Origin of the sequence: Vibrio sp. 2017_1457_13 (assembly GCF_030851525.1) — a bacterium.
Taxonomy (GTDB): Bacteria; Pseudomonadota; Gammaproteobacteria; order Enterobacterales; family Vibrionaceae; genus Vibrio; species Vibrio metschnikovii.
Genome location: NZ_VHTA01000011.1, coordinates 1 through 57,671 on the forward strand (window position 1 = coordinate 1; position 57,671 = coordinate 57,671).

A 57,671-nucleotide genomic window follows, 5' to 3' on the forward strand; every position below is an offset into this window, starting at 1 on the left:
AGAAGTGAAACGAAACAGCGTCGATGGTAGTGTGGGGTCTCCCCATGTGAGAGTAGAACATCGCCAGGCTTTAATACTTGTGTTTAGACCTAAGGTCTGAAGACAGAAACTCAATAAAGCAGCCAATAAGACTTTATCGAGTAACAAGACAATGTGGAGCGGTAGTTCAGTTGGTTAGAATACCGGCCTGTCACGCCGGGGGTCGCGGGTTCGAGTCCCGTCCGCTCCGCCACTGATAATAATCCCTAGCAGCAATGCTGGGGATTTTTTATTGGTTGGTAATCAATAGCAGATAAAAGCAGACAGCGGATAAGTTTAATTGAATAGAATACCGGCCTGTCACGCCGGGGGGCGCGCTGGTTGTTCAACGGCAGGGAGTCCCGTCCGCTCCACTGATAGAGTCCCAAAATAAACCTTATTCTAAGTATTGTTTAATGCTGTTGGTTAGGTAAAATGCGGCTAGGTGATGATGTTCCACCTAGCAGTTATGCTAAACCGCTTTTCAAGCTGATGACGTCTGTACATGCAATGAGATAACAAGATAAGTTCTTGTTGTGTCTGTGTACAGCCCATTTGGCTCATCACAGAATCATTGCGTTTTATCCCTTTTGTTAAGAGTGAAGCAATGATGCACACCTCAAAGAACCAATTTTATCCTCACACCGTTTATTGCTTATTATTCAGTATTATAAAGTTAACGCTTTTTAAAGACGCTTAATCAGTGTTTCGCTACGTTATTTACATTAATCACGACTATTATTATGCCTGTTATCTATTTAGTTAGCGCTGAATCTCGTTATTGAATGATGATCGGTGGAAGTGAAGCAAATCATTATTAAATGATTTGTACATCATTGGGAGCATAAATTTTGTCTATCAAATCTCTGGATCATTTACCTCACGTTGTACTACAAACATTACGTTGGACATTGCTAGTTACCCCATTAGCAATTTTAGTCGGCTTGATGAATGCTTTTTTCTTATGGGCTTTGGAATTTGCGACTCAGACTCGTGTCGATAACCCGCATTTAATTTATGGGCTTCCTATTGCTGGTTTAGGATTAGTCTTTTTTTATCGCCAGTGGGGAGGTATTTCCGAGCGTGGTAATAATCTGATTATCGACCAAATTCATCAATCGAATGAGAAAATTCCTTTTCGGATGAGTGTTTTTGTACTCGTTGCGACGGTAGTTACTCATCTATTTGGTGGCTCTGCGGGACGGGAAGGTACGGCGGTGCAAATTGGCGGCGCGGTATCAGCTTGGTTTAGTCGCGTGTTTAAACTGGATGAATCTGATCAACGCTCTATATTGGTTGCAGGAATTGCCGCGGGGTTTGGTTCGGTGTTTGGCACCCCGATTGCGGGAGCTATTTTTGCCGTGGAAGTCCTGTCAGTCGGTAGGATTAAATATCAAGCATTACTACCGGCATTGATTGCTGCGGTTTTAGCGGATGTGGTATGCAGTGCGGTAGGGGCTCATCATACGCACTACAATATCGGCTTTGCCCAGTTCAATAGTTTGTTTGAGCATCCTATATCGATTGATTTTATTTTAACTGGCAAGATATTGATTGCTGGCGTGATATTTGGCTTAGTGGGTTTACTGTTTAGTGAACTAACATCAGGCTTGAAAGCTTGGTTTCTACGTAGGTTACGCAATCCTTATTTAATTGTATTTTGTGGTGGTTTGTTAGTGATTGCTATCGTTAAGTTAATTGGTAACTATGACTATATTGGTATTGGTGTTTATCCTATACGTGAAGGTGGAGTGAGTATCACTTCTGCATTTGAGGCCGGTGGCGCTGAATGGAATAGCTGGATATTAAAATTGATTTTAACGGCGATAACTTTAGCAGCTGGCTTTAAAGGTGGCGAAGTTACCCCCTTGTTCTTTATTGGAGCCACATTAGGTAATTTCCTCGCATGGGTAATGGGGGCACCGGTTGAGCTGTTCGCTGCGCTAGGCTTTTTAGCGGTGTTTGCTGCAGCAGCCAATACTCCTCTAGCTTGCATTATTATGGGGGTTGAATTGTTTGGGGCTGATCATCTGATCTACTTTACTTTAGTTTGTTTTATTGCTTATTACGCCAGTGGTCATAGTGGTATTTATGGTTCACAACGTATTGCGGTGGCTAAACGCATTTCTCCTTATCAACCACCTAAAATAGACCAAACCGTCGCTCAGGCGATGGCGAGTAAAAAGAATAAGCAATAACTGTTAACTATTTTGCTGTTATCACTAGATTGCTAAATTTATATAATCTTGTATGCTAGTTTTCACTTGTCGGAGTGCCATATGGCTGAGACCGTTTATTCGGGATCCGTTGAACCTGATCAGGCTAATACCTGCGAAGGGAACAAGAGAAGACAATTTGTGGTGTCTTATTGTTAACCCTATCTACACACCACTGATCTGTTGATCCCCTCTTGTTGCATCTTTCCGTCAAGCATTATCCCTAATGAATAACACAGGAAAATGCTATGTCGATTCGTAAACAAGCAAGACTGGAAGCAAAACAGTTTATTGATTCACTTTCAGTTCAACCTTACCCCAATTCTAATAAAGTTTATATTCAAGGCTCGAAACCAGATATTCGTGTACCGATGCGCGAAATTACTTTAGCTGACAGCTTGATTGGTGGCACTAAACAAGCACCGATCTATTCAGCAAATCAACCCATCCCTGTTTATGACACCTCAGGTGTCTATACCGATCCAAACTATACGATCAATTTAAAACATGGCTTGCCTAAGCTGCGTGATTCATGGATTGCAGAGCGTGGTGATACTGAAACGCTACCGGTGATGAGTTCAGAGTTTGCCCGTCAGCGCTTAGCCGATGAAACTCTCGATGAGCTGAGATATGGCCAGTTACCTGACATTCGACGAGCTAAAGCGGGTAGACGAGTCACTCAGTTACATTATGCCAAACAAGGCATCATTACTCCTGAGATGGAGTTTATCGCCTTACGTGAAAATATGGGACGGCGAGAGTATCAAGATCAGCAGCTTAATCATCAGCACCCAGGTGAAAACTTTGGTGCCCATTTACCTGCTGAGATTAGCGCTGAATTTGTCCGTCAAGAGGTCGCGGCTGGACGAGCGATCATTCCTTGTAATATCAATCATCCTGAATCTGAACCCATGATCATCGGCCGCAACTTTTTAGTCAAAGTGAACGCGAATATCGGTAATTCTTCAGTGAGCTCTTCTATTGAAGAAGAGGTGGAGAAGTTGGTTTGGGCCACCCGTTGGGGGGCAGATACGGTAATGGATTTATCCACTGGACGTAACATTCATGAAACTCGGGAGTGGATTTTACGTAATAGCCCAGTACCTATAGGCACTGTTCCTATGTATCAAGCGTTAGAAAAGGTTAACGGCGTTGCTGAAAATCTGACCTGGCAGGTGATGCGCGATACCTTGTTAGAGCAAGCGGAGCAGGGCGTTGACTATTTTACCATTCATGCAGGCGTGCTGTTGCGTTATGTACCGATGACCGCAAAACGTGTTACTGGGATTGTCTCCCGTGGCGGCTCTATCATTGCTAAATGGTGCCTTGCCCATCACCAAGAAAATTTCTTATACACCCATTTTCGTGAGATTTGCGAGATTTGTGCTCAATATGATATTTCCTTATCGCTTGGTGACGGTTTACGTCCTGGATCGATTGCTGATGCCAATGATGAGGCGCAGTTTGCCGAACTAAGGACCCTTGGTGAGTTGACTAAAATTGCTTGGGAGTATGATGTTCAGGTGATGATTGAAGGGCCTGGCCATGTACCCATGCATATGATTAAAGCCAATATGGACGAGCAACTTAAGCATTGTCATGAAGCGCCTTTTTATACCTTAGGCCCTTTAACCACGGATATTGCACCGGGTTATGATCATATCACGTCAGGGATTGGTGCAGCGATGATAGGTTGGTTTGGTTGCGCCATGCTGTGCTATGTGACACCCAAAGAGCATTTAGGCTTACCGAATAAAGAAGACGTAAAAACCGGCTTAATTACCTATAAGTTAGCAGCTCATGCGGCGGATTTAGCGAAAGGTCATCCCGGTGCTCAGGTAAGAGATAATGCGTTATCGAAGGCTCGTTTTGAATTTCGTTGGCAAGACCAGTTTAACTTATCACTTGATCCGATCACTGCTAAAGCTTTTCATGACGAAACTTTACCGCAAGAATCTGGCAAAGTTGCTCATTTCTGCTCAATGTGTGGTCCTAAATTTTGCTCGATGAAGATCTCTCAAGAAGTGAGAGAGTACGCTAACGATACACAGCAAGTGGCGGCGGATCAGGCTATTTCGGTGACTATGCTGGAAAGTCCTTTACAAGGTATGCAGCAAAAATCGCAAGAATTTCGTGCCTCCGGTTCACAGTTGTATCATCCAGCGGTGACAGCGGAGGAGTAAAGCGTGAAACTATTAATCCCTGATCATTGTATTGAGTTAACGGGAGCCGTTCAGCAAGTCTTATTACTTGCTAAGCAGCAAGGTTTTGCGATCGAATCGATTGAGTTGGGTGTTAGTCCAACCCAATCGATGCAGCTGCTTGGCGAGCATCGTTACTCGTTGCAGACGGATCTCTTTCCTTCTTTCTCAGGCTCAGAGCCATCACGGCAAAACTTGGCATCTATTGCCATTGGCTATCAGTCGCGTAAGAGCGATAGTGATATTGATAACCTAGACTCAGCCACCGTGTTGATTGGCGCTTCCTATCAAGGTCAGCAAAGGGATATTTGTCGACACACCGATGGTGAATTAATGTTCCTGTCGGGGGCGATGTTATCTCCAGCCCAGGCTTGGCATCATTTAGCGTGGTTGGTCGCGGCACTATGTTTGGAGTTTGCCCTTGAAGATGCTTTATGCATCGCTAGGGCTGCGCTGAATGTTTCACGTGAAACATGGCCAAAGGATTATGCTTATTTCCCTGCTGTGCAATCTTGCCTGGTCGATGAAACTAGAGCGATCAGCTTTCCCTCACTGGCTAAACAGAGCTTAGGTCTTTATCCGGTGGTGGATAATATCGCTTGGGTAGAATCCTTGCTTAAGCTCGGCATAAACACACTTCAGCTACGGATAAAAAATCCTCAGCAAGTGGATTTAGAACAGCAAATTGTTCGTGCGATTGAATTGGGCCGCCAGTATCAAGCTCAGGTCTTTATTAATGATTATTGGCCATTGGCGCTTAAGCATGGTGCATTTGGTGTTCACTTGGGACAAGAAGATTTACAAACAGCGGATCTTGATGCTTTAGCTAAGGCTAACATCCACTTAGGGTTATCAACCCATGGTTACTTTGAATTACTGACCGCGTTAAAAATCAGGCCGAGTTATATCGCATTAGGGCATATCTTTCCTACCACAACCAAGCAAATGCCTTCACGTCCTCAGGGGTTGGTACGTTTGGCGCTATACCAGCAGTTAGTAGATAGCAGTACCGACTATCGATATTTAGCGCCCGCCTCAGCTCTCGATCAACAACTCACTATAGAACGAGACAGTACCATTAAGGGAGAGTTACCAACGGTAGCGATCGGGGGTATTGATTTAACCAATATTCAATCGGTAGTGGAATGTGGCGTTGCCAGTGTTGCCGTCGTGCGTGCCATTACTGAGGCCGATGATGTACACGCCGCAGTTAAGCATCTCCAAGCTCAACTAGCTAGTAAGCCGCAGGAGCAAAAGCTATCAACTCAGGAGGTGGCCGATGTTAACGGATAAGCAATTTTTACGTTATCAACGTCAGATTTGTTTGCCTGATATTGCTGAGCAAGGGCAAATCACATTGCTCGCAAGCAAGGTGTTGATTATTGGTTGTGGCGGTTTAGGCAATGCGGTAGGCCAATATCTTGCCGCTGCAGGGGTTGGCAAACTGATCCTAGCTGATGACGATACGGTAGAAGTCTCTAACTTATCTCGACAAATCGCTTTTCAAACTCAACAAGTAGGAATGTCGAAAGTCTCGGCTTTACAGCAATCTCTACAGCGCTTAAACCCTGAAGTACGCATCCGTTGCGTCAATCGGCGGATGGATGAGGCGCTATTAAATATAGAAGTACCGATGGCCGATGTTGTTGTCGACTGTAGTGATAATAGTGTCACGCGCTATGCGATAAACCAAGTCTGTCTCCAGCATGGCGCTGTACTTATTTCTGGCTCAGCGATTGGCTGGCAAGGTCAATGTATCGCGTTTAATTTTCGTCAGCCACATACCGCTTGCTATCGTTGTCTAGTGGCTGAGCATAACTCAGCGCGTAATTGCAGTGATAGTGGGGTAATTGGACCGATAGTAGGCATGATAGGTAATCTACAAGCCTTAATGACCTTACAAGTCTTGCTCGATATTGGCTCGGTTAAATATCAACAGCTGCACTATTTTGATGGACACAAGTTAAGTTGGCAGCAATGGCGACTAGCGGCTGATCCTCACTGTCCGGTGTGTCATTCAGCATCTTCAACAGCAACGTCATCTTTTGCTGATCATTTTCACCAAGAGGAGATTACCTAATGACCATCTCTGTGACTATTAATCAACAGCTGCAGCAATTAGCAGAACCGATCACCATTGCTGAATTACAACAGCAATTACAGTTACCCAACGTGGGCAGTGTATTTGCGCTTAATGATGGCATTATTCCCCAAGGTTTATGGGAGCAAACCATAGTTAACGACGGTGACACGATTGCCATATTTCAAGCCATCGCAGGAGGTTAATGATGTTAACTATTGCAGGAACTCAGTTTCAATCACGGCTATTAACTGGCACTGGCAAGTTTGCCAATCGCCACACCATGGCAGCAGCGATAGCCGCTAGCCAATCGCAGTTGGTGACGATGGCTTTAAAGCGAGTCGATTTACAGCACCGTGAGGATGACATTCTCGCGCCCTTGATCGCTGCTGGTGTTCAGCTATTGCCCAATACTTCGGGAGCGAAAACCGCCCGTGAAGCGATTTATGCTGCCCATCTTGCTCGAGAGGCGCTGCAAACGAATTGGCTTAAACTGGAAATCCACCCAGACCCGAAATATTTAATGCCCGATCCGATCGAAACTTTACTGGCCGCTGAACAATTAGTGAAAGAGGGATTTATTGTTTTACCTTATTGCCACGCCGACCCTGTGTTATGTAAACGCTTGGAAGAGGTGGGCTGCACGGCGGTCATGCCATTAGGAGCGCCGATAGGCAGTAACCAGGGGTTAAGAACACAAGACTTTCTAAAGATCATCCTTGAACAAGCCAATGTGCCAGTAATTATTGATGCCGGCATTGGTGCCCCTTCTGATGCGATGTTAGCGATGGAAATGGGCGCCGATGCGGTATTAGTCAATACAGCGATTGCGACTGCCGCTGATCCCGTTTTGATGGGGCAGGCTTTTAAGCAAGCGGTCGAAACCGGACGCTTAGCTTATCAAGCAGGATTAGCCGCTCGAGGTCAACAAGCGGTGGCCTCAAGTCCGTTGACCGCTTTTTTGGATTGATACTATGAGTTTTCTAAATCGCTTTGCTGAACTTAATTGGGATGATATTAAGCTGTCCATATATAGCAAGACAACTACAGATGTCGAGCGGGCGTTAGCCAAGCCAATTAGGACATTAACCGATTTTCAGGCTTTGCTGTCACCAGCAGCTGAGCCATACCTTGAGCAGATGGCTCAGCTGTCTTATGCTGCTACTCGCCAACGCTTCGGCCATACGATGGGCTTGTATGTACCGCTGTATCTATCGAACTTGTGTGCCAATAGCTGTAGCTATTGCGGTTTTTCGATGGAAAATCGCATTAAGCGGAAAACTCTTGATGTTGATGAAGTGCAGCAAGAAATAGCCGCCATTAAAGCAATGAACTTTGATAGTGTGTTATTGGTAACTGGTGAGCATGAAACTAAAGTCGGCATGAATTATTTTCGGCAAATGTTACCGTTAATTAAGTCCGCTTTTCATCATGTGGCAATGGAGGTGCAGCCGTTAGCGCAAGCGGAATATGCGGAATTAAAAAGCTTAGGTTTAGATGCGGTGATGGTTTATCAGGAGACGTATCATCCTTCTACTTATGCTCAGCATCATTTACGTGGCAAGAAAACGGATTTTGAATTTAGGTTAGCGACTCCCGATCGCCTTGCCAAAGCTGGGATCGATAAAATCGGTTTAGGGGCTTTAATTGGTCTGGATGATTGGCGTACGGAAAGTTTTTATGTCGCAGCACATCTCGATTATTTAGAGAAGACCTATTGGCAAAGTCGCTATTCTATTTCATTTCCACGTTTACGGCCTTGTGCGGGAGGGGTGCCTCCCAAGTCACTGATGACAGATAAACAGTTGGTGCAGTTAATTTGTGCCTTTCGTTTATTTAATTCGCAGGTTGAGTTATCGCTCTCTACTCGTGAATCGGCTGAATTTCGCGATCATGCTATGTTGCTTGGTATCACCAGTATGTCGGCAGCTTCGAAAACCCAACCGGGAGGGTATGCGGATAATAAACCAGAATTGGAGCAATTTACGATCAGTGATCAGCGAAGCGCGGCAGAGGTGGCGACTATTATTGAAGCTCGTGGACTTGCTGCGGTATGGCAAGACTGGCACTCGGTGTATTCTGGAGGGTATGTTTCACGTGAAACATTAACCAGTAAGAGTTTGTCATCACTTTGACGGATGCTTTGACACTTGAAGCTTAGTTAACTTAAAACTTAGTTAATATGTGTCTTTTAAGCTAAAAGCAATTATCAAACGAAGCTTATTAAGTTGTTGAGATAAAGCACCAAGGTAATGAATAACTTTCTTGGTGCTTTTTTCATTTATTAGATAAGTAAGCCTGTTAACGGATAGCGATGAGTCACAAAGCGATTAAGCGGCTTGATGATATTTACCTAATAGCGCGTGATAAAAATCATCGTCATTTAGCGTACCAACAAGTTGCTGCTTATCGATGAGTAGGATAGGTAGACCGGTTTTGTAACGTATCTCTATCGCATCGCGCATACTGATTTCAGGGCTGGCCATCACTAAAGTGGTCGAGTTTAGTTCCGTGGTTGGCATTCCTGATTGCCAAGTCATCAGCTGTAATGAGGGTGGTTGATGATTAGCGCCAGTTAACTGCCAACCTTGTTCCTTATGTTCTAACCATAAATCACGTTGCGAGCAAACTTGCCAGCGTTGTTGATCTTGACTGAAAGAGGATGCGTCTTTCATTAACGAACGACCTTTCAGTACATTCAATGGATTGGTATGAGCGACGAAATCTTTGACGTATTGATTGGTAGGGGTTAATACAATCTCTTCCGGTGTGCCATGTTGGATCAGCTCTCCTGATTCCATAATCGCGATATGAGTGCCGATTTTTAACGCTTCATCGAGATCGTGGCTGACAAAGACAATGGTTTTATTGAGTTTCTTCTGCAAGCTTAATAGCTCATCTTGTAGCTGACTACGAATTAAAGGATCAAGAGCAGAGAAAGGCTCATCCATTAATAGTATGTCGCTGTCCATGGCAAAGGCTCGGGCGAGTCCAACCCTTTGCTGCATTCCGCCTGAGAGTTCATGTGGGTATTTATCTTCCCACTCTTGTAGATCAACCATTTGTAGCTTTTCTCTGGCTTGCTGGCGACGTTGTTTTTTACCAACCCCCTGCATTTCTAAACCAAAAGCGACGTTATCCAGCACGGTTAACCATGGCATTAAGGCGAACTTTTGAAATACCATCGAGACTTTGTGCATTCTCAGTTGACGCAGTGTGGTTTGATTACAATCGGCTAGATTAATTGAATCCTGGCCATCTTGAACTTGTAGCGAACCACGAGACACCGAATTTAAGCCATTAATAGCGCGTAGCAAGCTTGATTTACCGGAACCGGACAGCCCCATGAGTACGCAAATTTCACCTTGTTCAACATCAAGGCTCACGTTATTCACGCCAACCACAGTGCCGGTTGCAGCATTAATTTCTTGGCGGGACTTGCCTTGATCGAGTAAATCCAATGCAGGTTGGGGATTGTCGCCAAAGACGACATCAAGGTTACGTATCGTGATCGCATTCATTAGCTGTTTTCCTTACGTTGCGGCGTCTTACATAAACGGTCAAGAATGATGGCAACCAATACAATGGCGAGACCAGCTTCAAAGCCTTGGGAAATATTCACCGTATTGAGGGCGCGAATGACGGGTTTACCAAGACCATCGGCGCCGACTAAGGCAGCGATAACTACCATCGACAGCGAAAGCATAATACATTGGGTGATACCGGCCATGATACTGGGTAAAGCGGCGGGAAGTTCGACTTTAAACAACAGCTTCATTTTGCTAGCGCCAAAAGCTTTCCCTGCTTCAAGCAGCTCTTCTGGAACTCGGGTTACTCCTAAATAGGTCAGACGAATCGGGGCGGCAATGGCAAAAATAATCGTTGAGATCAGCCCCGGCACAATGCCAAGACCGAATAAAACTAGGGTCGGGATCAGGTAGACAAACGTTGGTACGGTTTGCATCAAATCAAGAATCGGTCTCAATAGGGTGTATAGCCAAGCTCGATGAGCAGCCATAATACCAATTGGTACGCCAATTAATACGGAAATCGTTGTTGCGGCAAACACCAAAACAAAGGTTTCCAGCATTTCTTGCCAGTAGCCAAGGTTAAGAATCAGTAGTAATGAAGCAATGATGAAAATGACCAGAGAGAAGCTGCGATGTAGCCACCAAGCCAAAGCGGCCGTGATCAAAATGGGAGCGGCTGGTGGCATGGCTTTAAATAGATCAATTAACAATAAAATACTACTTTCTAATACAAAAGCGATCACATCAAAAAATCGTTCTCCATGAATAGTCAGCCAGTCAACAAACGACTCCATCCATTGTCCGAGAGGAATTTTGTGTTCAGTAATCATAAGCATAGTTCCTTATTCACTTGGTGATAGCCAGTGAAACTACCGCCAAGTGAGGGGTAAAAATTAGCGAGATAAATATAGGTTTACAGCGGCAAGAGCCGGTTGGCCGTCAATGGTGGTCACATTGTCGAGCCAGCGGTTTAGCGTCTCAGGGTTCGCTTGTAGCCATTGCTGAGCCGCTTGTTCAGGAGATTGATTTTGGTTGAGGATGGCATCCATTAACTCATTCTCACTTTCTAAGCTAAAAACGAGGTTAGTTAAGAAATTACCCACGTTTTCACATTCATTAAGGTAGTTTTGACGCACGTTAGTGTGAACACTAGCGCCACCGTAATTAGGACCAAAGTAATCATCACCACCACTTAAATAAACCATATCAACCATAGTATTCATTGGATGTGGTTCCCAGCCAAGAAAAGCCACCCATTGTTGACGACGTACAGAGCGTTGAATTTGTGAGAGCATGCCCGCTTCGCTCGATTCAACAATCGAAAACTCACCGAGGCCATAGGCGTCATCTTCAATCATAGACAGCAAGGTGCGATTGCCGTCATTGCCAGGCTCTAAGCCAAGGATTCGATTACGAAATTTATCACTGTGTTTGGCGAGATCGGCAAAAGAGGTAATGCCTGCATCATAGACATATTGAGGGACGGCTAGGGTATACTTTGCGCCTTCTAGGTTAGCTCGTACGGTTTCAACGGTCCCTGCTTCACGGTAACGAGCAATATCGGCTTCCATGGTTGGCATCCAGTTGCCAAGGAACACGTCAATATCCCCATTTGCCATTGAAGAGTAGGTTACCGGCACTGATAATAACTGTGTTCTAGTTTGATAACCGAGTCCTTGCAGGATTTCACTTGCTACGGCAGTGGTAGCGGTTATATCTGTCCAGCCGACATCGGCAAAGCGAACCGTTTGACATTGGTTGGCATAAGCATTGAATGATAATGCGGCGACGGAGAGATAAGCGGTCATTTTAAGCATAATGTTTCCTTGTCTTTGAACTATTTTCCTGAGATGTTGAGCGATCCATCGGACGAATGGCTGCTCGGCTACGTTGTTTGTTGTGCCAACTGTCTGCAATCCACACGGGCGCGGGTTCAGCAGGTAACAGCGATTTATTGAGGATCATATCGGCGGCACGTTCTGCAACCATGATTGTCGGAGCATTTAGGTTACCGTTCGGTATGGTGGGGAAGATCGAGGAATCGACAACTCTTAGCCCTTGAATACCGATCACTCGGCACTGGTTATCCACTACAGCCATGGCATCATCTTCTTTACCCATCTTGCAACTACAAGAAGGGTGATAGGCGCTCTCAACATTTTGTTTAACCCAATGATCAATCGCTTCATCGCTGCTAATGGATAAGCCGGGTTGAATTTCTTCACCGCGATAGTCATCTAATGCGGGTTGCGCGAGTAACTCACGGGTTAAGCGAATGCAATCTCGCCAATCTTGAATATCTTGTTGGTGTGATAAATAACGGAACAGAATCGCTGGCTTTTGCTTTGGATCGCTGGAGCGAATCCAAACCCGACCGCGACTGTGCGGTTTATTAGGACCAACATGCACTTGAAAACCATGACCATCAAACGCGGTTTGGCCATCATATCGCATGGCGGCTGGTAAAAAGTGGTATTGAATGTTTGGCCATTTTAGTCCGGCACGTGAGCGAATAAAGCCACAAGATTCAAAATGGTTGGTTGCTCCTAGGCCTTGTTTGGTTAAGATCCACTGGGTGCCGATCATCCCTTTACTGATTAAACCGAGCTTGCTGTTTAACGTGATTGGTTGTTGGCAGCGATATTGGAAGTAGACTTCGAGGTGATCTTGCAAGTTTTCACCCACGCCGGGTAGTTGGTGTTGCACCTTAATGCCAGCACTCTCTAATACATCACGAGGGCCAATCCCTGATAATTGCAGTAACTGTACGGAGCCAATCGAACCAGCGCTGGAAATGACCTCTTGATTAGCAAACACCACTTGGGTTTGGCCGCCTTTTTCAAATTCGACGCCAATCGCGCGTTTATCTTTGAGCAGCACTTTACGCGTCAGTACGCCTTTAAGCAGGGTTAAGTTAGGTCGAGCTAAAGCACGTTTTAAATAGGCATTGGCGGTTGAAGCGCGCACTCCGTTATTAACCGTCATGTGCATTGGCCCAAAACCTTCTTGTTGGTAGCCATTGTAATCATCGGTTTTCGGGTAGCCAGCTTGTTCGCCAGCATCGATGAAGGCTTGGTAAAGTGGGTTGAGCGTCATCTCGTTACCGTTGCAGGTCGCCACTGGACCGTCACCGCCTCGATAGGTATCCGCTCCTTGACTCCATGATTCGGCACGTTTGAAGTAGGGTAAACATGAGGCGTAATCCCAGCCTTGTGCTCCGTGCTGTTGCCACTCATCAAAGTCGCAAGCATGGCCTCTGACATAAACCATGCCGTTGATGGAAGAGCTGCCCCCTAAGACCTTGCCGCGTGGACAATGCAGTTGTCGGCCATCGAGTCCGGGTTCGGCGAGAGATTCAAATTGCCAAGCGTATTTAGCGCTGTTCATCGGATAAGACAGGGCGGTTGGCATTTGGATAAAAATGCTTTTATCACTGCCGCCGGCTTCAAGTAATAACACCGAGTTATCTGGATGTTCACTTAATCGATCCGCTAACACACATCCTGCTGAACCGGCACCGATAATAATATAGTCATAATGCTGTTTCATGATCACTCCTTAAGCATAAGGGCCGACGAAGTCATCGAGTTCGATTAACACGCTTTTGGTTTGGGTATAGTGAGATAAGGTTTCGATACCATTCTCTCTTCCTACGCCCGATAGTTTGTAACCACCGACAGGCATTTGCGCTGGAGAGTCTCCCCATGTATTGATCCAGCAAATACCGGCTTGTAGCTGGTGGATAACACGATGAGCGCGAGAAAGGTTTTGGGTAAACACCCCAGCGGCTAAGCCGTAATCGGTGTTATTAGCCCGTTGAATAACTTCTTGTTCATCCACAAAGCTCAGTACCGCCATTACTGGGCCAAAGATCTCCTGTTGGACAAAGGCCATTTCATCGTCACAATCGATAAACACAGTAGGGGCAACAAAGTAACCGTTGGCGCATGAACCTTCTGTGACCGCCTTTCCACCGGTGAGCAGGGTGGCTCCACTTTGTTTGGCGCTATCTATCGCTGACAGCACTTTGTCAAAATGTTGTTGAGAGATTAGTGAGCCTACTTGAGTATTTGGGTCCATCGGATCGCCAACAACCAGGGCTTCTGTGCGCGCTTTGAGTTGTTCAATAAATGCTGGGTAAATGGATTGATGCACAAATACCCGAGTACCGTGAGTACACACTTCGCCTTGGGTATAGAAATTAGCGGTCATCGCTGCTGAGACGGCTTGGTCGAGCTTAGCATCATCAAAAATGATCAAGGGGGATTTACCGCCCAGCTCCATGGTCACTGATTTTAACGTTTTCGCGCTATCGGCCATCACCGCTTTACCGGTTCCACTTTCCCCAGTGAAAGACACTTTTGCTATCTCAGGGTGAGCGGTGAGCATTTGTCCTACTCGGGCATCTCCTTGCACTACGTTGAATACGCCATCCGGTAAACCGGCTTGTGTAAAAATTTCTGCCAGTTTGAGTACGCTGAGCGGTGTTTCTTCTGATGGTTTAAAAATCATTGCATTACCCGCTGCTAAAGCGGGGGCTGATTTCCACATCGCAATTTGGATAGGATAGTTCCAGGCGCCAATCCCAGCACAAATACCCAGTGGTTCTTTACGAGTATAAAAGAATTGGCTGTTTGAGAGTGGTTGCTGCTCACCTTGTAGGCTCGGAGCTAGACCGGCAAAGTACTCGATCACATCGGCGCCCGTGGTGATATCAACGGCAAGTGCTTCTTGAATCGGTTTGCCGGTGTCTTGGACTTCGAGTTTGGCTAACTCATCATTACGCTCACGGAGTATTGCGACCGCTTTTAACAAAATTCGGCTACGCTCGGTCGCACTCATGGCTGACCAAATCGCAAATCCTCGTTGAGCGGAATCAATCGCCGCTTGCACGTCGCTGGTGCTAGCTTGACCTAAAATGGCCAGTGGCTCTCCGGTTGCGGGGTTGTAGCTGGTGAAAGTTTCTCCCGATGACGCATAGCAAAGCGCGCCATCGATATAAAGTGAAGCGATTTCCATATAAAGACCTATTGAGTAAGTGCTGCATGTTGAGCGAGTTGTTGTTGTAAGTAATCGTTAATTAAGTGCTGCGCTTGGTCGGCATTAATCCCGTTGGGATTAAGCGCACCACGTAGCCAGAAACCATCGATTAGAGCGGCGATGCCCTGCGCAACTCGTTGGGCATGAGCTTTGGGGAGTAATGCTTTGAGTTCAATGTGTAAATGAGAAATTAGCCGTTTTTCATTCACCCGTTGTAAACGGTTGAGTTGTGGGTCATGCATCGAATATGACCAGAAGGCTAACCAAGTTTTGACGACGTGACTTTGGGTTTGAAAGCCGGCGAAATTGGCTTGCACGATGGCATTAATTCGCGCTTGATGAGCGTCCTTTTTGAGTTTGCTTAACGCATTCGTCACGGTGAGTGAGTGCTCACGAAGGATAACGCGCATGGTTTCTTCTAATAAGCCGTGCTTACCACCAAAATAATGATTAATGATCCCGGTTGATACCCCAGCTTGGCGGCTGATCAAGGCAATGCTAGCAGCGTGTAATCCAACTTGTTCAATCACCGTCATGGTGGCCTGTACGAGTTGTGGCTTTCGTATGTCAGGCATTCCAATCTTAGGCATTAACACTCCCTGTTATCTTTAATTGAACGATTAGTTAACAATAACTTTACTCAAATAATCGTTAGATCTCAAACTATTATTTTTGTTTTGCATGAGGATTTGGTAAGTGTTGGTTTTATTTTTACCTTTAAATCAGATAGTTATTTTATTTTTTTGATTGTTGAATTTTTATTAATAATTAGAGGTGTTTTAGTCTATTGAAGTGTTTATATCCATCCTACTTGAAGCTGCACTCCACGTTGTTTGGCGATAGATAAGAGATGAGTTGAGTATAAAAAATCCCTTAACCAAGAGGTTAAGGGATTAAAATGAAAGCTTAGCCGAGAGAATAGAACACGAAGCAAATTGGTGTAACCAGAGTGGTTGGTTTCAGCTTTCAGACTGGTTTACACTCGGATTTATCCGCTTATAGAGTGATTGGCTGAGTGGCTTTTTCTAACCAGAGTTTCACCTCGCCCTCGACCAGTGGGCTAATGTCGCGCCACACCTTCTGGTGGTAGTCATTAAGCCAAGCAATCTCATGCGCGGCTAATAGGCTAAAATCAATCACTCTGGTATCGATTGGGCAACGAGTCAGCGCTTCAAAGCCAAGCATGTTTTTATCCCCTTGGATTGGGATCTCAACCACTAACTCAAGATTTTCAATCCGAATGCCAAACTCGTCAGCTCGGTAATAACCAGGCTCGTTAGACAGCACCATACCAGGACGTAAAGCGACGGGGTTATGGACTTTGCTGATCCGTTGTGGCCCTTCATGGACACTTAAAAAGTGTCCGACACCATGGCCTGTACCGTGATCGTAATCGTAGCCTTCGGCCCATAAATATTGGCGAGCAAGCGCATCCAATTGATGGCCGCAAGTCCCAGCTGGAAAGCGAGCTTGAGCTAAGGCGATATGCCCTTTAAGCACGAGCGTAAACTGGTGTTTCATCTCTGCGCTTGGCTGACCAATCGCAATGGTACGCGTGATATCGGTAGTACCGTCGAGATATTGACCGCCTGAATCAACTAAGTACAAACTATTTAAACTAAGCTCACCGGGCTGCGGCTGATTGAGGTGATTATAGTGACACATTGCCGCATTACTGCCAGCGGCAGAAATCGTATCAAAGCTAAGATCGGCCAGTGTTGGGTCTTGAGCGCGGAAAGCGTAAAGTTGGTCGGCTAACTGGGCTTCATTGTAGAGACGACCAGCGGCGACCTCATGGTCTAGCCAAGCGAGAAATTTACTCATCGCCACCCCATCACGGATATGACAGGCTTTCATTCCTGCCACTTCCGTTGGGTTTTTGGCCGCTTTGGGCAGTAAGCATGGATCGCTATCATTGATCAGCTTGGCGCCAGCATTTTGTAATACCAGCGTAAACCACGCATTGCTGGTCGCTGGGTCGAGCATCACTGTGCGGCCAGTAAGTTGTTCTAATCTGGATGGTAAGTGGTCCGGATGATGGACACGTACGCCTGCGCCGACGTGTTGATTAAAGCCGCTCGCTAAACGTGCTGGGTCGAAGAAAAAATCAACGCTCGCATCAGCATGAATGATCGCGTGTGATAGCAAAACCGGCAGGCGAGCCACATCGAGTCCACGAATATTTAATAGCCAGCAAATAGAATCCAGCTCAGTGAGTATCGCGCAGTCGGCTTTTTTAGCCTGTAATAGATTAGCAATGGTTTCGCGCTTTGTCTGGCAATCTATCCCTACTTGGTCCACCGCCATTAAGCGCATGGCCGAGGTCACTGGCGCAGGGCGGTCTTGCCATAATCGGTCAATCGGGTTTTCGGTTATCGCCACCAGTGAGTATTCACCAGCTAACCGTTGTTGAGCGCTGGTTAACCAGCTTGCTCGATGCATTCTTGGGTCATAACCGATTTTACTGCCTTTAGGGAGCTGTTCGGTGATCCATTGCAAATAAGGCTCTTCAATTAAATGGCGATATTGAAAAATGTCGCCAGGTACTTGCTTAGGTACCTGCACTGTATAGCGGCCATCGGCGAAGATAGCGGCATTATCGTGTGTGATCACGGCGGCACCGGCCGAGCCAGTAAAGCCAGTAACCCACTCTAAGCGTTCGTTTTGAATCGGTACGTATTCACCGAGATACTCATCTTCGTGAGGGACAATCAGGGCATCTAAGCCTTGTTGAATCAGCCAATGGCGCAGTTCAGTAATACGTTGAGCAATGGGGTGTGACATGAGGGTAATCCTTGTTAACGGTCCTTGATAAAGGCTCATGGCGAGTGAAAGCCAGAGATAATATAAGCTACCTCTTTTGCTATAGGGGTGCAAATCTGTCTGATTTCGCTCATTAGGTAAGCCTTAATTGGTTCGCTTTCTGAGCTTATCTCCGCTCGCTATTCAGCACCATAGCCGTGTTGGCGAAGATGGGTCGTTTTGCTGTCGATAATTTGTCGTAACCAACTGAGCGCAGGGTCGTCTTCTCGATCACGGTGCCAAAAGAGTGTGTAAGCCATCGGTGGAAATTCTAATGGGATGGGGAGGACCACCAGATTCATCTGCCGAGCAATCATGTAAGTAAAGTGTCGCGGGGCGGTAAACACAAAGTCAGTATAAGTGCATAAGCTAGCAGCACTATTAAAATCGGGTACTGTGATAGCAATGTCTCGTTCTAAGCCGACATCAGCGAGTCGATAGTCGAGTAACCAACGATCGTTGCCATCACAACGCACTTGAACGTGGCGTAAAGAGAGGTAACTATCCAAATTCCATGTACGTTGCAATACCGGATGATCTTGGCGAACGGCACACATCTGGGTATCGCGAAAAACTTCCTGCTCACAAATGTCTTTCGGAGGCAGCATGGTTAGGCGTGCATCATTAATATCAATGTCTTTGCCTGTGATCCCTAAATCTAATTCGCCGAGTTGTAATTTTTTGAAGGTTTGATCGCTCCACGCATGAGTACTGATATTCAGTTTCGGTCCCTGACTAAAAATAGCCGGTAAGAAGTGGGGCAGAATTAGCGAGTACACACTTTCTACCGCCGCAATGTGAAAGCGATATTCACTCGATTGGGGATCAAACACTTCCGGCTGGTTAATTAACTCTAACTGATTGACCAAAATATCCAATTTAGGTTTAAGAAATAAGGCTTTAGGTGTGGGTTTTAATCCATATGAGTGACGAATAAACAGCGGATCATCAAATTGAATACGCAATTTGGCCAGTGATTTACTGACTGCCGATTGACTAAGACAGAGTCGACTTGCAGTACGGGTCACGCTGAGCTCTTCGATCAATACTTTTAAACAAACCAATAAATTGAGGTCGAGGCGCGCTAAGCTTTCAATCTTCATCTGTTTTTCCATTTTGGAATAATGGTGATGATTATACGCCATTTCTATTCATATCTGTTTGCCGTTATGATAAGTACCTCTTGATTTATACTCTTATTGATGTGGAATACTTCCGTGAACGTGACTGCTTTACCGACACCAAGTCGCTTGCAAATGGTGCTACTGACACTGTTAGTGCTGTTTAGCCCTTTGGCGATTGATATTTATTTACCTGCTTTACCGAAAATTGCCCAAACGTTTCACGTGGAACATGCATTAGCACAAGATACGATCACTTGGTTTTTATTTGCGATGGGCGTCGGACAACTGTTCGCTGGCCCCCTCGCAGATAAATATGGACGTCGAACTGTTGCATTAGTTGGAATAAGCATTTATGCCTTGAGCGCTTTATTGGCGTGGAGTGCACAAAGTATTGAATGGATGCTGATTGCTCGGTTGTTACAAGGCTTAGGTGCGTGCGCGACATCGGTAGCAGCCTTTGCAACAGTTCGCGATCTTTTTGGCCCAGAACGCAGTGGAAAAATGATCAGCTACTTAAATGGTGCGATCTGTTTTATTCCGGCACTGGCGCCTATTTTGGGCAGTTGGTTAACCCAGCAATTCGGCTGGCGCGCTAATTTTAGTTTCATGGCGGGTTTTGCGATGACGATTGGGTTGCTGATCCTGTTTAGTATGAAAGAAACCAACCCCACGACTGAAAAGCAAGCTTACTTTGCTTGGTCTCGTTACTGGTCAGTATTAAAAACCCCTTCGTTTTTGTTTCATGCGTCGTTATGTATGTTAGCGATGGCTGTGATCCTTGCTTATGTCGTTTCTGCGCCTTTAATACTGATGGATCGTTTAGGCCTGAGTATGAACCAGTTTACTTTTTGGTTTGGAATTAACGCGTTAGTGAATATTATCGCTTGTTTGTCGGCTCCGAAAGTGATGGATCGGGTTGGTACGCATCGCACGTTAGTGTTGGGAATTATCGCCCTGCTGGTGGGTGGTAGCGTGATGGTGATGTTAGCTGAGGTTGCCACTGCATTAGCATTTATGTTGCCAATCTTTATTTCATCAATAGGCTTTGCATGGATTCTCGGTGCAGCAGCAGGCAAAGCGTTAGCTCCGTTTGGTGACCGAGCGGGTACCGCAGCCGCTTTATTAGGATTATTCCAAATGAGTGGTTCAGGTTTACTGGTTGGTACACTACAGCGTTTAAGTTTTGAACCACAAATCTTGATAGCTTTGCATATGTGGTTGGTGGCTCCAGCACTGATCATTTTGTTTTCAAAAGTTGGTCGTCGTTGGCATCAATGGGCGCTCAATTCTTAATAGTTATCGGGTACGCTAAAAGATAGGCGCTCAGAACATGCCATGTTTGGCCTGAAAATAGACGGGTTAGCTATTTTCTAAAGGGTGGAAGATGTGTATATTGTTCACTCTTACTTTTGAACGATATTTTTGGAATACGATACGATGTCAATGACCACTTATGAAATGGCTCGCATTTGGGAACAGCTGGATGAATCACCGGAAAAAGTGATGTTTGGCAAGTTGCTCAATGAACTGGGTAACCAAAGTAGTGAACGTATTCGTAGTGCAGCTAAGCAAGTACCGGTTCCTGTATTGCGTGACTTGGTTTATCAATTTGAACAGGTCATTGAGGCTCGCAAGGGAGAGCAAGTGGAATTGCTGGCCAAGCAACTTTCTGAGCAAGGCATTTCTGCGCAAGATCTGTTGAACTACCTCAATAAATAAACATCAGCACCGTTTATCATCAATCACCCCAATCGTTCAGGTTGGGGTGATTGCGTTTTAGGGATTGACGTTGCGGTTAATCGGGTTTTGTAACGAGATTAAGGTTTCGGTCGATTGCACTTCATCAATCGCTTGTAGCTTATCGATCAATACATACTGTAGCTCTTCAATCGATTTACACATTAATTTGACAAAAATATTGTAAGCGCCCGTCGTGTAGTAAGCTTCAACCACTTCTTCTAACGCATTCAACTTAGCCAGCGCAGAGTGATAATCACGAGCAGCATTAAGATTAATGCCAATGAAACAACACACGTCGTAACCGAGTTTTTTGGTATTGACTACTACTTCAGTGCCTTGGATAACCTCGGCCGCTTTCATTTTCTCGATTCGCACATGAATCGTGGCGGGACTGACCGAAAATTGTTTGGCCATCTCAGCGTAAGGGGTGCGTGCGTCATCCATTAAAATTTTTAAAATGGCGCGATCTAAATCATCTAATTTTGTTGAAGCGGTTTGCATATCCATTCCTAAATTCAGCGTTAGGCGATGGGCCATCTGCCGTTGATAGACCCTTTGGGTTGAAGCGGTAGCGCTATGATTATCCGACTTATTTTATGAGCTAAATAGGTTGGCCTACAGCATCAACTCTGTTGGATATAGCATTATTTACCGTTGCTGCCAACTGTGGTTTGATTCAACGCTTTAAGCGGAACGAGCGGACTTGTGAAAATATCGCGGTTCCGTTGAAAATTCGCTACACTGAGCGCTGTTTTTTCTCTCTGGAGTGACCCTTTGCAGCTACAACTGATATGTGAAGCCCCACAGCGCTCGTCAGAGCTTGAGCAACTGGCGCAGCGCTGGCAACTGACCCATAGTAACGAAAGTGTCTTTGCCTTGGTGTTGACTGAGCAGCGTTTAGAGCTACGTAAAACGGATGAGCCAAAGTTGGGCGCGATCTACGTCGATTGGGTAACCGGTGCTGTCGCTCATCGACGCAAGTTTGGTGGCGGTAAAGGGCAGTCGATAGCCAAAGCGGTTGGGTTAAATAAAGGTATGGTCCCGACGGTATTAGATGCAACCGCTGGCTTAGGTCGAGATGCGTTCGTTCTCGCTTCATTAGGTTGTCGAGTACAAATGGTCGAGCGTCATCCTGTGGTGGCGGCTTTGCTTGACGATGGGTTAGCCCGCGCCAAACAAGACCATGAAATTGGTCCGTGGGTCAGTCAGCGGGTAACGCTGCTCCATGCATCGAGTCATGCGGCTTTGCAGCATTTAGCTCTCGACAGTCAGTTTAAGCAACCGGATGTGGTGTATCTCGATCCTATGTATCCACATCCAGAACATAAGAAAAAAACCGCACTCGTTAAAAAAGAGATGCGAGTTTTTCAATCTCTGGTTGGCGCGGATCATGATGCTGATGGGCTACTGGCTCCCGCATTGCAATTAGCCAGTCAGCGGGTAGTGGTCAAACGGCCGGATTACGCTCCTTGGTTAGCGGAACAAAAACCGAGTATGGCGATTGAAACCAAAAAAAATCGCTTTGATGTTTATGTACTTGCCGCCATGCAAGCAAATAATCGGTAGATTGGAGAAAAAATCGCCTTGCCTTCGTCAATGGTTCGCGGTATATCTAACTGCGAATTATTAGCATTATTAGTCGGAGTTGTGTTTCTTATGGTAAAGCGCCTATGTAAATTAAATCGTCATGATATTCGTGCTTCACTGGGAGACATTCATCGTTTAGTGGCGCAAACCAATTATGTTTGTGGTTCGTGCGCTCGTAGCTCTGCTGAAAAAGGGGCTTTGTGCAAGCCACAGCCATTACTAAAAACGGTTAAGCAGAGTCAAACCGTAGCGGCGTCGGTATCCGGTCAGGTTGAAAATACGGTTTTAACACCGAATAAAAAAACGCTGAAAAAGCAGAAGAAGTATCAGAAAAAATTAGCCAAAGTATTAAAAAAGCAGCGTAAATTACTCAAAAAACAACATGCCATAAACGCAAAATTTGCTCAGTTGCCGGTTCATCCTGCTAATCCGGTACTTCAGTTGGCTCAAGTTCATTAAATCTTCTATCGGGCAGGTTTCCCGCCGTATTGATTAGCGCAGACTGACTGGTTCGTTCTGCGCTTTTTGCGGTTTATTTGCTGAGAGTGGCCGCATATTGTGTCGCGACTCGACGTTTCACCCAAGTTTCGTTTACCCATAATGACAGCAAAATAATCGCGCCGCCCACCGATAAGCGCAACAGATCCGCCTCTCGGTTCCAAATCACGATATTCACCACTAATCCTGCTGGCACTAACGCGTTATTCATGATCGCTAATGCCCCCGCATTCACCAGACAAGCACCTTTGTTCCAAGCAAAATAGCCAAGTCCTGAAGCGATAAGACCAAGATAAATTAGGATACTCCATTGCAATGTGTTGGTGGGGAGTTTCTCCGTATTTCCTAAGAGTAAGAAAGCCACGCTCGCTACCACTAACGCGCCGAGATAAAAATAACCAAATACCGTATGTTGTGATAACTGAACGGGCTCTTTTTCCATGACATATTTATAGCCAACTTGGCCCAGTGCAAAACAGAGGTTGGCCCCTTGCACGACTAAAAAGCCACTTAAAAAATGTTCATTGATCCCTGAGAATTGAATAAATGCTGTACCGATCACGGCAATCGCGGCGGTTAATAAATACCAAGGAGAGAAGCGTCCTTTCAACCCGTCATAAATGAGCGTGACATAAATCGGCGTAAAGATGGTAAACAGCAGCACTTCAGGGACAGAAAGTAACAAAAAGGACTGGTAATAAAAGCAGTACATTAAACCTAACTGAATGCCACCAATCGCCATTAACTTAGCGATCAGAGGCCATGGTACCTGTTTGATTTTTAAGAAAGGTAAAAAAACAAGACTAGCAAGGGCCACTCGCATCCAAACGGAAAACCAAGCATCAACTTGACCGGCAAGATAAACGCCAATCAAGCTGAATGAGAAGGCCCAAAGTAGGGTCACCGCAGATAAGTAAAGCATAAGATGTAATCATGGATAAAACGTGTCTGCAGTGTAGCTGAGTTTTTAAGGCTCGTCAGTCGTTGAGTGGTACTACCAACATGTCCACAGGTGAGCAGTTGATCAGCTGACGAGTGGAGGAAAGGATCTTACTCCAGAAGTCTTGATGATGGCCACACACCACGAGATCAATATTGAACTCGCCAATGGTATCACACAGCTCATTACTCAAATCGCCACTGCCGACTAAGGTGTGCTTAATCGGGTAATTGGCGTAAGTGGCCAATTCTTGTAACTGTTTTTGTGCTGTTTCCATCGAGTGGTGCTGGGTTTCCGCTAAGTTAATATCAATCAATCCCGTATACAGTTCAGCATAATTGACATCGATATGAATAAAAGAGATCTCCGCATTCAGCGGCTTGGCCAGTGCGATGGCTTTATCGATCAAGAGTTTGCTGTCTTCCGACAGATCGACCGCAACCAAAATATGTTGATAACTCATTATGCTCTCTCCTTGCTGATGACATGATTAGGTTAGCACTTTGAGCAAGACATTTTTGCTAAAGTGATCTCATATCTATCGTCACTCGTAATGGTAAAAGCGCAATAAAGCGGGATCATGGTATAGTGATCAGAGTCATAGACCAAACCATTAGGAGTCATCAATGCTTTCACCTGCCATGATTGATCATTTGAATGAGCAAATTAATCTCGAATTTTTTTCATCCAATCTATACTTACAAATGAGTGCTTGGTGTGAAGACAAAGGATTTGAAGGTGCTGCTGAATTTTTACGGGTTCATGCCGTAGAAGAAATGCAGCACATGCAGCGTCTGTTCACTTACGTGAGTGAAACTGGCGCAATGCCAATCCTTGGTGCGATTGCTGCACCGAAACATGATTTTGCCAGCTTAGGGGAAGTGTTTCGTGAAACTTATGAACACGAACAGATGATTACCCAAAAGATCAACAAACTGGCTCATGTTGCGTTTACCGCACAAGATTACTCAACGTTTAACTTCCTTCAGTGGTATGTGGCGGAGCAACATGAAGAAGAGAAGTTGTTTAAAGGGATTTTAGACAAGCTAGAACTGGTCGGCGAAGATGGAAAAGCGTTGTTCTTTATCGATAAAGATCTAGCAGCATTAGCCAAAGCAAGCTCATCGTCGGTAATGGGTGCCCCTGCTGAGTAACCTCAGCAAAAAGAAAAACTGAAGCGCAAGTGGTCGTCTTTTTTTCTGGGCATGCTTACATGAGATGTAGGGAGGAAAGATGATCAGTGGAGATACTATTTTACTTGGGCTCATGATAGTGACGGGCATTAATATCGCTAGATACTTAACCGCGTTACGTTCGCTCATTTATATCATGCGTGAAGCTCATCCATTGTTGTACCAACAAGTAGATGGACGAGGATTCTTTAGCACTCAAGGTAACGTGACCAAGCAAGTTCGTTTGTATCATTACCTGAAGAGCAAAGAGTATCACCACCATCATGATCCCGTCTTTACCGGAAAATGTTCCCGAGTAAGAGAGCTCTTTGTATTGTGCTGCGCTTTAGTTATGGTGACCTCATTGGCGGCTTTTGTTCTCTAAGGGGATGGATTGGCAAGCCAGACGTTTATCGTTAGAATAGTCACCCTAGTAAGGATGTGCTGGTCGCACATCCTTTTTTTATTCCCGTGAGAGTAGTGGATGAGTGAACAAGTAGACGTGATTGTCATTGGTGCTGGTGCCGCAGGGTTAATGTGTGCGGCGCAAGCGGCGCAGCGTGGTCGTCAAGTATTAGTGATGGATCACGCCAAAAAACCGGGCCGGAAAATTTTAATTTCCGGTGGCGGGCGATGTAATTTTACCAATTACGATGTCTCGGCAGCGAACTACTTGTGCCGTAATCCACATTTCGTAAAATCAGCGTTATCCCAGTACAGCAACTGGGATTTTATCTCACTGGTCAGTAAACACGGGATTGAATTTGAAGAGCGTGAACATGGCCAGCTGTTTTGTGTCGATTCAGCGAAAGAGATTGTTAACCTATTACTGGCCGAGTGCGATCAGCCAACGCTGAAGCAGCGCTATCAAGTTGATATCCAAACCATTAGTCAAACCGCGGACGGCTTTGTACTGCAAACCTCACATGGTACTTGGCAGTGTCAATCGCTGGTGATTGCCACTGGAGGGTTGTCGATGCCCAAATTAGGAGCAACCCCGTTTGGTTATAAAGTGGCGGAGCAGTTTGCGATTCCTGTATTGCCAACCTGTGCGGGTTTGGTGCCATTTACTCTGCATGTTGCCGATAAAGAGGCCTTGGCTGAGCTGTCAGGAATTGCGCTGCCGGTTGAGATCCACGCCCGCTGTGGCACCAGTTTTAAAGAAGCCTTGCTGTTTACTCATCGCGGCCTATCAGGGCCTGCGGTGCTGCAAATTTCCTCTTATTGGCAGCCAGGCCAAACTCTGAGCATTAACTTATTGCCTAATGTGGATGTGGATCATGCCTTAGCCGAGGCTCGTGAACAGCACCCTAATCAAACGTTAAAAACGACCTTGTCGCGCTTATTGCCTAAGCGCTTGGTTGAAGTGCTCATTGAGCGTGGTTTATTGGTCGATAAACCGATGAAGCAGTTAACCCCCAGCGCACTCAAACAAACGGCGCAAGTGTTGCAAGAGTGGCAAATTGTCCCTAACGGCACGGAAGGGTATCGCACGGCGGAAGTGACCTTAGGTGGCGTGGATACCGACTGGCTGTCTTCTAAAACCATGGAATGCAAAACCGTACCCGGTCTGTTTTTTGTCGGTGAAGTGATGGACGTGACAGGCTGGCTTGGTGGGTATAATTTCCAATGGGCTTGGTCGAGCGGCTATGTTGCGGGTCAATGGGTGTAATACCTGACCCGCTGCGCTGGTGGGTTTTATGGCCGTGCTTTTCTTGGCTTAGTGCGGGCTGAGAATTTCATTTGCTGAATCACTAATCCGCTAATAATAAACACTAAACCGATAATGGTGGTGGGATGAATGCGCTCACCGATAATGGTCGCCAATAAAATCAAAGAGATAAATGGCGAGGCAAAAATAAGATTACTGATCCGCGCGGTATTTTGAGTACTTTTCAAAGCGCTTAGCCAGAGCACAAAGGTAATTCCCATCTCAAATAAGCCCACATAGCTCACCGCCAGCCAGCCTTGCCATGAAATAGTTAGCCATGAGGCTCCCTCATAAAGGCTTAAACCCATCGCGCAGGGAATAGCAACCAGAAAGCCGAGCAGTAGGCCAACCACCGGATCCGCTTGGTTCTTGGTATTTAAAATCCAATATCCTGCCCATAATAACGTTGAGCATAAAGCCAGAGTGACGCCAAGTGGGCTTTCAAATTGTAATTCCAGTAAGTTGCCTTGAGTGGCAATCACCAATACGCCAAAATAACTTGCTGCGCAGGCGAGCCAATCTTGCTTGCGGATCGTTTGGCCTAGAAATAGCGCCGCCATTAAGGTGAGTGTAATTGCCCAACTGTAGTTAATCGCTTGTGCTTGAGAGGCGGGCAGTAAAGCGTAGGCTTTAAAGAGCAATAAATAATAGGCGAGCGGATTAATCAAACCGAGCAAGCAATAGTAAAACGGATTGGCGATAAAGGTCGGGATAAGCTGTGCCAGTTTACCTTGTAGGCCACAAATGATGGCTAAGGTACAGGCCGAGACGATGCTCGCCATGGTCAGCATTTGAATTGGAGTCAGCTCGGCTAAGGTGAGTTTGAACGCGGTCGCGACCGTTGACCAAAGTAACACGGCGGATAACGCCAGTCCAAGCGCTCGGCGCTCATTCATGCTTCTACTCCTTGCTAATGGTTAGCGACCTTGATTGGCAGCCCGCACTGTGACACGTCATTGTGTGGTTACTTTGTGCAAAGTGCTAATCTACGGTGGAAAAACCAGTCAGTAAACTGGACATTTATCCAGTATCACCATACCATTTTTAATTAAAGTGATAATTGATGAAGTGCTTGATATGCAATGGTTCATGGAACATGCGACGACTTGGCTGGCGGCGCTCTCTGCCGCTGGCGTTGCCGCGATTACCACTGGCTGGTGGGTAAAACAAAAAATGCAGTTCTCACTGCAACTACTAGAGCAGCAATTGGCGAGCGAAGCCCGTTGGCATCAACAACAAAAAACGCAGCTAGAGCAGTCGTTACAACAAGCTCAGCAAGAGTTAGATGAGCTTGATCAGCAGCGTGATAAAGCGGAATTTGAGTTAAAACAAGCGCATGGCAAGATGATGGCGGTGATGGAAAAATTACGCCATTTTGAAGCGATCAAACAAGAGCGTTTGGTTTATGCTGAGCAATTGAACCAGATGCGCGATCTCAAAACTCAATTGGAAGTGCAACTCCATGAGCAGCAAGCCCGACATGAGCAGCAACTCGCGGCCAGTCAAGATAAGCTGCAATTGCTTGAGCGAGCTGAAGAGCGTTTAAAGCAGCAATTTGAGCAACTTGCTAATCAGGTATTTGAACACAAAACTGCAAAAGTTGATGCGCAAAACCAACAGAGTTTAGCTGGGCTGCTTAATCCACTGAAAGAGCAGCTCGAAGGGTTTAAAAAACAGGTCAATGACAGTTTTAACCAAGAAGCGAAAGAGCGGCATACCTTAGTACATGAGCTGCGTAACTTGCAGCAATTGAATGAGCAAATGGCCAAAGAAGCGCTCAACCTCACCCAAGCCTTAAAAGGGGATAATAAGCAGCAGGGCAATTGGGGCGAAGTGGTGCTTGCTCGGGTATTGGCAGAATCAGGTTTGCGCGAAGGGCATGAATATCACACCCAAGTCAGCCTACAAAATTCCGCTGGGAAACGTTATCAACCCGATGTGATCGTCCATTTACCACACAATAAGCAAGTGGTGATTGATTCAAAAATGGCACTGGTGGCTTACGAGCGCTACTTTAATGCCGAGACCGATAGTGAACGCGATCGTGCTCTGCACGACCATTTATCGGCGCTGCGTAATCACCTGAAAGGCTTGAGTCAAAAAGATTATCACCAGTTGAAAGGGCTACACAGTTTAGATTATGTGCTGATGTTTATTCCGGTCGAGCCGGCCTTTCAGGTGGCGATTCAAGCCGATCCAAGCCTAGTCAAAGATGCCCTTGAGCAAAATATTATTTTAGTCAGCCCAACCACTTTATTAGTAGCGCTACGTACCATTGATAACCTCTGGCGTTATGAACGTCAAAATCAAAATGCGCAAGAGATCGCAGAACGAGCCAGTAAATTGTACGATAAGCTGCGTTTGTTCGTAGAAGATATGCAAGGTTTAGGCGGTGCACTGGATCGCGCTAATCAGAGCTATCAATCGGCGATGAATAAACTGGCGACAGGGCGTGGTAATGCGATACGTCAGGCGGAAAGTTTTAAGCTGCTTGGGGTGGAGATTAAACGTTCGATAGCGAGTGAGTTGGTTGAACAAGCGCAGCGTGAATCGGATCCTGATTTTGCGCCTTTACTAGAAAGACATCCCACTGAGGATAAAGTAAACTAATCGTCCGCAGTTGCAGTTTAGGTGTAAGACTGCCCAAGAGGAATAACAATGACGGATATCAGCGTGCAAACCAATACAACAATAGACAATCAAGAAACCACCCATTTCGGTTTTACTACCGTCGCCAAAGACGAAAAAGTCACCAAAGTGGCGCAAGTATTTCATTCTGTCGCTGCCAAATACGACATCATGAATGACATGATGTCTGGTGGTATTCATCGCTTATGGAAGCGTTTTACGATTGATTGTGCGGGTGCGCGTCCTGGACAGAAAATTCTTGATCTCGGCGGTGGTACGGGGGATTTAACTGCCAAGTTTTCGCGTATTGTCGGTGAAAAAGGCCATGTGATCTTAGCGGACATTAATAATTCAATGCTCAATGTGGGCCGTGATAAGCTGCGCGATCGAGGCATTGTCGGTAACGTGCATTATGTGCAAGCTAATGCCGAAGAATTGCCGTTTCCCGATAATTACTTTGACTGCATCACGATCAGTTTTTGTTTGCGTAATGTGACCGATAAAGATCAAGCGCTACGCTCGATGTATCGAGTATTAAAACCGGGTGGTCGTTTACTCGTGCTCGAATTCTCTAAACCTGTCCTTGAACCACTCTCCAAAATATACGATGCCTACTCGTTTCATCTGTTGCCGAAAATGGGCCAGTTGATTGCTAATGACGCAGAAAGTTATCGTTATCTGGCTGAATCGATTCGCATGCATCCTGATCAAGAGACGTTAAAAGGCATGATGGAGAGCGCAGGCTTTGAACAAACCACTTACTATAACCTCACTGGCGGTATTGTCGCTTTACACCGTGGTTACAAATTCTAAGGGGGCTTATGCCGTTTCAATCTTTGATCACTGCGGTGATGGAAACCACGCTCAATACCTTAATTGAGGATGATCCACAACTGCACCGTCGACTTACTCGTTTGAAAGGGCAAGTGATACAGCTGCATATTAAAGAGGTCGATCAAACCTTTACTTTTGTATTCAGTCAGCAAATTGATGTGCTTGGTGCTTATGAAGCTCAGCCCGATTGCTACTTGTCGTTATCATTGACTATTTTGCCTGAGTTGCGTGAGCAGGCCAATATCACGCAACTGATTAAACAAGACAAACTGGTGTTACAAGGCGATATTCAGCTAGCACAAAAATTTGCTCAATTATTGACAGATTGTAAGCCCGATCTTGAAGAGTGGTTATCACGTATTACTGGCGATGTGGTCGCTCATACTGTAGTGCAAGGCATTAAGGATGTGCATCAGCAAGTGACCAGCCACTTTGTCAAACAGCAACATTATGTCGCCCAAGTCCTCACCGAAGAGTGGCGTATTGCTCCTCCGCCATTAGAAATCGCTGATTTTTGTGATCAAGTGGATGAAGTAAAAAGTCATGCCGCTCGTTTAGAAGCCAAATTGCATCAGTTACTGGGAAAAGTATGACTCCTGCAGAAGTTAAGCGTTTATATCGCATCATCAAAGTTCAGCTTGAATATGGTTTAGATGAGCTGATCCCACAACACCAACTAAGCAAAGCGCCATTACTGGCACGTAAAATGTTGTTTTGGATTCGTAATCAACATTCCGATAAGCCTCTGGGTGAACGGCTGCGCCTTGCGTTACAAGAACTTGGTCCAGTGTGGATTAAATTTGGTCAGATGATGTCAACTCGACGAGATTTATTCCCACCGCATATCGCTGATCAATTGGCGATGTTGCAAGACAAAGTTGCTCCGTTTGATGGTGCTTTAGCGCAGCAACATATGGAGCAAGCGCTCGGCGGGCCATTAGATACTTGGTTTGATGAGTTTGATATTGAGCCTTTAGCTTCGGCGTCCATTGCCCAAGTGCATACCGCGAAACTCAAATCTAATGGTCGCGACATTGTTTTGAAAGTGATCCGTCCCGATATTCGCCCCGTTATTGATGCGGATCTAAAACTGATGTACCGCTTAGCGCGTATTATTGCCAAAATGACGCCAGAAGCACGTCGTTTAAAACCGGTTGAAGTGGTACGTGAGTATGAAAAAACCTTACTCGATGAACTGGACCTACGACGAGAAGCCGCCAATGCAATCCAACTGCGTCGTAATTTTGAAAACAGCGAAGAACTGTACGTACCAGAAATCATCACCGATTTTAGTAATAAAACGGTCATGGTCTCTGAACGCATTTATGGTATTCAAGTGTCAGATTTGGCGGGGTTAAAAGCCAACGGCACCAATATGAAACTGTTGGCCGAGCGTGGAGTGACGGTGTTTTTTACCCAAGTATTTCGCGATAGTTTTTTCCATGCAGATATGCATCCGGGTAACGTATTTGTTAATCCTGAACATCCAGAAAATCCGCAATGGATTGGTTTAGATTGCGGGATTGTCGGCACGTTAAATGCTGAAGATAAGCGTTATTTGGCAGAGAATTTTTTAGCATTTTTTAATCGTGATTACCGTAAAGTGGCGCAGTTGCATGTTGACTCAGGATGGGTGCCCTACGATACCAATATCGATGAGTTTGAAGTCGCGATTCGGATTGTTTGTGAGCCGATTTTTGCTAAGCCTTTGTGTGAAATATCGTTTGGTCACGTGTTATTGAATTTGTTTAATACCGCCAGACGGTTTGAAATGGAAGTACAGCCCCAACTGGTATTACTGCAAAAAACGTTATTGTATGTTGAGGGATTGGGTCGTCAGCTTTATCCGCAATTAGATTTGTGGCAAACCGCAAAACCCTTTTTAGAAAAATGGATGCGTAATCAGGTTGGCCCTCAGGCGGTGATTAACGCGGTCAAAGAGAAAGCGCCATTTTGGGCGGAGAAACTCCCAGAATTACCCGAGCTACTCTATGACAGCTTAAAACAGGGGAAAAACCTCAATCTGCGTATGGAGCAGTTTTATCAAGGCTACTGTACATCGAAGCGGCAGCAATCGACCGGGCAGTTTTTATTTGGTGTTGGCGCCACTTTAGTCGTATGCTCTGCTTTATTATTAACCGACTACCCTTCATTAGCGATGGGAGCGGTGATGGCGGGTGCAATTAGTTGGTGGTTAAGCTGGCGAGTGTATCGTCGATAACTTGGATTCACTGAAGAATTCATCATTGTGTAACACATAACCCGAGGTAGAGAAAATGGGTGGTATCAGTATTTGGCAACTGCTTATTATTGCGGTGATCGTTGTTTTATTATTTGGCACTAAGAAATTACGTGGCATAGGCAGTGACTTAGGCAGTGCGGTGAAAGGCTTCAAAAAGGCGATGGCTGAAGAAGAAGATCCGACGAAGAAAGATGCCGATTTTGAGCAGAAAAATCTACAGCAACAGAAAACGGAAAGTACGGCGGAAGCCAAAAAAGACCAAGAGAAGGTGTAAGCTGTGTTTGATATCGGTTTTTGGGAGCTGGTATTGATCTCGGTGGTTGCATTGGTTGTGCTGGGCCCAGAGCGTTTACCTCATGCAATACGCAGTGTGGCTAAGTTTGTTGCTACTGCCAAAGGGATGGCAAATAGCGTCAAAGAAGAGTTGGCCCAAGAGCTAAAGGTGCAGGAACTGCAAGAGCAATTACGTAAAGCGGAGCAAATGGGGATGAAAAATCTATCGCCAGAGCTACAAGAATCCGTCGATACGCTAAAAAAAGCAGCACAGGATGTGCAGCGTTCTTATGGTGCTAATGCTGAGAACATTGTCGAGCCAGACTCGGCTTCTGCGCTGAAACCAACAAATCCGACATCAGACTTAGCTGTGACAAAAAAAACACCCAGCAAAGCGCCAGAGTAAGCCGAACGGTTCGGCTGTACAAAGGCGGTGATTGAGTTGGCGTGGTATCGCGCCACTACAGCGATAGTCTCTTTCAGTGATGAAACCGTCATCAGCTGATACTGATTACTTGTACTCCATATTAACCGAGGTTGTTATGTCATCCGCTGAACAAACCCAGCCGCTCATCGCCCATTTACTTGAATTACGTGACCGTTTATTACGCAGTATTGCGGCGGTGATCGTCGTTTTTATTGGTTTGATTTATTTTTCAAATACGATTTACGAGTTTGTTTCGCGGCCTCTGGTTGAGCGTTTGCCTGCTGGTGCGACGATGATTGCTACCGATGTCGCTTCGCCATTTTTTACGCCACTGAAACTGACGTTAATTGTCGCTATCTTTTTATCGGTGCCGTATATCTTGTATCAAGTTTGGGCGTTTGTTGCCCCTGGTTTGTACAAACATGAGCGCCGGTTGATTTTTCCACTGTTGGTTTCCAGTTCTTTGCTGTTTTATTGTGGTGTTGCCTTTGCTTACTTTGTCGTGTTTCCTTTAGTGTTTGGTTTTTTTACCGCCATTTCGCTGGGGGGCGTACAATTTGCTACCGATATCGCTAGCTATTTAGACTTTGTATTGTCGCTCTTTTTGGCATTTGGTATTGCGTTTGAGGTTCCCGTGGCGATTATTTTGCTGTGTTGGACTGGCGCGACGACACCGAAAGCGCTCAGTGAAAAGCGGCCTTATATTGTGGTCGCCGCTTTTGTGATTGGCATGCTACTCACGCCACCGGATATTATTTCTCAAACCCTATTAGCCATACCTATGTGCTTGTTATTTGAAGTTGGGCTGTTTTTTGCGCGCTTTTACGGCCAGCGAGAGCCGCGTGAGGCGCAAGAGTAATCGCGATATCGCGATGGCTTGGTCGTCGTTGGTTATAACTTAAATAAGGCTTTGGCATTGTTAGTGGTGAATTGGTCGACGTACTCGGTGCTTAGGCCACGTAACTCTGCAATTCGCTCTGCGACTAATCGAGTGTACGCTGGCTCATTACGTTTACCGCGATGCGGCACTGGCGCTAGGTAAGGACAATCGGTTTCTAATACCAGATAGTTCAAATCGAGCGCTGGAATTACTTTATCCATTCCGCCATTTTTAAACGTTGATACTCCGCCTAAACCTAAGTGAAAGCCAAGATCATTGATCGCTTTGGCTTGTTCAATCGTTCCGCCAAAACAATGGAAAACACCGCTTAATTGACCATTTTGCTCTTGCTTGAGTAGGGCTAAGGTTTGATCGATGGAATCACGAGTATGAATGACGATCGGTAAGTTAAGACTTTTTGCCCAGTTCAGTTGGGTAATCAATGCCATCTCTTGTTCGGCTTGATAGGTTTTGTCCCAGTACAAATCAATGCCGATTTCGCCTACGGCAATAAACTCGCGTTGTGTAAACCAGTATTCTATCTGCTCGAGCGTTTGTTTGACGTCGGCGTTTACATAGCAAGGATGCAGGCCCATCATCGATCGGCATAAATCAGGATAAGCCGCTTCGGTAGCGAGCATAGGAGCGATAGAGTCGAGATCGATATTGGGTAACAAAATGTGCTCAATACCTTGTTCAATCGCACGTTGTATCACTTGGTCGCGATCGTGATCAAATTCACTGGCGTAAACATGGGCATGGGTATCAATCATCGTAATCTCTTTATGGTTAGTGGCTGTTGACGCTTCCGAGCTATCGTCAGCGGGATGATATTCGATAAAGAAGCAGTATACGCGAGTGGGCCACGGAGATCATTTTTCGCCTTTTCTTGGATTGAGCCTAGCGCCAAGTGATTAGAGTGATATGATTTCACGACTACACGTTCCAATCACGACCGCGGGTGGTCCTATCACTGCTGTGCGGTTCGACAACTAAGGAGAGTCGAGTGTCTGTATCAATCCAAGGTCAGTTCCCTGGCCGTCGTTTACGCCGTTTACGCAAACATGATTTTAGTCGTCGCTTAGTCGCAGAGCACAGCGTCTCGGTGAATGACTTGATCTATCCGATGTTTATCTTAATGGGTAAAGATCGTCGTGAAGCGGTAGAGTCGATGCCCGGTGTTGAACGTCTATCTATCGATTTGATGTTAGAAGAAGCGCAATATTTAGCGCAATTAGGAATTCCAGCCATCGCCCTGTTTCCGGTCGTGACTCCAGATGCAAAAAGTCTCGATGCTTCAGAAGCCTATAATCCGGATGGATTAGTGCAGCGTGCGGTCAAATTACTGAAAGCGCATGTCCCTCAAATGGGCGTGATTACCGACGTGGCTTTAGATCCTTTTACCACACATGGCCAAGATGGGATCATTGATGAAAGTGGCTATGTGCTCAACGAAGCAACGACCGAGGTGTTGATTAAGCAGGCGTTGTCCCATGCTCAAGCCGGCGCGGATGTTGTCGCACCATCAGACATGATGGATGGACGAATTGGTAAAATTCGTCAAGCACTTGAAGAGGCGGGGCATATCCATACACAGATCATGGCTTATTCGGCGAAATATGCGTCTTGTTACTATGGGCCGTTTCGTGATGCGGTCGGCTCGGCAAGTAATCTCAAAGGGGGCAATAAGAAAAACTATCAGATGGATCCGGCCAACAGTGATGAAGCATTGCATGAAGTCGCGATGGATATTAACGAAGGCGCGGATATGGTGATGGTTAAGCCCGGTATGCCCTATCTTGATGTGGTACGCCGAGTGAAAAGTGAGTTGCAAGTGCCCACTTTTGCTTATCAAGTGTCTGGTGAATATGCGATGCATAAAGCGGCGATCTTAAATGGTTGGCTTAAAGAACGTGAAACCGTTATGGAGTCACTATTGTGCTTTAAGCGCGCTGGAGCCGACGGCATTTTGACCTATTTTGCTAAACAAGTCGCCGAATGGTTAGCCGATGATCACGCTCAAGCGGCGAAGCATTTGCGTCAGAAAGCCACCTCAAAATAAAAGCTACCTCACACTCACAATAAAAACTATCCCACAATAAAAGTGGGGTAGATCAACAAATGAGATTTTTTCTCATTTGAGTGTTGACATTAAGATGAGAACGATTATTATTAACCTTGTCTTAGGGGATAAGTCGAGTTCAACAACAGACCTGCTGATTATGTTAGCTTTATCTATTGCTAGCGGATAAGCAGAGGTTATTGGGTAACACAGATTCTTTTTGACACGACATTGCTCACATTGCTTCCAGTGTAATATTTAGCTTTTTGGGGAGTTGATTTTACCATTAGCTTCACCAGCATACGGCTAGGCGACATCTTCGGGTGTCGCTTTTTTTATGCTATGAGTTCGGCAAGTCAATCTGTCACATGAGTAGATTTTACTCAATGACGTCAGCAAGCTCGGGTGAGACTGTTGTAATTGTAATCAGCTAATTTCGAGCGGGATCTCAGCGTGAGCAAAAGGACAGCAAGTATCTTTTCCACAATGGATGATCGTTAAAGGATCATTGCTGTCTTTGTTGATCTGGATTAAATTCCTTAAATATCAGTAACTTTAATTTTGATTGGCAGTGGTAAAAAGAGAGTGATAGCGGTGTGGATAAAATCTATGAACAGACTTATCCACAGATGAAGGGGAGGCAGAACCGATCTCGGTGCACGCTTAGGCAACGAGTCAGCTTGATCAGCATGGAAACCAAGCAGCAGTCATGGCATCCTAGGCGCTTATTGTTTCTGTTCGGATAGCAAAACTATGGCTCGTATCCCTGATAACCCCCTCATTTTGATCGATGGCTCCTCTTATTTATACCGCGCGTTTCACGCCTACCCAGGCACCATGACCAATGGTGAGATCCCGACCAATGCGGTGTATGGGGTCGTCAATATGTTGCGTGCCATGATGCGTCAATTTGCTTCAGAGCGCATGGCCGTGATTTTCGATGCGAAGGGTAAAACCTTTCGTGATGACATGTACGATCAGTATAAAGCTCATCGCCCTCCGATGCCGGATGATCTAAGGTGTCAAATTGAACCTTTGCATCAGATTATTCGTGCAATGGGTTTACCGCTGATTTCGATTGAAGGTGTGGAAGCGGATGATGTGATCGGTACCTTAGCGGCGCAAGCATCGCAAGCGGGAATGCCAGTGCTGATCAGTACCGGCGATAAAGATATGGCGCAATTAGTCAACGATCATGTCACTTTGATTAACACCATGACCAATGTCGTCATGGATCGCGAAGGGGTGATTGAAAAATTTGGTATTCCGCCTGAGTTGATCATCGATTATCTCGCTTTGATGGGCGATAAAGTCGATAACATTCCTGGCGTTCCCGGTGTGGGTGATAAAACCGCGACCGCCTTGTTACAAGGGATTGGTGGCCTTGAGGCGTTATATGCCAATTTAGATAAAATTGCGGAGTTAGGTTTCCGTGGTTCAAAAACCATGGCCAAGAAGCTGGAAGAAAATCGTGACAATGCTTGGTTATCTTATCAGTTAGCCACGATTAAGCTCGATGTTGCATTGGATCACACGCCGCAGTCTTTATTGAAAACCACTCCCGACTGCGACGCCTTAATTGCGCTGTATGGAAAAATGGCGTTTAAATCTTGGTTAACGGAACTCTTAGACGGCGGTAATGGCGTGGTTGAAGCTCGTGAACCTATCACCCAGCGAGAAGTGGCCTCTGGCCAAGCGCACACGGTGATGAGTGAGCACTCAGCGGTAACGATTGATCGCAGTCAGTACCAGACGATCCTTGATGAACAGAGTTTTGCGATATGGTTAGCCAAGCTCAAACAAGCCGAAGTGTTTGCGTTTGATACGGAAACAGACAGTCTCGATTATATGGTCGCTAATTTGGTGGGTCTCTCGTTTGCCGTAGCAGAAGGAGAGGCGGCGTATGTGCCCGTTGGGCATGACTATCTTGATGCGCCTCAGCAGCTGGACCGTGATTGGGTACTGGCGCAGCTAAAACCGCTATTAGAAGATCCTCAATTGGCTAAAGTTGGTCAAAATCTGAAATACGACGCCAGTGTTGTGGCGCGTTATGGGATAACGATGCGTGGCATTGCTCATGATACGATGCTGGCTTCTTATGTCTATAACAGCGTTGGTGGTAAGCAGGATATGGATAGCTTAGCGCTACGTTTTTTACAACATAGCTGTATTTCTTTTGAGCAAGTGGCTGGTAAGGGCAAAAATCAACTGACCTTCAATCAAATCGATCTTGAACAGGCTGCGCCATACGCCGCGGAAGATGCCGATGTGACACTAAGGTTACACCATCGTTTACAAGCTTTGCTTGAAGCGGATGCGCCGCTATTCGCTGTTTATCGTGATATTGAGGTGCCATTAGTGCCGGTGTTATCACGTATGGAGCGCACAGGCGTATTGATTGACGATCAATTACTGGCGATTCAATCTCAAGAAATTGCCCAGCGTTTGGTTGAGCTCGAGCGCAAAGCCTATGAGCTGGCTGATCAAGAATTTAATTTAAGCTCACCAAAGCAATTACAAACGATTTTGTTTGAGCAGATGAAGTTACCTGTGGTGAAAAAAACGCCATCAGGTACGCCATCGACTAACGAAGAAGTGCTACAAGAATTGGCGTTAGATTATCCGTTACCAGCGGTGATCCTTGAATACCGTGGATTGGCTAAATTAAAGTCGACCTACACAGACAAGCTACCAAAGATGATCAACCCAACAACTGGGCGGGTGCACACTTCTTATCATCAAGCGGTAACGGCGACAGGACGTTTGTCTTCAACCGATCCAAACTTACAAAATATTCCGATCCGCAATCAAGAAGGACGTCGTATTCGTCAGGCCTTTATTGCTCCAGCGGGCTGGAAAATCATGGCAGTCGACTACTCACAGATTGAATTACGAATCATGGCTCATTTGTCTGGCGATCCTGCGTTGCTGGACGCTTTCCAGCAAGGCAAGGATATCCATACCGCGACGGCAGCAGAAATCATTGGCGTGAGTATTGATCAGGTAACCAGTGAGCAGCGTCGTCGCGCCAAAGCGGTCAACTTCGGATTGATTTATGGCATGAGCGCCTTTGGTCTTGCTAAGCAACTCGGTATTCCTCGCTCTGAAGCTCAGCATTATATGGACAAATATTTTGAACGTTATCCGGGTGTGCTGCGTTATATGGAAGAGACGCGCAGTATGGCGGCAGAGCAAGGGTATGTGGAAACGCTCTTTGGTCGTCGTTTGCATTTACCTGAAATTCAATCACGGAATGGCATGCGTCGTAAAGCCGCTGAGCGGGCGGCGATCAATGCACCGATGCAAGGTACTGCCGCTGATATCATTAAAAAAGCGATGCTATTAGTGGATAATTGGATCGAGACAGAGGGGCAAGGACGCGTAAAACTGTTAATGCAAGTACACGATGAACTGGTTTTTGAAGTGCAAGAGTCAGCTTTATCCGAAATTGAAAGTAAAGTACAAGAATTGATGGAATCTGCTGCCCAACTTAACGTGCCGTTAGTGGCTGATGCTGGTCACGGAAACAACTGGGATGAAGCCCATTAACGTCGATTTAGCATAAAATCAATCAATTATTCTAGCCAGCGTCTTATCGCTGGCTTTTTTTTAATCGAAAAAAATTGAGTGATTTTCAAGTGTTTATGTATTTTAATAAAATTTTAATGAAAAAAAACTACAAAAACTATTTTCATTTATGACCAGTTGCTGTAGATTTAATTCCGTAGGGTACAGAGGTAAGATGTTCTATCTTTCAGACCTTTTGTTTCACGTTATTGGATTAGGCTGATTCAGCCGCCCCAGTCGATTATTGACTGGGGCGTTTTTTATTGTGCGCTTCCCATCTTTTTATCTCTCGTATCATCAATCTTCGCGGCTGAAATCTGGTCGATTATTTCGGCTAAGCAGCGCCTCAATATAAAGCTGATTGACGATGGTTTTTGATCAGTATTGTCATTAAACGTCATTCACACTTTCGATTCTTTTTAGCGGAAAATCAAGTCTATAGCATGGTGGTTTTTTTTGATTTAATTTATTGATTAATAAATTAAAAATGGCGATATGTTTTGTGGTGTTGAAGCAAGATTGTGGGTGGTAGCGTCTTGTAATTTTTGCGGGATTGAGGAATGCTAGCGCTATAACAATAATGACTTCCTATTTCTCTCCCGTTGCCCCACCAGGATGGTGGGGATTTTTATCGCTTGGATATAAATCAACAAACGAATAATGACTAAGCGACAGGTGGCTCGTCGGTTGATAACGGTTGTTCGGTACGACGCAATACTTCAGGCATAAACCAACTATCGAGTTTACTGCGTAAGGTATCAACCCCTAAGCCGTTTAGCGACGAGTACACATCGACACTGACATCACCACCGAACGATAATGACTCTTCTCTGATCTTGTTGAGTTGGGCTTTACGTGCACCGCTTTTCAATTTATCCGCTTTAGTCAGCAGTACTTGCACCGGAATGGCACATTCAACCGCCCACAAGACCAATTGTTGGTCGAGATCTTTCATTGGATGGCGGATATCCATTAACACCACCAAGCCTTTTAGGCTAGAGCGCTGTTGCAGATACTCACCCAGTGATTTTTGCCACTTCTTTTTCATTTCTAGCGGTACTTGTGCAAAGCCATAACCCGGTAAATCAACGATATGGCAACCATCGGTGACTTTAAATAGATTAATTAACTGAGTTCTTCCAGGGGTTTTACTGGTTTTCGCCAAGCTTTTTTGGTTGGTTAAGCGATTGAGAGCGCTTGATTTGCCAGCATTTGAACGTCCGGCAAACGCAATTTCGATACCGTCATCGGCGGGAAGATGGCGAATGTCTGGCGCACTGGTAATGAAATGCGTGTTTTGATAGTGAATTTTTACGCTCAATGTTAACTCCATCTCGACTTTGCGTAGTCGATTGATTGCTTTTATAAAAACTTAGTCGAAGAATCGTACTCGGTACAAGACCGATGATTGTACCATGAGTGCTTGGGTAAGCTGGACAATTATCAACAAGCGGATGGGAAGAAAGTCATCCGCTCGCCTTAAATTACCTTTTAGTTTTTTATATTAATAACTTACCTCACCAAGGATATTGTCTTCTTCGCTGGGCGATGAGGAGTCATTGTTGATTTTTAGGTTAAGCCTGGCGCATCGCTTATTCGCGGCGGTCGGGCCTTTTTGTCGTGTGATGAATGGATTGATGATCTTTTTACAATAATTGCTCTGTTTTTGAACAAAGAGGCTCCACACTATCGCCAGTTTCTGGTATGTTGCGCATCCCCCAATCAGGAGGCGACAATGCAGACTTGTCCTTTGTGCCACAGCGTTCAAACCCACGCTTACTTTGCCGATAATCATCGTGCTTATAGGGAGTGTTCGGTTTGTCGATTGGTCTTTGTGCCTCCGGTTGATCGATTGAGCGCTGAACGTGAGAAAAGTTTCTACGATTTGCACGACAATAATCCTAACGATCTGGGCTATCGTCGTTTTTTATCGCGTCTTTCTCAGCCAATGCTTGAGAGACTTGCTCCTCAATCGAAGGGATTGGATTTTGGCTGTGGCCCAGGCCCGACGTTGTCGGTCATGCTTGAAGAAGCTGGACACGACGTCGCATTGTATGACTTCTTTTATTATCGACAGCAAGAAGTCCTACAAAGGGACTATGATTTTATGACTGCCAGTGAAGTGATTGAGCATTTACATGATCCTCACCGTATTTGGCAGCAATGGCTGAATTTAGTTAAGCCAGGAGGCTGGATTGGTATCATGACCAAACTAGTGAAAAACGTGGATGCGTTTGCTGGATGGCACTATAAAAATGATCTTACTCATGTGAGTTTTTTTAGTCGTGATACCTTTCAGTTTCTGGCCGAGCGGGATAAGCTCGAACTTGAATTTATCGGAAATGATGTAATTTTACTGAGGAAACCCCAGTAATGTCTCGTACAAAGAAAGCAAAAACCGGCTTTAACGGTGAACTGATTGTTGCTCGTAAACGTAATCGTAGTGAGGCTGATGTAGAAAGCCGTGAGCGCAAAAAATTGAAAAAACGCAAAGGACTGAAAAGTGGTAGTCGCCATTCCGATGGCGGTGAGCAAAGTCAACGTACTGCTGAGCAAGCTCGCGATCCGCGCTTGGGAAGCAAGAAAAAAATTCCATTGATCGTGGAAACGGGTAAAAAAGCCAGTAAGCAGCAGCGCCGTTTAGATGCTGAACAAGAGTTAGCGATGCTGGAAAATGATCCTCAGTTGAACGTTCTGCTCGATAGAATTGACAGTGGTGAAAATCTGGGTGCGGGTTTACAAAAATACGTCGACGAAAAACTCGATCGCATCGAAGTCTTGATGAAGCAACTTGGGTTGTTCGATGATGCTGCTGATGAAGACGATGAGCCTGAAGATGATTTTTCTATCCCACAAGCGACTCAATCTAAGGTACGTAAAGTTCAATCCGATGATGAGTTGTTGGCGCAATTTGAAAATCTAGATGTGGATGGGTACAAACAGTAGGACAATGGTATGAATACGCTTTTGTTGATGATGGTTGGTGGACTGATCATTCTTGGTTTGGCAAGCTATGCCGTTTACTTGTTATTGCAAGTTAAAAAACAAACTCAGTTACAGCAGCAACATCAAACACTGGCAATAGAAAAACGTAACGCCAATATTTTTGATAGTGTGAATACACTCTGTTTGGCCGGTATTCAAGGTCAGTGTGATTTATCGGAAATCGCCATTCGAGTTTACTGCATTATGGATTATGTGCAGGGTGAACAACGGGTAGATTTTGAGCGTGACTATCCAGCCACCGCAGAGCTGTACCACATTGTTAAAGATATGCCTCGTGGCGACGCTCGACAAGCGATGCCAAAGCAAGAAAGAATGCGCCATAACCTGACGCGTCAGAAAGCAGAAGTGCGTCTTAATGATGCGATTGTTGTTGAGCTAAAAGCCTTACAACAGCGTATTCGGCCGTTGAATCAACAAATTCCTATTCAATTCGTTTAATCTATTCATCCGGTTTTCAGTGAATGCTTTCGATGGTGTACGCTTGTCGCGTTATACCTCGAAAGCCGTTGCGGTGCCAACACGCAGACGATCTCTATTGCCCTTGTTTAACGGGTAATAAGAAGTGATCCGGCTAGCAATTTAGACTATTTTATCGGTAAATCTTCTTTTGCTGCCCGACGCTATGTCTCTGGTGTGGCAAAATAATCAGTCCACGTTCAATAACGGAAGAGTCACTATGTTGTCGCCAGTCGTACCCAGTCAGCAGATTGTTTGGGATCAAACCATTTTAGACAAGTACAACTACTCGGGGCCGCGTTACACTTCCTATCCAACCGCGGTGGAATTTCACGAAGCGTTCACGATTGCCGAATTTGATATGGCTTGTGCGCGTTATCCACAGCGACCGGTATCCCTGTATATCCATATTCCTTTTTGTCACAAGCTTTGCTACTACTGTGGCTGCAACAAAATCATCACTCGCCATTCACATAAAGCGGATGAGTATTTAGATGTGCTGGAACACGAAATTCGTCAACGCGCACCATTGCTGCTTTCGCGTCCAGTGACTCAATTGCATTTTGGTGGTGGTACACCGACGTTTTTAACCAACGCTCAAATGAGTCGTTTAATGACGTTATTACGGGCTGAGTTTAACTTTCAGCCCGATGCGGAGATCAGCATTGAAGTTGATCCACGTGAGATTGAACTCTCGGTACTCGATCATTTGCGGAGTGAAGGTTTTAATCGCATCAGTATCGGAGTGCAGGATTTTGATAAACAAGTTCAGCAGTACGTTAATCGTGAACAAGATGAACAGTTTATTGTTGATTTAGTAGCGCGCGCCAAGCAACTGGGTTTTCGTTCGACCAATCTAGATTTAATTTATGGTTTACCCAAGCAGACGGTCGCCAGTTTCCACGCCACTTTACAACAAGTGATTGAGATACGTCCGGGGCGTTTGTCAGTGTTTAACTATGCGCATATGCCTGAGTTGTTTGCCGCACAGCGTAAAATTAAATCTGACTTTCTGCCCTCGATAGAGGAAAAAATGGCCATCTTGCAAGACACCATTAGCACCTTAACAGGAGCGGGGTATCAGTTTATTGGCATGGACCATTTTGCGTTACCCGATGACGAGTTAGCCGTGGCGCAGCGTAACGGTGTTTTACATCGTAACTTCCAAGGTTACACCACGCAGGGCGATTGTGATTTACTGGGATTTGGTGTTTCTGCCATTTCAATGGTCGGCGATGTGTATGCCCAAAATCAAAAAGATCTGAAACGCTATTATCAGCAAGTGGATGAGATGCGTCACGCGCTATGGAAAGGGGTGTCATTAGACAGTGATGATCTGCTACGCCGTGAAGTCATTAAACAACTTATTTGTAATTTCCAATTGGATAAACAGACAATAGAACAGGATTTTAAGCTGCGTTTTAATGACTATTTCCAGCAAGACCTCGCGTTATTACAAACCTTCATCGATGATCAATTGGTTGAAGTGGACTCGCGTTTTATCCGCGTCACCTTACGTGGCAGATTGCTGATCCGCAATATTTGCATGTGTTTTGACAAGTATTTACGTCAGCGCGCCCGTCAGCAGCAGTTTTCTCGGGTTATCTAATCTCACGTATCATACCTGATATCGTGTTCGCTCACGACGATTGGGAAGAGCATCAGAAGAGTATAAAAAGCGGTCCATCGTACAGAGGGACCGCTTTTTCTATTAAGCGGTGGTCAGTAAGGATAAGGCTTTACGACTGACATCGTGCGCCGCTTGTGGGCGATCTTGCTGCTCTAATGCTTGAGCTAAACAGGCGTAATCTTCAATATTCACTCGAAGTGATAAAGCCTGTTCAAGGTGCTGTTGCGCTTGTGCCCACTGTCTCTGGTGGAGCAGAATTTGGCCTAGCGCGCTGTGGGCTTCGGCATTATTTTTATCGCGACGTAGCTTGTCTTGCAGTAAGGCGATAAGTGGCTGTTTATCTTTTAGCGTTAACTTAGGCAGAAAGCGATATAACTCAGTCGTAGGCTGCTTATTTAGCCACTCTTTGAGTAATTTAAACGCCGCTGGGTCGGCTTGACGCTGTAATAACTGTTCAATCACTTCAACCATTAAACGGGTTTCGTTTTTAAGGGTTTTGGGTAGCGATTGCCAATAGGTCAGTAATCCTTCGCTACCACCTTGAGTTGCCACAACGCTAAGCATTGCTTGTTGAGCTTGTAAGGTCAGCGCATCGGCCTGTGATGGGGTGAGTAATTGAGCTTTAGTCAATTTTGGAATTAAGGCCAGGAGAGGTTGCCATTGCTCTAAGGCGAGATAAGCTTGTTTTAAGCGCTTTAAAACCAAAATATTATCAGGGTAAGCCTGTGCTAAGGGGGTCAGAATATCAACCGCTGCCTGCCATGCTTGGTCGCTCAATAACTGTTTGGCACGAGTCAATTCAACCGCTAGGGTGGCATTCGGTTGTTTAGCGGCTAACGTCAAATAGTCGTCTCGTTTACGCTGATCGCCTTGTTCATGAGCCGCTTCTGCCGCGGCCAAATAACAGAGTAGCGGCATATCATGATGATTCGCCCAGCGAGTGACTTTTTTCTCGGCCTGTTTCCAATCCCCTTCAAGTAGTTTAATCATACCTTCATCGGTGTAACGGCGGGATCGGCGTTGTTTACGAATCGTAAACCAGTTCCATGTGCTGCTGCTGGCACGAAGGATTTTTTTTATCAGATATTCAAGAAAAAATAGTCCCGCCAGTAAAGCGACCATCAAAATGATCAGCGTGGTGACGCTCATTTCGATACTGGTATTAGCGATGGAGATCAAAACATAGCCTTGTTGGCCAGCGTATTGGCTACCCACAAATAAGCCTAGGCCGAGGACAACCAGTAAAAACAGTAAACGAATCATTGCTGTCCCTCCGTCATTATTGGTGCCACAGAGCGACGTAACCGTTCACGAATCACATCAGCGAGTGGCTGTTGAGCGGTGAGCTGAGGCGTATCAAGCTGAATGTGTTGTTCAGCCAGTTGCTCAAGGCTATGAGTAAAGGCTTTGACCTGCTGATCGTATCGATTGAAATAATCGTTTGACCATTCTAGGGCCATATTGAGGGAGAGCGTGTAAATCTCTTGTTGCTCGCTGTAGATCGCTTGGATGGCGGTATCTAATTTAGCTTTAAGGTTCTCACGAAGATAAAGATCTTGCTGTGGTGATAACAGCGGTATCGCTTGTCCATCTCTTACGCGAAAGGTAATAAAGTTATCGGCAAAGGCTTGCAAAGAGGTGCGTAGATTGGTTTTCCAATCAGCAATATCTTCTGAAACGGTTGGTTGGGTAGGCTGAGTTTCCTCTGGCAATAGTGCATTGGCGAGCGGTAGTTGGTCGATACGCTGCTGCAGACTCATCAAGCGCAGCACTAAGCCATCTCTATCGATGAGCGGCATTGCTTGTAACTGAGCGATATCATGACGTAGTGCGCGACGCAGTGAAGTTAAACTTGGATCATTGAGCTCCGCAACACGTAAATCAGCTTCTTGGACTAATTGAGTCGCAGTCTCGATATCACGCTCTAAATACAGTTTGCGTCCCGCGAGTTTGACTAAGTAATCCGCTTCTGCCAATAGCCAGTCATTGGGGCGTCGACCTTGAATTTCAGCAAGTGCGAGATGCAAGCTATCGACGCTCTGTTTTTGCTGATTAAGCAACAGTTCAGCTTGAGTCGCTATATCACGAGTAGCGGTAATCGCTTGTTCTTTCGCTTCGCCAAGCTGAGTATTGATGGTGCTGCGAGCTTGATTGAGTTCTGCTCGTAGCGCGCCTATTTGCGCTTGATGGTCGGCACGCTGCTGCTGCATATGTAAAGTGAGGCCGCCACTAAACAACACCGTTAACACAATCGCAATGCTGGCGAGTTTACTGCCACCGCTTACTGGACTACTGACGGAGGTGGTCGTTGGCGGATTGACGGTTTTCGGCGAATTGGCATGGCTTGTTGAGTCTGCCTTACGCTCGGTTTGTTTGGTTTTTGCTTGGTCACTCTTATCGACCGGATCGCCGGGTTGAGGTGAAGTTTGCTGCGGTTTTTGTGGAGAGGGTTGGTTATTATCTGTCATGGCTAAATCCTGGGTTAAGGCTAAACAGCCGCCACTAAATCGCGGTTTGCCGCACTTCCTGTTATCACTGTATGCTGAAACCCCAATTCTCGTGCTTGTTCAGCGATACGTTGACTGGGGATCAATAAGCGTAATGCCCTCGTCCAAGCTTGAGCTTTGCGAGGCAGTTGTGAACAAAAAAACGCCAGCTGCTCACCGCTGGTAATGATTAAGGTATCGACGTTGGCTGCTTGCCAACGTGCTAACGCCGTTTCACCGTCAAAAGGCAAGGGGCGTCGCTGATACATTTCACGGTAGTCAACGTTGGCTCCTCGTTGGTGCAGTGTTTGGTAAATTAACTCTCGCCCGCCATTACCACGCCAGATGACCACTCGTTTTCCGGCTACCGATTGTAGCGCTGGCAACGCCAAAAGATGTTCACTATCACTGATCTCGGGGTAGTGTACGAGTTGTTGGCTGGCTTTGCTTAAAACCTGTGCGGTTTTTTGACCAATGGCAACATAAATCGCACTGGTTGGCCACGAGAGTCGCTCCGCTTGGAGCGTGTGTTCAACCCAACTAACCGCATGTTGGCTGGCGACAACAATCACCTCATAGCTGTAGAGTTCTGAGCGGAGTAAGGCTAAGTCCATTCCGGCGTCGATACGGATTAATGGATGATGCAATGCGTGATGTCCATGTTGCTGGAGTAATTGGCACAGTGCTTCGCCTTGTGGCTCTGGGCGAGTGACCAAGATCGCCATGGTTTACTCGTGATCAGCGTAGAGTTTATTGAGGATATCACGCGCACCTTGGTCAAGCAGTTGCTGGGCCAATTCAACGCCTAGGCGTTCGGCTTGTTGGCGTGGGCCTCGAATCTCACCACGGATGATCCGTGAGCCATCTGGCTCGCCAACCAAAGCACGTAACCAGATCTGCTCACCGTCTAATTCGGTGTAACTACCGATAGGCACTTGGCAGCCACCTTGTAAGGTCAGGTTCATTGCTCGTTCGCAGATCACGCGATCATAAGTATCGGCATGATTTAAGGGTTCGAGTAAGGTGAGGAGACGTTGGTCATCTAAGCGACACTCAATACCGACAGCACCTTGACCAACCGCAGGGAGCGATTGTTCTGGAGATATAAAGCTGGCGATGCGCTGTTCCAGTTTTAAGCGTTTTAATCCTGCCGCGGCAAGGACAATGGCATCAAACTCCCCAGCATCCAATTTTGCTAGGCGCGTTCCTACATTGCCGCGTAATTCTTTAATGATAATATCAGGGCGCGCTGCTTTAATTTGGCATTGGCGGCGAAGACTGCAAGTACCGACAATGGCACCATGAGGCAGCGCTTCAAGGGAGTGGTAGGTATTAGAGACAAAAGCATCACGGGGATCTTCACGTTCGCAAATCGTGACTAATCCTAATCCGTCTGGAAAATCTACCGGCACATCTTTCATCGAATGGACGGCTAAATCGGCGCGTCCTTCCAGCATCGCGACTTCCAATTCTTTCACAAACAGGCCTTTTCCGCCGACTTTGGCGAGAGGCGTATCCAATAGCACATCACCACGAGTAACCATAGTCACCAGCTCTACCGCTAAGTGTGGATGAGCAGCTTGTAAGGCATCTTTTACAAAATGCGCTTGCCATAAAGCGAGCGGGCTTTGCCGAGTGGCAATACGAATTGGAGGCGTGGAAGTCATGATAATCCCGATAAACAGTCAACAATACTGACATCCTAACATTGTGCGCAGGAAAGTTTTAATACTAGATGGCGATGAAGCTCATTTGTGACTAAATTGATGATTTTTAGTGAAAATAGTGTGATGAGCTTCTCGTTAGCATCCTCCTAAGCCGCTCTTCGCTTGACGAAGTAAGCCAGCAAGTTGAGTGGTGTTTGTGGCGATATCGAGTAAAATAGACAGTAAATGAGCAGTACTGCCGCGTTTGTGTTTTAGAGTCGTCATTTGCTCAATCAATTACGACTTTAGTATGATAGAGAGTGCAGATGACTTTACCCAGCGGATTTAAAGTGTTAAATTGATCACGTTTTGTTTAGTCTGTCGTACAAAACATATCCAAAGCGGGCGTTAATGTTTCAACCAAGGAACCAACCTTGCAGGCTTACACAAAAACCTTAATTCAGCGATTAGATAATCTTAACCGGCAACGCACTGAGCGTGCGCTGGCGCTTATGGATTTACAAGGTCAGCGTGTTTTTCATCTGATCCCCGCTTTGCTGCACTACAACCATCCTTTGATCCCCGGCTATTTTGAACAGCAAGTGCCACACGGTATTGAGTGTTTTAGCCTAGATCCGATTCAGCAACAATTAATCGATGATACGCAATTGGCTTTAGGAGAAACGCTGCCGGTTCCTAGTCAGCTGAGTATTTTAGGTTTATACACGATGGGAAGCACGTCATCGATTGGCCAAAGTACCTCAAGTGATTTAGATATTTGGGTATGTGTGGCGGCCAGTATGAGCTGCGAACAGCGTGAACGCTTAAGCAATAAATGTTTGCTGATCACCGATTGGGCAAAAAGCCAAGGTGTCGAAGCCAATTTCTTTATTATGGATGAACAACGTTTTCGTCATAATCAATCGGATCAAATGACCGGTGAGAACTGCGGTTCTTCTCAACACCTTTTGTTGTTGGATGAGTTCTATCGTTCTGCGGTTCGCTTGGCCGGTAAGCGCTTATTGTGGCAAATCGTACCGCCTGAAATGGAAGAGTGCTACGATGAATACGTCAATGTATTGTGTGCTAATCACTACATTGATTGCAGTGAATGGATTGATTTTGGACGCCTAAACCGAATTCCTGCCGAAGAGTATTTTGGTGCCAATTTATGGCAATTGTATAAAAGTATTGACTCGCCTTATAAATCGGTCTTAAAAGCGACCTTATTAGAAGCTTACTCTTGGGAATATCCCCATACTCAATTACTCAGCATTGATACTAAACGACGCTTTTTTGCCCATGAGCCCGATCTCTATGGGATGGACGCGTACTATTTGATGCTGAAAAAAGTCACTCGCTACTTAGAGCGAATTGGTGACTATTCACGACTCGATTTAGTTCGCCGCTGTTTTTATCTTAAAACCCATGAGAAATTATCGCGAGATCCAAGCGCGGGGTCAGTTGCGTGGCGGCGTGAAGCCTTAACTGAAATGGTTCAAGATTGGCAGTGGGATGCAGCAACAATTGAGCAGCTAGATAACCGCCGTCATTGGAAAGTAGAGCAAGTAAAAACTGTTCATCATGCTTTATTGGATGCGTTAATGCTCAGTTATCGTAACTTGATTCAATTTGCGCGTCGGCATGACATCACTTCGGCGATCAGCCCTCAAGACATTTCTATTCTCGCGCGTAAATTGTATGCCGCGTTTGAAGTGCTGCCCGGCAAAGTGACGCTGCTTAATCCACAAATCTCCCCAGATTTACATGAACCGGATCTGACTTTTATTGAAGTTCGTCCGGGGCGAAGCAACCCTCCAGGGTGGTATTTGTATAAGCAGCCGCCACGGGCAGAGCGCATGATCGGTCAGCGCTGTTTAGATCATCACGAATATTTAAGTAAACTTGTCGCATGGGCCTTCTTTAATGGCTTAATCACCGAATCGACGCATTTACATTCTATTGTGCGTGATGCGCATCTCGACCTCGATAAGTTTTATCAAATGGTCAGTGATCTAAGAAATACTTTCTCGTTACATAAACGTCGCCCGACGATGGCGGCGCTCGCTAGCCCTTGCGAAATCAGCCAATTGGCGATGTTCATTAATTTTGAAAACGATCCAACCACCCAACTCACGGGTAAATCGCTTAAGGTTGACGTGAAGCGTTTGGACATTTTTAGTTTTTCTGAGCAGCAGCAATGCTTAGTCGGCAGTGTTGATTTGGTGTATCGCAATTCTTGGCAAGAAGTGCGTACCCTGCACTTTAAAGGCGAAACTGCGATATTGGACGCGCTGAAAACGGTATTAGGTAAGATGCACCAAGATGCGATTCCTCCTGAGTCGGTGGATGTCTTTTGCTACAGCAAACATTTGCGTGGCGTGATGCGTAATTTGATTTATCAATTGCTTGCAGAGTGTATTGATTTGCGTTTGAAGCCTGTTGAGCAAGAGAAGCGGCGTCGGTTTAAAGCGATGCGGATTGGCAAACAGATGTATGGCCTGTTTTTTGAGCGACGAGGGGTCTCGGTACAACGCTTAGAAAATTCCGTCGATTTTTATCGCAGCATTTCGAGTAATAAACTTAAAGGCTCCCCATTACTGATGTTGGATCGCGAGCAAGATTATCAACTGCCGGATGTGGTTGATGGCTTTGCCAGTGAAGGTTTAGTGCAGTTCTTTTTTGAGGATACTGAGCAGGGCTTTAACATTTACGTGCTCGACGAAGCGAATCGGATCGAGGTGTATCATCAGTGTAGCGGTGAAAAAGATGAGATGATCACCAGTGTTAACAGCTTCTATACGTCAGTAAAAGATGATAATCAGATTGCTGCTAAATTAATTAACTTTAATCTGCCCCAGTATTACCAAATTATTCATCCTGAGGAAGGAGAGAGCTATGTGGTACCTTATCGTAATGACTCCTCCGTTTATTCTCGTCCTTCAAAAGTGATCAATGCCTAAGGTCAACAGACCCTAGTCGCGTAATGCCTGATTTAGGCTGTTTCCTCTCTGCCATTTTACATCGTTTGAGTTTATCGCAGCCTGTGATTGATTCTCGACGGCTATCGAACCACCTCATTTTGGTGAGGTATGATGCTTTGATATGCCACCAGCCAGCCGACAGCTTGGCTGCGTTGCGCGAAATATTCGATGATGATTCCCCCCTTATTTGTCTGATGTATTCGAATTAACTGCCAACCCGTGGATAAAATTCAGCGTCGTTCATCCTGTCTATGCTATTGCTTTTCCTGATTGTGGTGCGATTATAGAGAGCATTGAGTCAATAATTACGATATGCACAATGAAAAAAACCATAACAGCCCTATTTTTGTTATCTGCTCTTGCGTTAGCAGGGTGTGGACAAACGGGTCCGCTATATCCGCCTGATCGTGCTCAACCGAGTGAACAGAATCAGTAAATTCAAGACATTAGATTAAGGGACATTATTTTGGATTACTTTAATTATCAGGAAGATGGTCAGCTTTGGGCAGAAAACGTCTCTCTCGCGCAGTTAGCTGAGCAATTCGGCACCCCGTTATACGTTTATTCAAGAGCCACGCTTGAGCGCCATTGGCATGCCTTTGATCAATCCGTTGGCGCACACCCACATTTAGTCTGCTATGCGGTGAAAGCCAATTCCAATTTAGGCGTGTTAAATACGTTAGCTCGTTTGGGATCAGGGTTTGACATTGTCTCTGGTGGCGAATTAGAGCGTGTACTGGCTGCGGGAGGTAACCCAAGTAAAGTGGTTTTTTCTGGAGTAGGAAAAACGGCGGCTGAGATGAAACGTGCACTGACATTGCAGATTAAGTGCTTTAATGTTGAGTCGGAACCTGAGCTACTGTTATTAAATCAAGTGGCGGGTGAGCTTGGCGTGACAGCGCCGGTCTCGTTGCGGATCAATCCAGATGTCGATGCGCATACTCATCCCTATATTTCGACAGGCCTGCGCGATAATAAATTTGGCATTGCCTTTGAACGTGCGCCAGAAGTGTATCGTCTGGCCCACAGTCTGGAGCACATCAATGTGCGCGGTATTGATTGCCATATCGGATCTCAGTTGACGGCGCTCGAGCCATTCATTGATGCTACCGATCGTCTACTGGCGTTGATTGACCAATTGCACGCCGAAGGGATCGCCATCGCGCATCTGGATGTCGGTGGTGGTCTGGGTGTGGTCTATCGTGATGAGCGTCCACCTCAGCCGGGAGATTACGCGAAAGCCCTGTTGGCTCGCTTGCACAATCATCCACATTTAGAGCTGATTTTTGAACCTGGTCGTGCCATTGCTGCCAATGCTGGGGTGTTATTAACGCGAGTTGAGTTCTTAAAACACACTGAGCATAAAAACTTTGCGATTATTGATGCGGCAATGAACGATTTGATGCGTCCAGCGTTGTATCAAGCTTGGCAGGATATTGTGCCGGTCGCGCCGCGTGCCGGTGAAGCCGTGACTTATGACTTGGTTGGCCCGGTATGTGAAACGGGCGACTTCTTAGGTAAAGATCGCGCGTTGGTGCTAGAGCAAGGCGATTTGTTGGCAGTTCGTTCTGCGGGCGCGTATGGTTTTGTGATGTCATCCAACTACAATACTCGGACCCGAGCGGCAGAAGTGATGGTGGATGGCGATAAGATTCATCTTGTTCGTCAACGTGAAGCGCTAGCGAGTCTTTGGGCGTTAGAAACTATTTTGCCGGAGTAAAGTGACCATTTATGCATTTCCATTTTTCTAAAATGCACGGTTTGGGCAATGATTTTATGGTCGTTGATTGTATTACCCAAAACGTGTTCTTTTCTCCGGAGCTGATTCGCCGTTTAGCCAATCGTCATACTGGGGTCGGTTTTGATCAGCTCTTGGTGGTTGAAGCGCCGTATGATCCAGAAACCGATTTTCACTATCGGATTTTTAATGCTGATGGCAGTGAAGTGGAGCAGTGTGGCAATGGCGCACGCTGCTTTGCGCGCTTTGTGCGCATGAAAGGCTTAACCAATAAGTACAGCCTGAGTGTCAGCACCAAAAAAGGCAAAATCATTCTGAGCATTGAAGAGGACGATCAGGTGTGCGTGAACATGGGCATTCCTGAATTCGAACCGAGTAAAATTCCGTTTCGCGCTAAGCAAGCGGAAAAAACGTACATTATGCGCGTCGATGAACAGACGCTATTTTGTGGCGCCGTCAGTATGGGTAATCCTCATGTGGTGACCGTGGTAGAGGATATCGCTAGCGCTGAAGTTGAACGAATCGGTCCTTTATTGGAGTCGCATGAACGTTTCCCTGAGCGTGTTAATGCTGGCTTTATGCAGGTTGTCAATCGTCAGCAAATTAATCTGCGGGTTTACGAACGTGGTGCTGGTGAAACTCAGGCGTGCGGTAGTGGTGCTTGTGCCGCCGTTGCGGTCGGCATCTTACAAGATTTGTTGGATGATACCGTTACGGTTAATTTGCCCGGTGGTCGTTTGGAGATCAGTTGGCAAGGCCCAGGACAGCCTTTGTATATGACAGGACCGGCAACTCACGTGTTTGATGGTCAACTCTCTTGCTAAAGTAAGGATGTGTTTTGTTACAACCACAGGTAGAGGCTCTGACCGCAGAGGTCGTGGCCGAATATTTAACCGATCATCCCGATTTTTTCCAGCACCGGTCTCAATTGGTGGAACGCTTGTCCCTGCCACATCCACAGGCAGGGGCCGTTTCTCTGGTTCATGTTCAAATGGCCCGTCAACGGCAGCGGATTGAGGAACTAGAAGAAGAGATCACCGCTTTAATGTCTCTTGCCGCCAATAATGATCGCACTTTCCATGAATTTATGGATTTACAAGAACAGTTATTAAAGTGTTCGAGTTTACCTGCCGTATGTCGAGCGATTGAAGCGACCGCGCAGCGACTTGGGCTAATGGCCTATCTGCGCTTAGTTGATACAACGCTGGCGGAATACCGCATCAACCAAGAGTCGTTGCAGCGTTTCTCAACCAATCATTTTAATGGCAAACAAGCCTATTTAGGTCGATTACGGCAAGCCGATCGCGGGTTATTATTTGGCGATCAGTGTGCGGCACCCGAAATGGGCTCTTATGTCGTATTGCCTCTTGGTCAGAATGCCGCACAAGGGATTCTGGCCTTTTCCAGCCCCGATGGTGGCCATTTTCAACCTTGCATGGATACGCTTTTTTTACGTCATTTGGCGCTGTTGCTGAGCCACTTGATCACCGTGTTACCTTGGCAATGTGATCGCCATGAGTGAAGAAACGTCGGTATTACCGAGCGGATTAGCTCAGCCGCTATTGCGCTTTTATGAGTATTTGCGCAGTGAGAAAGGTTTGAGTTTACATACTCAGCGTAATTATCAGCAGCAGCTACAGGCTATGGCTGGTCATCTTCATCATCTCGGTGTGAGTGAATGGCAACACGTCGATGCGGCTTGGGTTCGTCAGCTAGCCAGTAAAGGGATGCGCGATGGGATGAAAGCCAGCAGCTTAGCGACGCGTTTATCTTCTTTACGTAGCTTCTTTGATTTTTTAATTTTACGGGGTGAGTTGAGCGCCAATCCTGCCAAAGGAGTTTCTGCGCCACGCAAACAGCGGCCACTGCCGAAAAACCTGGATGTTGATGAGATGGCCCAGTTGCTTGAGGTGACCGATAATGACCCCTTGTCGATTCGTGATCGAGCGATGATGGAGTTAATGTATGGCGCTGGTTTGCGTTTGGCAGAGCTGGTGGCGATTAATCTTAAAGATCTCAGCTTTAGCCGCGGCGAGATTCGAGTGATTGGTAAAGGCGATAAAGAACGGAAAGTACCGTTTTCAGGGCAAGCCAAAGAGTGGGTGGGTAAATGGTTGAAGGTGCGTGATTCGCTATTGAAAGGCGAGGAAGTGGCGTTATTTATTTCTAAGCTCGGTGGTCGAATCTCGCATCGCAGCGTACAAAAACGCATGGCAGAGTGGGGGCACAAGCAGTCGGTGGCCAGTCATATCAGTCCTCATAAACTGCGTCATTCGTTTGCCACTCATGTGTTGGAATCGAGTAATAATTTGCGTGCCGTACAAGAATTACTAGGCCATGAGAACATTTCAACTACGCAAATTTATACTCACCTTGATTTTCAACATCTTGCTGAGGTGTATGACCAAGCTCATCCACGAGCCAAAAAGAAAACCAAGGAGTAGTTGATGCTGTTTTACCGTCAGTTAGGACCGATTCGAGCGATGAGCTTTGATTTGGATGACACCTTGTACGATAACCATCCAGTGATTGAGCGTTTAGAACAGCAGGTGACGCAATGGTTGCATCAGCAGCATCCATTGACCGCTAGCCAACCTAACGCATGGTGGGTAAGCCTCAAGCGGCAGATTGCAGTGCAAGATCCTTGGTTGCGCCACGATGTTACCCAGTGGCGTTTTGAGCAGGTAAGACAAGGATTGTTGCAGTTAGGCTACTCTGCATCTTTGGCGCAACAAGTCGCAGAAGAAACGATTCATGAAGTCTTACGCTTACGTAATTTGGTTGATGTACCACCAATGACACATCAGGTATTGAGTTCTCTAGCGGAAAAGCTGCCGTTGATTGCGATCACCAATGGTAATGTTGATGTTGAGCAAATTGGGTTAAGTGGCTACTTTCAGAGTGTACTGAAGGCCGGTCCCGATGGGCGAGCTAAACCTTATGCGGATCTTTTTGATAAAGCGAGTCAGAGGTTAGCGCTTCCGGCCGGAATGATTTTGCATGTTGGCGATCACTTGGTCACCGACGTGCAAGGGGCGAAGCAAAATGGTTTCCAATCGTGCTGGTATAACGATCAAGGTCTCACTTTGCGTGAAAACTCTCGTGCAACGGTTTTACCTGATGTTGAAATTCATCGACTAGAGCAACTTAATCAATTGATTTCTTGAATAAACATTGTGATCTATATGGTTAATCATTAACGTAGTTGCACAAATGATACAAGTTGTATTCGCAGTCTGAGTTAGTGAGAGTATGTTCACAACATCGTTATTTTTTCCGGCACAATCTGAGGTTCCTGAATTACCGATACATCACGCCTTGGCCAAGGCGGGTCAATTATTGATCCAATTAATGTCCAGTGAATCGATAGAGAAAGTTCAAGCATGGGTTGATAGATTATTGACCCTATATCCTGAGGCCAAGGTGATTGGTTTGAGCGCTGAACCGATGATTCATGATGGTCAGTTGTACCACGACGGTACGTTATTGATCTTCAGTCACTTTGCTAAGACTCAACTTACCTGCTCCGCGCAAGCGCTTTCCCACTCTGGAAGAAAAGACACCCAAGCGTTAGTTGATGGCTTGATGTTACAGCCCGACTCTCAGCTAATGGTGTGTTTTGTCAGTCAAACTCACATTGATGATAAGGCGCGTTTTCATGCCTTGAATACCTTTGCTCCGGGGATTATCGTCGCAGGGGGGTTAGCCACCGAAACGAAACAAGGGCAATGGGTTTTGCTCGGGCGACAGTTATATCATCAAGCGATGGTGAGTGTCGCCTTGCATAGCGAGAGCTTACACGTTCAAACTGGGGCTTATACGGAGTGGAATCCGGTTGGGCGAATCTTTCGGGTCACGGCTGCCAATGGCTGTACGGTACAACGTATCGATGATATACCGATTCGTCAATTGTATGATCGTTACTTGGGCAATGGTCAATCGGTACCGCTGGAGAGATTGAGCCATTTCCCGCTAATGAAAGGTGAGGCCACTTTACAAGACGTATACATGCCGCTTGCCGAACAAGATGGGAGCTTACTTTTTAATGCACCATTAGCGGTAGGAGATGAGGTGCGGTTTTGTTTCGATCATCCATCGATAACCTTGGAACAAATCTCGATCGGTGCTGAGCGACTACGTGAATTCCAAGCCG

Annotated in this window: 54 protein-coding genes, 1 tRNA gene and 2 riboswitches (1 of these 57 running past the window's edge); of the genes, 36 read left to right on the plus strand and 19 right to left on the minus strand. The window is 45.9% G+C overall.

The window, feature by feature from the left end; genetic code table 11:
• Nucleotides 1-155: 155 nt before the first annotated feature.
• The 8 genes from FKN88_RS14965 to thiH all read left to right on the plus strand — a co-directional run bounded on the left by FKN88_RS14965 (nucleotide 156) and on the right by thiH (nucleotide 8,650).
• Nucleotides 156-232: transfer RNA gene (locus FKN88_RS14965), tRNA-Asp, on the plus strand.
• Between the two features lie 221 nt (nucleotides 233-453).
• A riboswitch (Fluoride riboswitch) is annotated at nucleotides 454-527 on the plus strand.
• Nucleotides 528-869: 342 nt separating this feature from the next.
• The gene (locus FKN88_RS14970) at nucleotides 870-2,216 is read left to right on the plus strand and encodes a voltage-gated chloride channel family protein (protein WP_154169727.1); all 1,347 of its coding nucleotides are present in this window, start codon (nucleotides 870-872) and stop codon (nucleotides 2,214-2,216) included.
• Between the two features lie 60 nt (nucleotides 2,217-2,276).
• A riboswitch (TPP riboswitch) is annotated at nucleotides 2,277-2,375 on the plus strand.
• A gap of 107 nt (nucleotides 2,376-2,482) precedes the next feature.
• Nucleotides 2,483-4,417 carry a phosphomethylpyrimidine synthase ThiC gene (gene thiC / locus FKN88_RS14975; RefSeq protein WP_306687629.1) on the plus strand — a complete coding sequence of 645 codons (1,935 nt, stop codon included), beginning with the start codon at nucleotides 2,483-2,485 and terminating at the stop codon, nucleotides 4,415-4,417.
• Between the two features lie 3 nt (nucleotides 4,418-4,420).
• On the plus strand, nucleotides 4,421-5,728 hold the full coding sequence (gene thiE, locus FKN88_RS14980; RefSeq protein ID WP_154169731.1) for a thiamine phosphate synthase: 1,308 nt from the start codon (nucleotides 4,421-4,423) through the stop codon (nucleotides 5,726-5,728).
• Complete coding sequence (locus FKN88_RS14985) at nucleotides 5,715-6,515, plus strand: HesA/MoeB/ThiF family protein (protein WP_154169733.1); 801 nt, start codon at nucleotides 5,715-5,717, stop codon at nucleotides 6,513-6,515. The genes thiE and FKN88_RS14985 overlap by 14 nt, the downstream gene beginning before the upstream one ends.
• A complete protein-coding gene (gene thiS / locus FKN88_RS14990; RefSeq protein ID WP_154169735.1) occupies nucleotides 6,515-6,721 on the plus strand; it encodes a sulfur carrier protein ThiS in 207 nt (68 codons plus the stop codon). Before FKN88_RS14985 ends, thiS begins: the two co-directional genes overlap by 1 nt.
• A 2-nt stretch (nucleotides 6,722-6,723) precedes the next feature.
• Nucleotides 6,724-7,485, plus strand: coding sequence for a thiazole synthase (locus FKN88_RS14995; protein ID WP_154170723.1), 762 nt, complete (start codon nucleotides 6,724-6,726; stop codon nucleotides 7,483-7,485).
• Nucleotides 7,486-7,489: 4 nt separating this feature from the next.
• Entirely contained in the window at nucleotides 7,490-8,650 is a 1,161-nt protein-coding gene (gene thiH / locus FKN88_RS15000) for a 2-iminoacetate synthase ThiH (RefSeq protein WP_154169737.1), read from the plus strand.
• 195 nt (nucleotides 8,651-8,845) lie between these two features.
• On the opposite strand, the gene choV is transcribed toward thiH, so the two are convergent.
• From choV to FKN88_RS15040, 8 genes are all read right to left on the minus strand, one after another.
• The gene (gene choV / locus FKN88_RS15005; RefSeq protein WP_154169739.1) at nucleotides 8,846-10,036 is read right to left on the minus strand and encodes a choline ABC transporter ATP-binding protein; all 1,191 of its coding nucleotides are present in this window, start codon (nucleotides 10,034-10,036) and stop codon (nucleotides 8,846-8,848) included.
• Entirely contained in the window at nucleotides 10,036-10,881 is an 846-nt protein-coding gene (choW, locus tag FKN88_RS15010) for a choline ABC transporter permease subunit (RefSeq protein WP_040903560.1), read from the minus strand. The genes choV and choW overlap by 1 nt, the downstream gene beginning before the upstream one ends.
• A 57-nt stretch (nucleotides 10,882-10,938) precedes the next feature.
• Nucleotides 10,939-11,862: a choline ABC transporter substrate-binding protein gene (locus FKN88_RS15015; RefSeq protein ID WP_154169741.1), complete on the minus strand. Its 924-nt coding sequence runs from the start codon at nucleotides 11,860-11,862 to the stop codon at nucleotides 10,939-10,941.
• Nucleotides 11,855-13,594, minus strand: coding sequence for a choline dehydrogenase (betA, locus tag FKN88_RS15020; protein ID WP_154169743.1), 1,740 nt, complete (start codon nucleotides 13,592-13,594; stop codon nucleotides 11,855-11,857). The genes FKN88_RS15015 and betA overlap by 8 nt, the downstream gene beginning before the upstream one ends.
• Before the next feature lie 9 nt (nucleotides 13,595-13,603).
• Nucleotides 13,604-15,064 carry a betaine-aldehyde dehydrogenase gene (gene betB, locus FKN88_RS15025; protein ID WP_154169745.1) on the minus strand — a complete coding sequence of 487 codons (1,461 nt, stop codon included), beginning with the start codon at nucleotides 15,062-15,064 and terminating at the stop codon, nucleotides 13,604-13,606.
• Between the two features lie 8 nt (nucleotides 15,065-15,072).
• Entirely contained in the window at nucleotides 15,073-15,675 is a 603-nt protein-coding gene (betI, locus tag FKN88_RS15030) for a transcriptional regulator BetI (protein ID WP_040903566.1), read from the minus strand.
• A gap of 406 nt (nucleotides 15,676-16,081) precedes the next feature.
• Nucleotides 16,082-17,869 carry an aminopeptidase P family protein gene (locus FKN88_RS15035; protein WP_306687630.1) on the minus strand — a complete coding sequence of 596 codons (1,788 nt, stop codon included), beginning with the start codon at nucleotides 17,867-17,869 and terminating at the stop codon, nucleotides 16,082-16,084.
• A 158-nt stretch (nucleotides 17,870-18,027) separates the two neighbouring features.
• On the minus strand, nucleotides 18,028-18,990 hold the full coding sequence (locus FKN88_RS15040) for a LysR substrate-binding domain-containing protein (RefSeq protein WP_154169749.1): 963 nt from the start codon (nucleotides 18,988-18,990) through the stop codon (nucleotides 18,028-18,030).
• Between the two features lie 99 nt (nucleotides 18,991-19,089).
• Here FKN88_RS15040 and FKN88_RS15045 point away from each other — a divergent pair, with 99 nt between their 5' ends.
• Nucleotides 19,090-20,304 carry a multidrug effflux MFS transporter gene (locus FKN88_RS15045; protein ID WP_222434679.1) on the plus strand — a complete coding sequence of 405 codons (1,215 nt, stop codon included), beginning with the start codon at nucleotides 19,090-19,092 and terminating at the stop codon, nucleotides 20,302-20,304.
• A 144-nt stretch (nucleotides 20,305-20,448) separates the two neighbouring features.
• Nucleotides 20,449-20,730 (plus strand): hypothetical protein, encoded by a 282-nt coding sequence (locus FKN88_RS15050; protein ID WP_004393857.1) that lies wholly within the window; start codon nucleotides 20,449-20,451, stop codon nucleotides 20,728-20,730.
• 57 nt (nucleotides 20,731-20,787) lie between these two features.
• On the opposite strand, the gene asnC is transcribed toward FKN88_RS15050, so the two are convergent.
• Entirely contained in the window at nucleotides 20,788-21,252 is a 465-nt protein-coding gene (gene asnC / locus FKN88_RS15055; protein WP_004393858.1) for a transcriptional regulator AsnC, read from the minus strand.
• Nucleotides 21,253-21,525: 273 nt separating this feature from the next.
• Here asnC and FKN88_RS15060 point away from each other — a divergent pair, with 273 nt between their 5' ends.
• Complete coding sequence (locus FKN88_RS15060) at nucleotides 21,526-22,317, plus strand: class I SAM-dependent methyltransferase (protein ID WP_154169753.1); 792 nt, start codon at nucleotides 21,526-21,528, stop codon at nucleotides 22,315-22,317.
• A 90-nt stretch (nucleotides 22,318-22,407) separates the two neighbouring features.
• Complete coding sequence (locus FKN88_RS15065) at nucleotides 22,408-22,797, plus strand: hypothetical protein (RefSeq protein WP_154169755.1); 390 nt, start codon at nucleotides 22,408-22,410, stop codon at nucleotides 22,795-22,797.
• 73 nt (nucleotides 22,798-22,870) lie between these two features.
• Here the strand turns inward: FKN88_RS15065 and FKN88_RS15070 are convergent, their stop codons facing one another.
• Both FKN88_RS15070 and uspA read right to left on the minus strand, forming a co-directional pair.
• A complete protein-coding gene (locus FKN88_RS15070) occupies nucleotides 22,871-23,758 on the minus strand; it encodes a carboxylate/amino acid/amine transporter (protein WP_154169756.1) in 888 nt (295 codons plus the stop codon).
• 55 nt (nucleotides 23,759-23,813) lie between these two features.
• Nucleotides 23,814-24,239 carry a universal stress protein UspA gene (uspA, locus tag FKN88_RS15075; RefSeq protein ID WP_154169758.1) on the minus strand — a complete coding sequence of 142 codons (426 nt, stop codon included), beginning with the start codon at nucleotides 24,237-24,239 and terminating at the stop codon, nucleotides 23,814-23,816.
• Nucleotides 24,240-24,402: 163 nt separating this feature from the next.
• On the opposite strand from uspA, the gene ftnA reads away from it, so the two are divergent.
• The 3 genes from ftnA to FKN88_RS15090 all read left to right on the plus strand — a co-directional run bounded on the left by ftnA (nucleotide 24,403) and on the right by FKN88_RS15090 (nucleotide 26,620).
• Nucleotides 24,403-24,930: a non-heme ferritin gene (gene ftnA / locus FKN88_RS15080; protein WP_040903570.1), complete on the plus strand. Its 528-nt coding sequence runs from the start codon at nucleotides 24,403-24,405 to the stop codon at nucleotides 24,928-24,930.
• 79 nt (nucleotides 24,931-25,009) lie between these two features.
• Complete coding sequence (gene uspB / locus FKN88_RS15085; RefSeq protein WP_040903572.1) at nucleotides 25,010-25,333, plus strand: universal stress protein UspB; 324 nt, start codon at nucleotides 25,010-25,012, stop codon at nucleotides 25,331-25,333.
• A gap of 99 nt (nucleotides 25,334-25,432) precedes the next feature.
• Nucleotides 25,433-26,620: an NAD(P)/FAD-dependent oxidoreductase gene (locus tag FKN88_RS15090; protein WP_306687631.1), complete on the plus strand. Its 1,188-nt coding sequence runs from the start codon at nucleotides 25,433-25,435 to the stop codon at nucleotides 26,618-26,620.
• Between the two features lie 26 nt (nucleotides 26,621-26,646).
• Here FKN88_RS15090 and FKN88_RS15095 read toward each other — a convergent pair whose 3' ends face one another.
• Nucleotides 26,647-27,555, minus strand: coding sequence for a DMT family transporter (locus FKN88_RS15095; RefSeq protein WP_161429597.1), 909 nt, complete (start codon nucleotides 27,553-27,555; stop codon nucleotides 26,647-26,649).
• A 181-nt stretch (nucleotides 27,556-27,736) separates the two neighbouring features.
• On the opposite strand from FKN88_RS15095, the gene rmuC reads away from it, so the two are divergent.
• From rmuC to tatC, 7 genes are all read left to right on the plus strand, one after another.
• The gene (rmuC, locus tag FKN88_RS15100; RefSeq protein WP_306687632.1) at nucleotides 27,737-29,269 is read left to right on the plus strand and encodes a DNA recombination protein RmuC; all 1,533 of its coding nucleotides are present in this window, start codon (nucleotides 27,737-27,739) and stop codon (nucleotides 29,267-29,269) included.
• Nucleotides 29,270-29,317: 48 nt separating this feature from the next.
• Nucleotides 29,318-30,100, plus strand: a complete 783-nt coding sequence (gene ubiE / locus FKN88_RS15105) for a bifunctional demethylmenaquinone methyltransferase/2-methoxy-6-polyprenyl-1,4-benzoquinol methylase UbiE (protein WP_154169764.1) — start codon at nucleotides 29,318-29,320, stop codon at nucleotides 30,098-30,100.
• An 8-nt stretch (nucleotides 30,101-30,108) separates the two neighbouring features.
• The gene (locus FKN88_RS15110; RefSeq protein ID WP_306687633.1) at nucleotides 30,109-30,714 is read left to right on the plus strand and encodes an SCP2 domain-containing protein; all 606 of its coding nucleotides are present in this window, start codon (nucleotides 30,109-30,111) and stop codon (nucleotides 30,712-30,714) included.
• A complete protein-coding gene (gene ubiB, locus FKN88_RS15115; RefSeq protein ID WP_217542723.1) occupies nucleotides 30,711-32,342 on the plus strand; it encodes a ubiquinone biosynthesis regulatory protein kinase UbiB in 1,632 nt (543 codons plus the stop codon). The genes FKN88_RS15110 and ubiB overlap by 4 nt, the downstream gene beginning before the upstream one ends.
• A 55-nt stretch (nucleotides 32,343-32,397) precedes the next feature.
• Nucleotides 32,398-32,637 carry a Sec-independent protein translocase subunit TatA gene (gene tatA / locus FKN88_RS15120; RefSeq protein WP_004393899.1) on the plus strand — a complete coding sequence of 80 codons (240 nt, stop codon included), beginning with the start codon at nucleotides 32,398-32,400 and terminating at the stop codon, nucleotides 32,635-32,637.
• A 3-nt stretch (nucleotides 32,638-32,640) separates the two neighbouring features.
• Complete coding sequence (gene tatB / locus FKN88_RS15125) at nucleotides 32,641-33,042, plus strand: Sec-independent protein translocase protein TatB (RefSeq protein WP_154169770.1); 402 nt, start codon at nucleotides 32,641-32,643, stop codon at nucleotides 33,040-33,042.
• Between the two features lie 136 nt (nucleotides 33,043-33,178).
• The gene (gene tatC, locus FKN88_RS15130) at nucleotides 33,179-33,922 is read left to right on the plus strand and encodes a twin-arginine translocase subunit TatC (protein WP_154169772.1); all 744 of its coding nucleotides are present in this window, start codon (nucleotides 33,179-33,181) and stop codon (nucleotides 33,920-33,922) included.
• 32 nt (nucleotides 33,923-33,954) lie between these two features.
• Here the strand turns inward: tatC and FKN88_RS15135 are convergent, their stop codons facing one another.
• Nucleotides 33,955-34,716 (minus strand): TatD family hydrolase, encoded by a 762-nt coding sequence (locus tag FKN88_RS15135; protein ID WP_154169774.1) that lies wholly within the window; start codon nucleotides 34,714-34,716, stop codon nucleotides 33,955-33,957.
• 233 nt (nucleotides 34,717-34,949) lie between these two features.
• Here FKN88_RS15135 and hemB point away from each other — a divergent pair, with 233 nt between their 5' ends.
• A complete protein-coding gene (gene hemB / locus FKN88_RS15140) occupies nucleotides 34,950-36,005 on the plus strand; it encodes a porphobilinogen synthase (RefSeq protein ID WP_154169776.1) in 1,056 nt (351 codons plus the stop codon).
• 753 nt (nucleotides 36,006-36,758) lie between these two features.
• Nucleotides 36,759-39,554, plus strand: a complete 2,796-nt coding sequence (gene polA, locus FKN88_RS15145) for a DNA polymerase I (RefSeq protein ID WP_154169778.1) — start codon at nucleotides 36,759-36,761, stop codon at nucleotides 39,552-39,554.
• Nucleotides 39,555-40,236: 682 nt separating this feature from the next.
• Here polA and yihA read toward each other — a convergent pair.
• Complete coding sequence (yihA, locus tag FKN88_RS15150; RefSeq protein ID WP_004393907.1) at nucleotides 40,237-40,893, minus strand: ribosome biogenesis GTP-binding protein YihA/YsxC; 657 nt, start codon at nucleotides 40,891-40,893, stop codon at nucleotides 40,237-40,239.
• 414 nt (nucleotides 40,894-41,307) lie between these two features.
• On the opposite strand from yihA, the gene FKN88_RS15155 reads away from it, so the two are divergent.
• From FKN88_RS15155 to hemN, 4 genes are all read left to right on the plus strand, one after another.
• A complete protein-coding gene (locus FKN88_RS15155) occupies nucleotides 41,308-41,946 on the plus strand; it encodes a class I SAM-dependent methyltransferase (RefSeq protein WP_154169780.1) in 639 nt (212 codons plus the stop codon).
• Nucleotides 41,946-42,518 carry a Der GTPase-activating protein YihI gene (gene yihI, locus FKN88_RS15160; protein WP_154169782.1) on the plus strand — a complete coding sequence of 191 codons (573 nt, stop codon included), beginning with the start codon at nucleotides 41,946-41,948 and terminating at the stop codon, nucleotides 42,516-42,518. Before FKN88_RS15155 ends, yihI begins: the two co-directional genes overlap by 1 nt.
• A 9-nt stretch (nucleotides 42,519-42,527) precedes the next feature.
• Nucleotides 42,528-43,016 (plus strand): DUF2489 domain-containing protein, encoded by a 489-nt coding sequence (locus FKN88_RS15165; protein ID WP_154169784.1) that lies wholly within the window; start codon nucleotides 42,528-42,530, stop codon nucleotides 43,014-43,016.
• A 238-nt stretch (nucleotides 43,017-43,254) separates the two neighbouring features.
• Nucleotides 43,255-44,643, plus strand: coding sequence for an oxygen-independent coproporphyrinogen III oxidase (gene hemN, locus FKN88_RS15170; RefSeq protein ID WP_154169802.1), 1,389 nt, complete (start codon nucleotides 43,255-43,257; stop codon nucleotides 44,641-44,643).
• A gap of 102 nt (nucleotides 44,644-44,745) precedes the next feature.
• Here hemN and FKN88_RS15175 read toward each other — a convergent pair whose 3' ends face one another.
• The 5 genes from FKN88_RS15175 to FKN88_RS15195 form a co-directional block, all read right to left on the minus strand.
• Complete coding sequence (locus tag FKN88_RS15175) at nucleotides 44,746-45,927, minus strand: heme biosynthesis protein HemY (protein WP_154169804.1); 1,182 nt, start codon at nucleotides 45,925-45,927, stop codon at nucleotides 44,746-44,748.
• Complete coding sequence (locus FKN88_RS15180; RefSeq protein WP_154169806.1) at nucleotides 45,924-47,132, minus strand: uroporphyrinogen-III C-methyltransferase; 1,209 nt, start codon at nucleotides 47,130-47,132, stop codon at nucleotides 45,924-45,926. The genes FKN88_RS15175 and FKN88_RS15180 overlap by 4 nt, the downstream gene beginning before the upstream one ends.
• 20 nt (nucleotides 47,133-47,152) lie before the next feature.
• The gene (locus FKN88_RS15185) at nucleotides 47,153-47,875 is read right to left on the minus strand and encodes a uroporphyrinogen-III synthase (protein WP_154169808.1); all 723 of its coding nucleotides are present in this window, start codon (nucleotides 47,873-47,875) and stop codon (nucleotides 47,153-47,155) included.
• A 3-nt stretch (nucleotides 47,876-47,878) separates the two neighbouring features.
• Nucleotides 47,879-48,817 carry a hydroxymethylbilane synthase gene (hemC, locus tag FKN88_RS15190; RefSeq protein ID WP_004393916.1) on the minus strand — a complete coding sequence of 313 codons (939 nt, stop codon included), beginning with the start codon at nucleotides 48,815-48,817 and terminating at the stop codon, nucleotides 47,879-47,881.
• Between the two features lie 135 nt (nucleotides 48,818-48,952).
• The gene (locus FKN88_RS15195) at nucleotides 48,953-49,081 is read right to left on the minus strand and encodes a hypothetical protein (protein WP_306687634.1); all 129 of its coding nucleotides are present in this window, start codon (nucleotides 49,079-49,081) and stop codon (nucleotides 48,953-48,955) included.
• A 149-nt stretch (nucleotides 49,082-49,230) separates the two neighbouring features.
• Between FKN88_RS15195 and FKN88_RS15200 the strand changes: the two genes are divergently transcribed.
• The 8 genes from FKN88_RS15200 to FKN88_RS15235 all read left to right on the plus strand — a co-directional run.
• Nucleotides 49,231-51,759: a class I adenylate cyclase gene (locus FKN88_RS15200; protein WP_004393918.1), complete on the plus strand. Its 2,529-nt coding sequence runs from the start codon at nucleotides 49,231-49,233 to the stop codon at nucleotides 51,757-51,759.
• A gap of 244 nt (nucleotides 51,760-52,003) precedes the next feature.
• Nucleotides 52,004-52,216: a lipoprotein gene (locus FKN88_RS15205; RefSeq protein ID WP_083797725.1), complete on the plus strand. Its 213-nt coding sequence runs from the start codon at nucleotides 52,004-52,006 to the stop codon at nucleotides 52,214-52,216.
• Nucleotides 52,217-52,246: 30 nt separating this feature from the next.
• The gene (lysA, locus tag FKN88_RS15210; protein WP_154169810.1) at nucleotides 52,247-53,500 is read left to right on the plus strand and encodes a diaminopimelate decarboxylase; all 1,254 of its coding nucleotides are present in this window, start codon (nucleotides 52,247-52,249) and stop codon (nucleotides 53,498-53,500) included.
• A gap of 11 nt (nucleotides 53,501-53,511) precedes the next feature.
• Complete coding sequence (gene dapF, locus FKN88_RS15215; RefSeq protein WP_154169812.1) at nucleotides 53,512-54,342, plus strand: diaminopimelate epimerase; 831 nt, start codon at nucleotides 53,512-53,514, stop codon at nucleotides 54,340-54,342.
• Nucleotides 54,343-54,356: 14 nt separating this feature from the next.
• The gene (locus FKN88_RS15220; RefSeq protein WP_004393921.1) at nucleotides 54,357-55,040 is read left to right on the plus strand and encodes a DUF484 family protein; all 684 of its coding nucleotides are present in this window, start codon (nucleotides 54,357-54,359) and stop codon (nucleotides 55,038-55,040) included.
• Nucleotides 55,033-55,962: a tyrosine recombinase XerC gene (gene xerC / locus FKN88_RS15225; protein ID WP_004393922.1), complete on the plus strand. Its 930-nt coding sequence runs from the start codon at nucleotides 55,033-55,035 to the stop codon at nucleotides 55,960-55,962. The genes FKN88_RS15220 and xerC overlap by 8 nt, the downstream gene beginning before the upstream one ends.
• Before the next feature lie 3 nt (nucleotides 55,963-55,965).
• A complete protein-coding gene (gene yigB, locus FKN88_RS15230; RefSeq protein ID WP_154169816.1) occupies nucleotides 55,966-56,685 on the plus strand; it encodes a 5-amino-6-(5-phospho-D-ribitylamino)uracil phosphatase YigB in 720 nt (239 codons plus the stop codon).
• Nucleotides 56,686-56,770: 85 nt separating this feature from the next.
• Nucleotides 56,771-57,671: the beginning of an EAL domain-containing protein gene (locus tag FKN88_RS15235; RefSeq protein WP_154169818.1), read on the plus strand. It continues 1,598 nt past the right edge of the window; 901 of the gene's 2,499 nt are visible here — the first part of the coding sequence; its start codon is at nucleotides 56,771-56,773; the stop codon falls past the right edge of the window.

What these genes read in the sequence shown, in the direction of transcription:
- thiC (WP_306687629.1), top strand. Translation starts at nt 2,483, where the DNA reads ATGTCGATTCGTAAACAAGCAAGACTGGAAGCAAAACAGTTTATTGAT.
- FKN88_RS14985 (WP_154169733.1), top strand. Translation starts at nt 5,715, where the DNA reads ATGTTAACGGATAAGCAATTTTTACGTTATCAACGTCAGATTTGTTTG.
- thiS (WP_154169735.1), top strand. Translation starts at nt 6,515, where the DNA reads ATGACCATCTCTGTGACTATTAATCAACAGCTGCAGCAATTAGCAGAA.
- FKN88_RS14995 (WP_154170723.1), top strand. Translation starts at nt 6,724, where the DNA reads ATGTTAACTATTGCAGGAACTCAGTTTCAATCACGGCTATTAACTGGC.
- thiH (WP_154169737.1), top strand. Translation starts at nt 7,490, where the DNA reads ATGAGTTTTCTAAATCGCTTTGCTGAACTTAATTGGGATGATATTAAG.
- choV (WP_154169739.1), bottom strand. Translation starts at nt 10,036, where the DNA reads ATGAATGCGATCACGATACGTAACCTTGATGTCGTCTTTGGCGACAAT.
- choW (WP_040903560.1), bottom strand. Translation starts at nt 10,881, where the DNA reads ATGCTTATGATTACTGAACACAAAATTCCTCTCGGACAATGGATGGAG.
- FKN88_RS15015 (WP_154169741.1), bottom strand. Translation starts at nt 11,862, where the DNA reads ATGCTTAAAATGACCGCTTATCTCTCCGTCGCCGCATTATCATTCAAT.
- betA (WP_154169743.1), bottom strand. Translation starts at nt 13,594, where the DNA reads ATGAAACAGCATTATGACTATATTATTATCGGTGCCGGTTCAGCAGGA.
- betB (WP_154169745.1), bottom strand. Translation starts at nt 15,064, where the DNA reads ATGGAAATCGCTTCACTTTATATCGATGGCGCGCTTTGCTATGCGTCA.
- betI (WP_040903566.1), bottom strand. Translation starts at nt 15,675, where the DNA reads ATGCCTAAGATTGGAATGCCTGACATACGAAAGCCACAACTCGTACAG.
- FKN88_RS15035 (WP_306687630.1), bottom strand. Translation starts at nt 17,869, where the DNA reads ATGTCACACCCCATTGCTCAACGTATTACTGAACTGCGCCATTGGCTG.
- FKN88_RS15040 (WP_154169749.1), bottom strand. Translation starts at nt 18,990, where the DNA reads ATGAAGATTGAAAGCTTAGCGCGCCTCGACCTCAATTTATTGGTTTGT.
- FKN88_RS15045 (WP_222434679.1), top strand. Translation starts at nt 19,090, where the DNA reads ATGTGGAATACTTCCGTGAACGTGACTGCTTTACCGACACCAAGTCGC.
- FKN88_RS15050 (WP_004393857.1), top strand. Translation starts at nt 20,449, where the DNA reads ATGTCAATGACCACTTATGAAATGGCTCGCATTTGGGAACAGCTGGAT.
- asnC (WP_004393858.1), bottom strand. Translation starts at nt 21,252, where the DNA reads ATGCAAACCGCTTCAACAAAATTAGATGATTTAGATCGCGCCATTTTA.
- FKN88_RS15065 (WP_154169755.1), top strand. Translation starts at nt 22,408, where the DNA reads ATGGTAAAGCGCCTATGTAAATTAAATCGTCATGATATTCGTGCTTCA.
- FKN88_RS15070 (WP_154169756.1), bottom strand. Translation starts at nt 23,758, where the DNA reads ATGCTTTACTTATCTGCGGTGACCCTACTTTGGGCCTTCTCATTCAGC.
- uspA (WP_154169758.1), bottom strand. Translation starts at nt 24,239, where the DNA reads ATGAGTTATCAACATATTTTGGTTGCGGTCGATCTGTCGGAAGACAGC.
- ftnA (WP_040903570.1), top strand. Translation starts at nt 24,403, where the DNA reads ATGCTTTCACCTGCCATGATTGATCATTTGAATGAGCAAATTAATCTC.
- uspB (WP_040903572.1), top strand. Translation starts at nt 25,010, where the DNA reads ATGATCAGTGGAGATACTATTTTACTTGGGCTCATGATAGTGACGGGC.
- FKN88_RS15090 (WP_306687631.1), top strand. Translation starts at nt 25,433, where the DNA reads ATGAGTGAACAAGTAGACGTGATTGTCATTGGTGCTGGTGCCGCAGGG.
- FKN88_RS15095 (WP_161429597.1), bottom strand. Translation starts at nt 27,555, where the DNA reads ATGAATGAGCGCCGAGCGCTTGGACTGGCGTTATCCGCCGTGTTACTT.
- rmuC (WP_306687632.1), top strand. Translation starts at nt 27,737, where the DNA reads ATGCAATGGTTCATGGAACATGCGACGACTTGGCTGGCGGCGCTCTCT.
- ubiE (WP_154169764.1), top strand. Translation starts at nt 29,318, where the DNA reads ATGACGGATATCAGCGTGCAAACCAATACAACAATAGACAATCAAGAA.
- FKN88_RS15110 (WP_306687633.1), top strand. Translation starts at nt 30,109, where the DNA reads ATGCCGTTTCAATCTTTGATCACTGCGGTGATGGAAACCACGCTCAAT.
- ubiB (WP_217542723.1), top strand. Translation starts at nt 30,711, where the DNA reads ATGACTCCTGCAGAAGTTAAGCGTTTATATCGCATCATCAAAGTTCAG.
- tatA (WP_004393899.1), top strand. Translation starts at nt 32,398, where the DNA reads ATGGGTGGTATCAGTATTTGGCAACTGCTTATTATTGCGGTGATCGTT.
- tatC (WP_154169772.1), top strand. Translation starts at nt 33,179, where the DNA reads ATGTCATCCGCTGAACAAACCCAGCCGCTCATCGCCCATTTACTTGAA.
- FKN88_RS15135 (WP_154169774.1), bottom strand. Translation starts at nt 34,716, where the DNA reads ATGATTGATACCCATGCCCATGTTTACGCCAGTGAATTTGATCACGAT.
- polA (WP_154169778.1), top strand. Translation starts at nt 36,759, where the DNA reads ATGGCTCGTATCCCTGATAACCCCCTCATTTTGATCGATGGCTCCTCT.
- FKN88_RS15155 (WP_154169780.1), top strand. Translation starts at nt 41,308, where the DNA reads ATGCAGACTTGTCCTTTGTGCCACAGCGTTCAAACCCACGCTTACTTT.
- yihI (WP_154169782.1), top strand. Translation starts at nt 41,946, where the DNA reads ATGTCTCGTACAAAGAAAGCAAAAACCGGCTTTAACGGTGAACTGATT.
- FKN88_RS15165 (WP_154169784.1), top strand. Translation starts at nt 42,528, where the DNA reads ATGAATACGCTTTTGTTGATGATGGTTGGTGGACTGATCATTCTTGGT.
- hemN (WP_154169802.1), top strand. Translation starts at nt 43,255, where the DNA reads ATGTTGTCGCCAGTCGTACCCAGTCAGCAGATTGTTTGGGATCAAACC.
- FKN88_RS15175 (WP_154169804.1), bottom strand. Translation starts at nt 45,927, where the DNA reads ATGATTCGTTTACTGTTTTTACTGGTTGTCCTCGGCCTAGGCTTATTT.
- FKN88_RS15180 (WP_154169806.1), bottom strand. Translation starts at nt 47,132, where the DNA reads ATGACAGATAATAACCAACCCTCTCCACAAAAACCGCAGCAAACTTCA.
- FKN88_RS15185 (WP_154169808.1), bottom strand. Translation starts at nt 47,875, where the DNA reads ATGGCGATCTTGGTCACTCGCCCAGAGCCACAAGGCGAAGCACTGTGC.
- hemC (WP_004393916.1), bottom strand. Translation starts at nt 48,817, where the DNA reads ATGACTTCCACGCCTCCAATTCGTATTGCCACTCGGCAAAGCCCGCTC.
- FKN88_RS15195 (WP_306687634.1), bottom strand. Translation starts at nt 49,081, where the DNA reads ATGACGACTCTAAAACACAAACGCGGCAGTACTGCTCATTTACTGTCT.
- dapF (WP_154169812.1), top strand. Translation starts at nt 53,512, where the DNA reads ATGCATTTCCATTTTTCTAAAATGCACGGTTTGGGCAATGATTTTATG.
- xerC (WP_004393922.1), top strand. Translation starts at nt 55,033, where the DNA reads ATGAGTGAAGAAACGTCGGTATTACCGAGCGGATTAGCTCAGCCGCTA.
- yigB (WP_154169816.1), top strand. Translation starts at nt 55,966, where the DNA reads ATGCTGTTTTACCGTCAGTTAGGACCGATTCGAGCGATGAGCTTTGAT.